Below are 57,671 nucleotides of genomic sequence, written 5' to 3' on the forward strand. Positions count from 1 at the left end.
CTCGGTCGCGGCAAAGACGATGTCGTCGTACAGGACTTGCTCGTTGTCGCCCGACAGCAGCCGTACGCTGATGTCCTGCAGCAGCCGCGCGCGCGCCATCTCGGCCTGAAGGTCTGCTCGGGCGGCTTCCATGCGGCGCTTGGCCTGGTCGCTGTTGATGGCGACCCCGGCAAGGTAGGCGCCGAACGTCGCGATGTTCTTGGCCTGTTCATCCGGTGCCCGCGCCTTGCGCCAGCCCAGGAAGAACGAGCCGATCGCTTGGCCGCTGGTGTCCTCGATGGGCATCGACAGGCAGGATCTCAAGCCGATGCCCAGACAGGCCGTGCGCCAGGGCTGCGCCCATTGGGTGTCGGCCTGGATATCGCTACAGGTGGTCATCCGGTTGGTGTGAATCGCCGTGCCGCATGTGCCGAACTTCAGGTCGTTCACGGGGGCGCCGTGCACCGCCTTGCCGAAGGACTCGGGCAGGCGCGCAGAATGCAGGTCCTGGATGCTGGTGCGATCGGGTGAGGCCAGCACGACGCCAGCGCGCACGGTTGGATCTATGCGGCTGGCGGCAACGGTCAGTTCTGACAGGCAGGTCTGCAACGCGACACCCGTCGCGATCATTTCGAGCAGACGTGTCTGCTCCATGACCAGGGTTGCGTAGTTGACGCGATTCGCTTCCGGCCGGGGCGCGTGGTGCTGGGATTCATCGCGAGGATCATGTGGCGGTGGGGGTTGGAAAGTCACGGTGCAGCCCTCCTTCCATAGGGGAAGCGTAGTCCCCGCGCCGGTCGCTGTGCGGGCACCGTTGTGTCAGTTGATGTCCCGCCAAGTGGGGCAGCCCCGCGTCCCAGTCCAGCAGGACCGGTGCAACCGGGCCGGGCAACGAGAACCGCTTCACGGGCCGATGTGGGCGTATGCCCGATTCGGAGGCCGCAACATCGGGTCAGAAATCTCCGTTTACATGTCGCGTGTAACGTCTAAAATCGGGACAGTTCGCCGTCGGCCACCTGGCCGCCGCCCAGTTTCCCGCCCCGCGCCGGATGTGCTCGGCGCCCTGACCCGTGCAACCCGTTATGGGCCCGCTTCCCGCCGCTTCGCCGCAAGGTTCCGTGTATGCCGCCCGCATCCATCAGGTGCAGGTGGACGCGCTGCGCCGGATGTTTCCCTTCGCGCTGGCTGGATCGCTGATCACCGCCTGCTTCTCGGTCTTTGCGCTGCTGGACGTGCTGCCCCGTCAGCAGATCCTGCTGTGGATTGCCGTCACGCTGGTGGTCGGCGCATTGCGCCTGGGTGCCATGCTGGCCTACGACCGGCGCCGTGCCGACCCGGCCGCCGCTCGGATCTGGGTGCGGCGCATGCTGGTGGGCAACCTGTGTTCGGGCATCCTGTGGGGCTTGCCGTTCGCATACTGGACGTTCATCGTTCCGCTGGAATACCAGCTCTTTTTCATCGTCATCCTGTTCGGGCTGGGCACCGGCGCCATCTACTCGAACTACATGATGTTGCCGGTCATGTACGCGTTCGAGATCCCCGCCTTCGCGCCCATGTTCATCGCGCTGGCGGCGCAGCCGTCCGCCATCCACCTGGCGCTGGTCACCAGCGGGCTGGCCTATCTGGTCGCCACCCTGGCGTTCATCCATCGCATGAACCGCACGCATCTGGACGCCTTGCGGCTGGGCTATGAAAACCTGGCGCTGCTGGAACAGGTGCGCCAGGAGAAGGCCGCCGCAGAACGCAGCGACCTGGAAAAGTCGCGCTTCCTTGCCGCCGCCAGTCACGACCTGCGTCAGCCGGTGCACGCGGTCAATCTGTTCCTGGGGCTGCTCACGAACGAGCGCCTGTCGCGGCATGGCCGCTATCTGGTCGACAACATCGCCAGCGCGATGGCGGCGATGGGTCAGCTGTTCGACGCGCTTTTGAACCTGTCCCGGCTGGATGCCGGCGTCATCGAGACGCGCGTCGAGGCCTTTGCCCTGCAGCCGCTGCTTGAGCGCTTGCGTGCGGAGTACGCGCCCCAGGCGGCCGAGAAGGGCATCACGGTGCGGGTGCGGGCCTGCGCGGTCAGCGTGCGTTCGGATCCCATCCTGCTTGAACGCATTCTGCGCAACCTGATCAGCAACGCCATCACGCACACGGCGGGCGGGCGAGTGCTGATCGGATGCCGGCGCGCGGGCGGGCGGCTGCGGATCGAGGTCTGGGACAACGGCCCGGGGATTCCGAAGCCGGAGCAGGAACGCGTGTTCTGGGAATTCCATCAATTGGGCAACCCCGAACGCGATCGCAGCAAAGGCCTGGGACTGGGGCTGGCCATCGTGCGCCGCACGGCGCGGCTGCTGGGGCACGAACTGTCGCTGCGCTCGCAGGTGGGGCGCGGCACGGTCTTTACCCTGACGGCGCCTGTCGCGGAACGTGAGGCGTCCGAGCCGCCTGTGCGTGACTCGGGACCGGACATGCCGCAGGTGACCGCGTCCAGCGGCGGCCTGGAGGGCAAGCTGGTTCTGCTGGTGGACGACGATCCGCAGAATCTGGCAGGCCTGTCCATGCTGTTCGAGAGCTGGGGCTGCCGCGTCATCGCCGCCACCAGCGGCAATGCGCTGCTCGAGCGCGTGCTGCCGTTGGCCGAAAGCCCCGCGCTCATCATCAGCGACTACCGCCTGCGCGACCACGAGACGGGCATCCATGTCATTGAAAGGCTGCGCGAGGAATACAACGATCCGGACCTGCCGGCCTTGATGGTCAGCGGCGACACGGATCCGGCCCGGCTGTCCGAGGCCGCCGCCCGCGGGGTGCCGCTGCTGCACAAGCCCGTGCAGGTCCAGGCACTGCGCGAGCGCGTGGCCGGACTGCTTCAGGCCACCCCTGTTCACCCCCTGACCGGAGACGCCGAATGACGGCAGTGCTATTGATTGACGACCATGCCATGTTCCGCGAAGCACTGGTCATGGCGCTTGACGATGCGCTGCCCGACGTGACCATCCACCCGGCGGCCAGCGGGCAGGAGGCGCTGGAGGTGCTGGACCAGCACGACGCCATCCGCAACGTCATCATGGATTTCTATCTGCCCGACATCGCGGGCGCGGATCTGCTCAAGCGCCTGCGCCAGCGCCGGGCGCAATTGCGTGTGCTGGTGTTGTCGGCGTCGCAGGATCCCGAGGATCGGCGCCGCGCCATGGACGCGGGGGCGCAGGGATTCATGCACAAGTCCGCCAGCTGCCAGGAACTGGCGGCCGCGCTGCTGGCGATTGACGAAGCGCCGGCGCGGGTCATGCACGCTGCGTCCGCCGCCGGCAGTGCCGGCGCCGCGCAGGACGAGGCGGCGCTGCTGCGCGCGCTGACGCCGCGCCAGAGCGAGGTTTTGCGGTTGATGTGCGATGGCCTGCGCAACAAGGAAATCTCGGAACAGCTCAACATGACGGAAAAGACCGTCAAGACGCACGTGTCGGCCATCCTGGGCACGCTGGGGGTGCTGAACCGCACGCAGGCCACGCTGGTGGCGCGGCGCGGCGGCGTGTTCGGCAAGCCGGTCTAGGCCGGGACGACCCTTGCTGCGGCGCATGCGCGCCGGCCGCTGTCCCGGACCACCTTGCCGTCCGCCAGCACAATTTCCCGCTCGGCCGCGCCGATGGTGTCCGGACGGTGCGCGACAATCACGCGCGTCATCTCAAGCCCCGCAATCGCGGCGTTGACCGCACGTTCCCGGTCTATGTCCAGATGGCTGGTCGCTTCGTCCAGGAACAGGACGGCTGGCCGCTTGTACAGCGCGCGCGCGAGCAGCACCCGTTGCTTCTGGCCGCCTGAGAGCACGGTGCCCATGTCCCCCACCAGCGTGTTGTAGCCCATCGGCATGGCGCGGATGTCGTCGTGGATTGCGGCGATCTGCGCACATTGGGCAGCGCGCTCGGGGCTGTACTGCGGATCGAAGAAACTGATGTTCTCGGCGAGGGACCCGGCAAAGAGCGCGTCGTCCTGCAACACGGTGCCCGCCATCCGGCGCAGGCAGGCCGCGCCGGCGCCGCGGGCGGGCACCCCGTCGATCAGCACGTCGCCGTCCGTCGGCGCCAGGACGCCGAGCAGGATGTTGATGAGCGTCGACTTGCCGCCGCCCGACGGCCCCGTGATGGCGACGGATTCGCCGGGCTCGATCCGGAAGCTGAGGCCGTCGAGCACGTAGGGTTCCTGCGGGCTGTATCGAAAGCGCAGGTTGCGCACTTCGATCACGGGCGGGCGCACGGGCATGTCGTCCGCCTGCGGCATGTCTTCCGGCGGTTCGGGTGCCTGGCGCACGATGTCGGCCAGGCGCTCGCCCTGCAGCCTCAGCATCTTTACGTCGACCAGCTTGTCCAGAAGCGCCGCCACGCGCTGGTCGAACAGCGTCTTGTAGACGATAAAGGCGAGCAGGGCGCCGACGGTGAATTGGCCGTCCAGCACGAGCCTGGCGCCCACCCACAGGATGACGATGGACGACAGGCCAAACAGCAGGCCGTTGCAGGTGCGAAAGAACAGCGCCCACTTCTGCGTGCGAAGATCCGCGTTGATCTCGTTGACCAGCAGCGACAGCCACCGCGACCGGCGGTCGTCCTGATGCTGGAAGAGCTTGATCGCCTTCACCCCGCGCACCGTTTCGAGAAAGTGCGTTTGCTCCTTGGCCGCGTGCACGATGTGCGCCTCGGTGGCATTGCGCAGCGGCGTATAGCCGCTCCAGCGCACGATGCCGTAAAGCGTCATGGCGCCCAGCGAGATTCCTGCGAGCGGCGGACTGTAGACGAACATGAGCACCAGCGTGATGAGCATCACCAGCCCGTCCAGCACGGCTTCCAGGAATGAGGTCGTCAAGGTGCGCTGGATCTCGTCGACGGCCCCGAAGCGCGACACCACATCGCCCAGGTGCCGCTTTTCAAACCAGGCGACCGGCAGACGCAGCAGGTGGGTGAAGACGTTTGTGCGCCATTGCAGGTTCAGCGTCGTGCTCATGACCATCAGCATCCAGCCGCGCGCCACCGAGGTGAGCTGCTTCATCACCATCAGCAGGGCGAAGGCCAGCGCCAAGGTGGTCAACAGGTCGCGGTCGCCCGTGTTCAGCACATGGTCCACGACCCACTGCAGGAAGAAGGGTTGCACGACCGTCAGGATCTCGAGCGCCAGCGCCAGCAGCAGCACCTGCGAGCATGCCCCGGCCAGGCCGCGGATGCGCCCGGTGAGTTCGCGCAGGCGCACAGGTGCGCTTGCGCGCGTCTCCTGGAACTGCGGCGTCGGCCACAGTTCCAGCGCGACGCCGGTGTAGGACGCTGACAGCGCCGCAAGGGAGCAGGTGCGCTCGCCGCTCGCCGGATCGATCAGGGTGGCCGAGCGCGCGTTGATGGCCGTCAGCACCACGAAGTGATTGAACTCCCAGTGCAGGATGCAGGGCAGCTTCAGGAGGCCGAGCGCGCCCAGTCCGGCCTTGGCGGGACGCGCCGCCAGGCCAAGCTGGCCGGCCACCTGAATCAGCGTGGCGAGCGTCGCGCCTTTCATCGACACGGGAAAGCGCGCACGCAGGGCCGCAAGGTTCTGGTGGTGGCCGTGATAGCCCGCAATCATCCCCACGCAGGCCAGGCCGCACTCGGCCGCTTCGGTCTGCAATAGCCCCGGAACGCGCCGCTTGAAGCCGAGCGCCAGGCGCTCCAGCGCGCTCATGGCTTTTCCGCCAGGCGCATGGCCGGATCGAACGCCCACTGGTACAGCCGGCGCGTCTGCTGCAGCAAATCGGCCTCCAGCCGCATGCCGGGCCGCAGCGCCAGTTCCTGGCCTTGCGGGCCCTGGGCGGGCGTCTCAATCGCCACGGTGATGCGGTAGACGGCCTCGTCGTCTGGCGTGTTGCGCTTGGCGTCGTCGAGCTGCCATTCGGGCAGGGCGCTGCGCGCCACGTCCTGGACGATGCCGGTCTGCTGGCCAAACGTCTGATACGGATAGGCGGCCAGACGGATCAGCACCTTATCGCCCGGCGCCACGAAACCGACCGCGCGGCTGGGCGCCAGCAGTTCGGCCAGCAGCTTCGCGCCGTCCGGAACAATTGTGGCAAGCGGCCGGCGGCTGTCGACCGCCTGGCCGGCGTCGGCGGTGGCGGCCGTGACCACGCCCGCATGGGGCGCGGTCAGGACGATCTGGCGCCGCGCCTCGCTCTGGGTCAGTTCGACCGCCACGGCGGACAATTCCCGGTCCAGTTGCGCCAGCTGGTTCTGATGGCGCAGCGTCAGCTCGGCCAGCGACTGTTCGTGTGCCGCAAGGGTGGTTTTCAGCCCGATGCGGTCGCGCAGCAGCGCTTGCAGCAGGTTGCGCTGGTCCAGGAGTTCAGCGCGCTTCTGGTCGGTTTCCTCGGGCGACAGATAACCCTTATCCATCAGTTGCCGATAGCGCTGGGCGCTATCCTGCGCGAGCTTGATGCGTTCGCGCTGGCCGGCGATCTGCTGGTCCATGGCGGCAAGCTGCGCCTGCAGGCTGGCGATGGCGGTGGCCTGGGTGCCGACTTCGCCTTGCTGCAGCAGGGCCGTCTTTTGCCGGGCCTCGTGCAGACTGTCGTGGCGCTGCCGTATCTGCATGCTGATCGCCTGATGCGTGTCGCCCAACGCGCTTTGCTGGTCGCCCGACACGACATACAGCACCTCACCGGCGGCCACGTGCTGGCCTTCCTGCACGCGGCGCTCGAGCACGATGCCCGGTTGCGGCACGTACAGCTTGAGCAGTCCCGCGTCCGGGGCAAGTTGGCCGCTGACGGTCGCGCGCTTGGTATAGGTGCCGAACGCCAGGAACAGGCAGACGGCCAGCACGAAGCCCGCCAGGACGGTCGTCGCAAGGGCGAAGGACACCGGCCGGATCAGGACGATGTCGCCCAGGCCGGAGATGCGTTGCGCGGCGAGCGCTTGGTCGCGGTAGAGCGGCACGGATCGGGAACGTGAGAGGCTTCGCGCTGCGGGGACTGTCCGGGCTCGGACGGCCCCCGCAATGCTCGTCAGTCAGTTCAGCTCAAGAAAACCTGTCTGATCCCTGCCGTGCTGGGCTTTTGGACATTGGGCTTCGTGGAGAGCTGGGCGTGCGGGTTGTTGGACGAAGCGCCCGTGGAGCGGTTCGGGCCGATTCCGCCGCTGACCTGGTTGATCTCGTCGGCGGTCATCGCTTCGATGCGGAACTCCGCGTTGCCTTGCTGAACCTGCTGTTCCATTTTTTCCATTGCTATCTCCTGCTGCATGCCGGCGGAAAAAGCCGCGCCAACGTCGGCTGAGCGCCCCGCGGGCGGATCCAGCCGCGTATGTCACGCACCTTCAAGGCCGGGGGCTGGTTTGCTCGAGGCGGACAGTAGCAGCGGCCCGGTGCAGGCGCATCGGTCTTTGGTCGTAGATGGCGCGCGGACGCCCGCGATGTCTTTCGTTTTTCAAAGCCATCGCGTATAACTGCCGAACGATATGTGCGCCGCAACATGGTTCATATCGCAATCATTTCATCGCCCGCTCACCCCCCAGCCTCCCGCAAGGAGTACCGCCGTGGCCCGATCCAAAGCGTCGCCGACTGACCGCGATCCCCTGTTGATCGACCTGGCGCTGCAGGGCGGCGGCGCCCACGGCGCATTCACCTGGGGCGTGCTGGACCGGCTGCTCGAAGAATCCTGGCTTGGCATTGACGGCATCTCGGGCACCTCTGCCGGCGCCATGAATGCCGCGGTGCTGGTGCTGGGGCATGCACGGGGCGGCGCCGACGGCGCCCGTGCTGCGCTGGAAGACTTCTGGCGCCGCGTGTCCGACGCCGCGCGCTACAGCCCTTTTCGCCGCAGTCCGCTCGACATCCTGATGGGTTCCTGGTCGCTGGATCATTCGCCCATGTTCATCGCCTTCGACCTGGCGTCGCGGGTGTTTTCGCCCTATGACCTCAGCGCTGCGGCCAATCCGCTGGCCGCCATCCTGCAGGAAGTCATCGATTTCGATGAACTGGCGCGCGCGCCCATCCATCTGTTCATCACGGCGACCAATGCGCGCACGGGGCGCGGCCGGGTGTTCAAGAATGCCGAGGTGAATGCCGACGTGCTGCTGGCCTCGGCCTGCCTGCCGACCATGTTCCGGGCCGTGATGATCGACGGCGACCCGTATTGGGACGGCGGCTACAGCGGTAATCCCACCATCACGCCGCTGGTGCGGGAATGCCAGTCGCACGACACGATCCTGGTGCAGATCAATCCGGTCGAACGCCCCGGGTTGCCCAGCAGCGCCCGCGAGATCATGAACCGGCTGAACGAAGTCACGTTCAACGCGTCGCTTCTGAAAGAGCTGCGCATGATTGCGCTGCTGCGGCAGGTGGCCGACCCCGGCAATGGCGAGGGCAGGATGTGGGCGGACATGCGCATCCATCGCGTCTCGTCCGATCTGATGGTGGAACTGGGCTATTCCTCCAAGCTCAACGCCGAATGGCCATTTCTCTGCATGCTGCGCGACGAGGGCAGGAAGGCCGCCGACCGCTTCCTGGCCGAACATGGCGATGACCTGGGTAAGCGGTCATCGCTGGACATAGACGAACTGCTGGGCGAGGTCTGACCATGGGACTCTTCGGCATCCTGCTCGCGCTGGTATTACTGATCGGGCTGGCCTACCGCGGCTGGAGCATCCTGCTGCTGGCGCCGGCGGCGGCCATGGTGACGGCGGCCGCGGCGGGAGAGCCGCTGCTGGCGCATTGGACGCAGACGTTCATGGGCGGCGCGGCCGGATTTGTGGCCCAGTTCTTTCCGTTGTTTCTACTGGGGGCGCTGTTTGGCAAGCTGATGGCCGACAGCGGGTCGGTCACCGCGATTGCCGACGCGATGACGCGCAAGCTCGGCGCGCGGCGCGCCATCCTGGCGGTGGTGCTGGCCGGCGCCATCGTCACCTACGGCGGCGTCAGCCTGTTCGTGGCGTTTTTCGTGCTGGCGCCCATGGCGCACGCGCTTTTCAAGTCGGCCGGGATTCCGGTGCGCCTGATGCCCGCGGCCATCCTGCTCGGCACATCCACCTTCACGATGTCCGCCTTGCCCGGCACGCCCGCCGTGCAGAACGCGATTCCCATGCCGTTCTTTGCGACCACGCCGTTCGCCGCGCCCGGACTGGGCATCATCGCCAGCGCGATCATGCTGGGTTTCGGACTGTGGTGGCTGAGCCGGGCGGAAGCGTCGGCCCGGCGCGCGGGCGAGGGCTATGTGGCGCCAGCGGGCATGGCCGCCGACGTGTCTGACGACGTGCTGGTGCGCGAACGTGCCACGGTCGCGCGCGAGTTCGATCCGGCCGAAATGCACCACGGCCAGCGCAGCCCCGACGCGCCGTCCACGCTGGTGGCCGCGACGCCGCTCGTTGTCGTCATCCTGGTCAACCTGTTCATGACGCTGGTGGTCCTGCCGCGCATGGACACCGCCTGGCTGGCCGAGGCGCGCTGGGGCGGCACCAGCCTGGCCGCGGTGGGTGGGGTCTGGTCGGTGATCACCGCGCTGCTGGCCGCGATTGCCGTGCTGGTGGTGTTGAACTTCCGGCGCCTGCCGTCACTGCGCGACACCATGGACGCGGGCGTGAACGCGTCGGCGCTGCCCCTGCTTAGCGTGGCAAGCCTGGTAGGTTTCGGCGCGGTGGTCGCGTCGCTGCCGTCGTTCGCCGCGGTGCGCGATTGGGTGCTGTCGATCGAAGGCGGGCCGCTGGTATCGCTCGCGGTGGCGACCAACGTGCTGGCTGCGCTGACCGGGTCGGCGTCGGGCGGCCTGACCATCGCGCTGCAATCGCTGGCCGCGACGTACATGGAGCTGGCCCAGACGCTGGGCATCGATCCGGCGCTGATGCACCGCGTGTCGGTGATCGGCGCGGGCACGCTGGACAGCCTGCCGCACAACGGCGCCGTGGTGACGCTGCTGGCGGTGTGCGGGTCAACGCACCGCGAGGGCTACATGAACATCGTCGTGGTGGGCATCGTGGGACCCATCATCGGGCTGGCCGCCGTCATTGCGCTGGGCAGCGCGCTGGGGTCTTTCTGACGGGCGAACGCTCAGGACAGCGTGCGCGCGGGCAGCGCCGCCGACAGGTCGTTCAGACTGAGACCGCAGCACCGCGCCCGCTCGGCCAGCGTTTCGCTCTGCGCCAGCGCGCGGCTGCTTTCGTCTAGCAGCACGTCCAGCTGCTCTTGCGGCGTGGCGGCCATCGCCCACGCGCGCTCGGCGGAGCGGACGGCAAACTGGTCCACACAGGTTTTGCAGATGGCCGCGCCGTTCTGTTCGAGCAGCGGCGCGCCCTGCGCGAGCGTCGATTGGCAAAACAGACAGGCGAGGGCGTGGTTCATGCGTCGGGCGGCCGGTGCGAATTGTTCGAAGGCGGCCGCGCGGATGGCGGCGCCTGTCATTGAACAACGGCCGCGCACGCCCAGTCTTAAATCGCGATGCGGCCCCTTAATCGACGTTGAAGCCGCCCGGGCCCGCCTGCCCGAGGAGTTCGCGGGCGCATTGGACCGCTTCGCCCGGCGTCGCGACCACCAGGAACGGCAGGCCGAAGGCGCGGGCCATCTTTTCGCCGCGCTTGCGCAGCTTGTCCAGCGCGTCGGTATCGCGCTCGACGGCGATGAATGCCCGGCAGCGTGCCCGCAGTCGCGGCATGTTGGCCGTCTGCCATTCGATCATCGCTTTGCGGTCCTCGTGCGCGGCCTCGTGGCGGGTATCGGGCACCACCATGACGAAGCTGCGCGGGTTGTCCACCAGCAGCTCCATCTCGCGAATCCACGAGGCCGAATAGCCCAGCGGCGCGCCGCCATGGCGGGCGGTCACGATGGGGAATTGCGACAGGTCGTGGAAGAAAAACTGATCGTGGTTCATTCGAAGGCTCCGTGGGGCAGGGCGGGATCGTCCTTGGCGCAGCCGCAGCTGCCGTATAGCACCAGGCTGTAGGAATCCAGCTCGAACCCGCTGCGCCGCGCGATCTTCCTGACCAGTTGCGCCATGGCGGGATCGCTGGATTCCCGGATCTGTCCGCAACGCGTGCAGACCAGATGGTCGTGATGGCCCTTGTCGCTCAGTTCGAACACATTGGTGTGCGTGTCGAGCTGGGTGCGTTTGAGCAGGCCGGCGTGCTCCAGTTGCGTGATCACCCGGTAAACCGTGGCCAGGCCGATATTGCTGTGATCCGAGATGAGGCGGCGGTAGATATCAGCGGCGCTCATGTGCTGGTCTGCGTGGCGGTAGAAGATGTCCAGGATCTTCATCCGCGGGAAAGTGGCTTTGATGCCGGCGTCGCGCAGCCGTGTGTGGTCCATGTCGATTCTCCATCCGGGGGGCTGATACCCGGCTGATGAGAATGATGTACATTTTCAAATGGACCCGCTAACGGGAACCCGTCAACCTGTACCTCAAACCTGCCAACCATGCTTCAAGCGGCTGCCGCTTCCCCTTTGCCCGACGTCCTGCTGACGCCGTTCAGCCTGCGCAGGCGGCGGGAGTCCAAGGGCATTTCCGTGCCTGCGCACACCCACGCCGAGGGCATGCTGGTGCTGGTCCACGAAGGGCTGGTGATGGTGCAGTCGGGCGAGCGCGTACTGACGGTGCTGCCCGGCAGCCTGGGGTGGATTCCGCCCGGCGTGCAGCACGGGGCGCGCTGGTTCGGCGAGGCGCGCGGGTCATTCCTGCACGTGCATCCGGACATCTGCGGGCGCCTGCCGGCAAATTGCCGGGCGTGGCCGTCTTCCCGGCTGATCGAGGCGCTGGTCGAACGTTTTACGGAAGGCAGGTGGCAGGATGCGACGCCGTCTTATCAGGCGCAGTTGTTCGACGTGTTGCTGGAGGAACTGCGGCAGCGCACATCCGATGCCACCGCGCCGCTGCCGATGCCGGCCGATCCGCGCCTGCAGGATCTGGCCAACACGCTGCTGGACACGCCGGACGATACGGCGGGCATTGACGAATGGGCGCAGCGGCTGAATATGTCGTCGCGCACGCTGATGCGCCGTTTTCGCCAGGAGACCGGCGTGACGCTGGGGCAGTGGCGCCAGCAGGCCCGGCTGCTGCGGGCGCTGGAAATGCTGTTCCGGGGCGGATCGGTCACCCAGGCCGCGCTGTCGGTCGGGTATGAAAGCACCAGCGCGTTCATTGGAAGCTTCCGCACGGCGTTCGGCATGACGCCGACGCGGTATCTGGCGGATCGCGGTTAGGGGTTGAACGCGGTCAGGCGTGCCACGCAGTCAGGGGGCCACGCAGTCAGGGAGCAGCGCAGTCAGGCGGCGGCAGGCTGGTCCGGATGCAACGGACCTTCCGGGTCGTTTTCCGCGTCCGGCCGGGGCGGCACCGGCGTCAAACCGAGCGACAGCCGCAGGCGCTGGCAATCCGGATTGGGCGCGCCGTCCGGCATCCAGATGTCGAACTCGCGGCACGGCGTGGGACGGCTCTCGTAGATGTCGCAGTGGATGCCGGGCTTGCCCAGCTCGCCGCGCAGTGAAATGCAGCGTCCGCCGCCCATTTCCGTGCCCTTCATGCAGGCGCGCAGCGGGCTCATCTGGGTGACCAGGTCCAGCGGCACGTGGCCGCCGTTTTCGCCGGCCAGTTCACCGACGTAAAACGACACGCGAAAGTGCGCGCAGCAGGCGCCGCAGTCCAGGCAGGGATTGGCGGACGGGTCGTCGCCGGCCAGTACCGCGGGCGAGACAAACGAGACGAGCGAGGTCAGTGGCAGGGACATGGGCGTAGGTCCGAAGGCCGGAAATATTATCTGGATTTGCGTTGCGGCCGCTACGACTTTTTTCAGGGACATTGCAGGAGTAGCATCGGTACCCTGTCAGTCCCGAGGAGCGCTTTCTTGTCCGCAAAAACCGATTTTCCAGATGGCCTGGCCCGTTGCGGCTGGGTGGACACGTCGGCCGAATACATGGCCTATCACGACACCGAATGGGGCCGCCCCGAAGGCGACGATCGCGCGCTGTTCGAACAGCTCTGCCTGGAAGGTTTCCAGTCCGGCCTCAGCTGGCGCACCATCCTGAACAAGCGCGAGGCCTTCCGCCGCGGTTTCGCCAATTTCGATCCCGCCAGGCTCGCAACCTTTGGCGAACCGGAAGTCCAGGCGCTGCTGGCGGATGCGGGCATCGTGCGCCATCGCGGCAAGATCGAAGCCATGATCAACAACGCGGCCCGGGCGCTTGAAATGATCGACCGCGAAGGATCGTTGGCCGCGTATTTCTGGCGCTTCGAAGCGCCGCCCGCCAAGGGGTCCACCTACGGCGCGTCAACGTCGGAACAGTCCGAAGCCCTGTCCAAGGCGCTCAAGAAGCTGGGCTGGAAATTCGTGGGGCCCACCACGGTCTACGCCTTCATGCAGTCCGTGGGCATGGTCAATGACCACAGCCCGGGCTGCCATTGCCACGCCATCATCGAGAAAAAGCGCAAGGCGTTTGTGCGGCCAATCGTGCGGTCGGCGGGCTGACGCCTTGCACTGAACGGCCCGCGTCAGGCTGCGCGGCCGTTCTCCTGCCCGGTCTGTACCGGCGCCTGCCCCGGCAGGCTGTAACGCCCCTCGCGGTAAGCCCAGCTTGGCCACAACGCATGCGCCAGCGCCTCGGTCGCCAGTTCGGGGTTCAGCGGCGCGGGGGCGTAGTCCTCGGGCGCGGTGTAGCGGTATTGCACCGCCGTCTTGTTGGGCGCCAGCACCAGCAGGTCGTCGCCCTTCAGATAGCCGTAGGTGCTGTCGTACTGCATGATCGCGCGTCCCGGCGTGCTGCGCGTGAGGTCGTGCCCGATCATCGGATGTTCGGTATCCACGCCGATCAGCGACAGCAGCGTCGGCGGCAGGTCGATCTGGCTGACCAGGCGGTCGTCGCGCCGCGCCTCGATGCCGGCGCCCAGGATCACGGCCGGGATATGAAAGTGGCGCACCGGCACCAGGCTGGCGCCGAACACCCGCGAATCGTGGTCCGCCGCCACCAGGAAGACGGTGTTCTCCCAATACGGCGACGCCTTGGCCTTCTCGAAGAACCGGCCCAGCGCCCAGTCGGCATAGCGCACCGTGTTCTCGACCGTGGCGGGATTGCCGTCGGTCTCGATGCGGCCCGCCGGATACTCCCACGGCGTGTGGTTGGACACGCTGAACGCCAGCGTGAAGGTCGGCAGGTCGCCGTCTTCGCGCAGCAGGCGGTCCAGCTGGTTGAACATGTCCTCGTCCGAGGCCCCCCAGGTGCCGACGAATGCCGGGTCGACAAAATCGGCCCGATCGACAATCTGCTTGAAACCGTTGCCCAGGAAGAAGCCCTTCATGTTGTCGAAGTGCGACTCGCCGCCATAGATGAAGCGCGAGTGATAACCGTGGCGTCCCAGCAGATCCGCCAGCGAGAAGAACCCGCGCTGCGAGCGCGGCAGCTTCAGCACCGCCTGCGCGGGGGTGGGAAGAAAGCCGGTGGTCACGGCTTCCAGGCCGCGCACCGAACGGGTGCCGGTGGCGTAGGCGCGCGTGAAGGACCAGGCGTCGCGCGCCAGCGCATCCAGTTCGGGCGTCAGGTTGGCGCCGCCCAGCGCTGCGCTGTACTGCGCGCCCAGGCTTTCTTCAAGAATGATGACCAGGTTGAGCGGGCGATGCGTCTTGCGGGTGGCCGGCTGGCGGTGCAGGCTGGGGTAATCGGGGTTCGGCGGCGGATACGGCAGTCCGGACTGCGCCAGCACCAGGGCGTGCATCTTGTCGTCGTCCATGCCGCCATACACGGCGGAGGCCGACTTTTCGTTCTTCATGCTGTAGACCGCGTAGAACACGTTGTACAGCGAGTTCAACGCCAGGGTATTGAGCATCCCGTCGGAGCTATAGGCCACCGAAGACGGGTTGATCGGACGGTGGCTCAGCGTGCCGCGGATGGCCAGGATCACCACGGCCAGGATCGCCACGCTGGCAAGCGGCATCTGCCACCACGTCAAAGGCGCGTCGGGACGCGCGTGGCCCAGCAAGGTCCAGGCGGCCCAGCCGATGAGCGCCAGCGCGCCCAGTCCGCCCAGCAGCGCGCCCTTGTAACCGCGCCACAGCATTCCGGAAACCTCGCGCGGATGCTTCAGGTATTCGACAAACAGGCGGTTGGGGCGGGAGTCGTATTCGATGATGAAGGGCGGCGTCGCCACTTCCAGGAACGCCAGCAGCACGAACGCCACCAGATACCAGCCGGCGGCCAGGTTTGCCGCCAAGGGAATGTGACCGAAAAGCGGCGACAGGACGGCCGGAAGCGCCGCCAGCACCGCAATCTGATGCGCGTCGATGCGCAGTCCGCGCAGCAGCAAGGGCGCGAGACCGCCGGCATTGCGTACGCGCTGCCATTGCCACAGCGCAAGCGCCAGACGGCTGAGCGTCAGCAGCGCGAACGCCGCCAACACGAAAATCAAGGTTGAATGCCGCATCGGGCCTCCAGGTTGTCCTGCTTCACCACCCGGCGCGGGCGGAATCGGTCATTTGGCATTGGAACCGCGCCGGCGTCAAAAATTCTGTAAGGGCGTCCGATAAGGCAGTTCTTCGCACGCCCTAGTGGTCTCTGTTTGTAACGGCCGTACCGGCATCCGGGCACAGCACTTGCTGCGCAACGCCGCGGACGTTCGTGCCGTTGACATGACTGCCCGGCGCGACCGCCCGGAAAAATCCGCACACATTATGGCGTCGTTCCGTCCGACCGCCGCAACAGGCCGCGATACCCTGGGGTAGCAAGTCCGGCCAGCGGTGTGCGGCCGGCAGCCAAGCCAAGGATAGTAACCATGACGCGCACAAGAAAAATAGCGATCGGGATTGTAGGGGGCATTGCCCTGCTGGTGGCGGTATTGATCATCGTGATCGCCACGTTCGACTGGAACCGCGCCAAGCCCATGATCAACGAACGGGCCACCGCCGCCATGGGGCGCCCCTTTGCAATCAACGGCGACCTGAGCGTGCGATGGCAGCGCGAGCCCGGCGAAAGCGGCTTGCGGTCCTGGGTGCCCTGGCCGCGCGTGGTCGCCAACGACATCACTATCGCCAATACGGAGTGGGGCAAGGCGCCGCATTTCGCCACGCTCAAGCGCGCGGAATTCAGCCTGTCGCCTTTGCCGCTGCTGGCTCAGCACGTCGTTATCCGGCACATTCAATTGACGGAGCCGGCCGCCGACCTGGAACGGCTGGCCGACGGCCGCGCCAATTGGGTCTTCACCCTGCCGGAATCGGGCGAGCCCTCGCCCTGGGTGCTGGACATCAACGAGATCGGATTCGACAAGGGCCGCGTCGGCTATGCCGACGAAATGCTCAAGGCCGACCTGACGGTGCTGGTCGATCCGCTGGGCAAGCCCGTGCCGTTTGCCGACGTAACGGGTAAGTCGTTCGTGCCCGAGGACGGCACGGCCCCGGCGCCGCGCGATTACGTGTTCGGCTGGAAGGTCGACGGCAAGTACAAAGGGCTGGCCACCAAGGGCGAAGGCAAGGTCGGCGGCATGCTGGCCCTGAAGGACCCCAAGCAGCCGTTCCCCTTGCAGGCCGACGTGTCCATCGGCGGCACGCGCGCATCGGTCGCGGGCACGCTGACCGATCCTGTGAATCTGGGCGCGCTGGACCTGCACCTGAAACTGTCCGGCTCGTCCATGGCGCAGCTCTATCCGTTGACCGGCGTGACGCTGCCCGACACGCCGCCCTACAGCACCGACGGCCATCTGGTGGCCAAGCTGCAGAATCCCGGCGGCGCGGTGTTCGACTACAGGAACTTCAACGGCAAGGTCGGCGACAGCGACCTGCACGGCGATATCACGTTCGCGCTGGGCGCGCCCAGGCCCAAGCTGACCGGCAAGCTGTCGTCCAAGCTCCTGCAAATGGCCGACCTGGGTCCGCTGATCGGCGTGCAGTCGGGCGGCGGGCCGAAGTCGGCCGTGGATAAATCCAAGGACGCGCCCGCCAAGCCCAAGGGCGGCAAGGTCCTGCCCACGCAAGAGTTCCGTACGGACCGCTGGCGCGACATGGACGCGGATGTCTCGCTGGACGCCGCCCGGATCGTCCATGACAGCAAGCTGCCGCTGTCCAAGCTCTCGGTGCATGTCATCCTGCAGGACGGCAAACTCACGCTGGATCCGCTGCGCTTCGGCATGGCGGGCGGCACCATGAACGCCACTGCGCGCCTGGACGGCTCGCGCGCGCCGCTCACCGGCCGTATCGACATGCAAGCGCGCCGCCTGCAGCTCAAGCAACTCTTTCCGTCGGCGGAAGCCATGCAGAAGACGCTGGGCGAGCTGAACGGCGACCTCGCGATCAGCGGCACCGGCAACTCCGTGGCGGCATTGCTGGGCTCGGCGAATGGCGACGTCAAGATGCTGGTCAACGATGGCGTGATCAGCCGCAGCCTCATGGAGCTTGCCGGGCTGAACGTTGCCAATTACGTGGTCTCCAAGCTGTTCGGCGACGACGAAGTAAAGATCAACTGCGGCGCGGCGGACCTGGAATTGAAGAATGGCGTGATGACGCCGCGCATCTTCGTTTTCGACACGGACAACGCGCTGATCACCATCACCGGCTCGGCCAACTTCAAGGACGAGACCATGGACCTGGATATCGATCCCGACAGCAAGGGCTTCCGCATCTTCTCGCTGCGCTCGCCGTTGTATGTGCGCGGGACGTTCGGATCGCCCGATGTGGGCGTGCATGTCGCCCCGCTGGCGGCGCGCGGCGCGGGCATGGTGGCGCTCGGCGTGCTGCTGACGCCGGCGGCCGGGCTACTGGCGCTGATCGCGCCCAGCGCCAACGACGAGAATGCGTGCGGCCCGCTGCTGGAGCAGATGCGCAAGCCGCCCAAGGCGCCAGCGCCGGCCAAAAAGTAAGAGGGCGCGTGCCGGCGAATGCGCCGGCTCCGCCCACGTGACAGGAATATGCGGGCCGGCGTGACCGCAGACGTCCCCGTCCCGTCACGGCGCGTGACGGTCAGCCCCCGGGCATCAGTCGAAAACCATCCGGCGCGGTTTCGTCGGCCGCGCACACCACATTGCGGCCATGGTTCTTGGCGTAGTAGAGCGCCTGGTCGGCGCGCTCGAATACCGCCTCCAGCGTCGCGCCCTGTTCCGGATAATGCGCCACGCCGGCCGAGATGGTGAGGGGCGCGGGTAGCGGCGTCGCCGCCGGCGTCGCCAGCCGCGCGCGCAGCCGCTGCGCAATCGCGATGGCCGCCGCCATGCTGGCGCCCGGCAGCAGCATCACGAATTCTTCGCCGCCCGGCCGCGTCAGCACATCACCGCTGCGCGATCCCTCGCGCATCACGCCGGCCAGCGCCTGCAAGGCCTGATCGCCCGCCGCGTGGCCATAACGATCATTGATGCGCTTGAAGTGATCGATGTCGATCGCCACGATGGCGACCGGCGTGCCTTCGGCGCCCAGCAGCGCCAGCGCCTCATCCATGCCGCGGCGGTTCAACAACCCGGTCAGCGTGTCGGTCGTGTTTTCGCGGCGCAGGTCGCTGAGCTTGTGATGAAACGACGCCAGTCCCATCAGCAGCGCGCGCCGCAGTTGCGCGGCCTCGAAATACCACGAGCGCACGGCACGGATACGGTCCGCGGAATCGGGGTCCTGCATGCGCTTGGCAATGCTGGCCATCTGCCCCAATGGGCGTGCGATCCAGCGCGACAACAGCCAGATCAGCGCCACCGATAGCAGCAGCAAGGGCAGGGTGTTGCGGGCGGTGGCCATCAACAGGTCCGAAAGCGGGGCAAGCGTGCTGTCCACCGGCCGCTGCGCGATGATGCTCCAGCCGGTGCTGGGCACGGGCGCAAACCCGGCCAGCATGTCGCGGCCTTCGTTGTCGATGAAGCGCCGCTCGCCGGTCTCGCCACGCCGCGCCGAGGCAAAGGCTTCGTTGTCGGGGGCCGGCTTGCCAAGCTGCGCGCTGTTGGGGTGATAGATCAGCGTGCCCTTGCGGTCGATGACGTAGAGAAAGGAATCGTCGCGGTAGAAATGCTGGTCCAGCAGACGATCCAGCACGTTGTCTTCGTGCAGGTAAAGCGAGCCGGCGATGAAGCCGAGATAGCGGAAATCGCGCGAGAAAATCGGCTGGGTGTAGAGAATCTGCCAGCGGCCGTTGCTGGCCTGAAACGGCTCGCTGATCGTCGGCTGCCGGGCGGCAAGCGCCTGCTTGACCGCGTCGCTGACCAACTGATGTCCCAGCAATTGCGGATACGACGGCGACACCGCCAGCACCTTGCCTTGAGGTGATGAGACAAAGCTGGAATTGAAAAGCCCCAACTGCTGCTCCTGCCGGCGCGTTTCCTCGGCCATGCTTTCGGGACGGCTTTCCATGCCGGCCAGCTCGTCGGCGCTGTAGGCGAGGTAGCGGCGAATGTCGTTCAGCAGCGCATCGGTGGTCAGCGCCAGCTTGGACGCATAGATGCGGTTCGTGTCCATGGCATTGCGCAGCAGCAGATCGCGTTGCACCAGATAGCTGGCATGCAGGCCGCCCGCAAGCACCACGACGACCGACAGCAGGCTGATCCACAGGATGAGACGCCGCAGGTCGACGCGGAACATGACGGCATCCGTCAGCTGCGGGCGCGGCCCGGTGGCACGCCGGACGGCGGCGGGGCGTCGCAGATCAGGGCGTCCCACGCGCGCATCGCCTGCCGGGCCACGGCCTGCAAGGTCTTGCGGCTGGCGCCGTCGCGCGCCTGGATGGACATGCCATGCAGCACCGTCGTGTAGAACGCGGCCAGCCCCTTCAAGTCCGCGCCAGCGGGCAATTCGCCTTGCGCGGCGCCTGCGTTCAGACGGGCGAGGATGCGGCTTTGCATCTCGCGCCGGTTGTCTCCCAGGAAATTCCCCACGCCAGGCTGGTTGTCGCAACCGGCGGGTGCGCCCAGCACGATCATGCAGCCAGGCGGCAAGCCCGGGGCGGTGAAACGTTCGGCCGATGCCAGCAGCATGGCCTGCACCGCGTCGCGTGCCGTCGGCGCCGCCAGCAGCGCGCGACGCGCCGAGCCGCCCTCGGTCTCGCGGTAGAGCTCGACGGCTTCGCGGAAAAGACCTTCCTTGGAACCAAAGGCGCCGTAGAGGCTGGGCGAGTTGATGCCCATCGCTTCCGTCAGATCGGTCAGCGATGCCCCTTCATATCCCTTCGACCAAAAAACTTCCATGGCCTTTTGCAAGGCCTGGGCACGGTCGAAGTTCCGCGGGCGCCCACGTTCAGCCATGCCCGCGATTTTACTCGCGTCGCGTATTTTGTGTTGATCGATAAAAAATTGTTGACCGTGCCGCAAGCGCGCGGCGATGATATTTGTACCGATCACTACAAAACGAGGTTTCCCATGCAGAACTTGAACGGAAAAGTGGCGTTCGTCACGGGCGGCAGCCGAGGCATCGGCGCCGCCATTGTCCGACGCCTCGCCGCCGACGGCGCGGCTGTCGCCTTCACCTATGTCAGCGCATCGTCCGCCGAGCCTGCCCGGGCGCTGGCGCAGGAGCTGACGGCGCAGGGCCGCCGCGCCAAAGCCATCCAGGCCGATTCGGCGGACGCCGCCGCGGTGAAGCGCGCCGTCGAAGACGCCATCCGTGAACTTGGTCCTGTCGACGTGCTAGTCAACAACGCCGGCATTTTTCTGGCCGGGCATGTCGCGGACACCAGCCTGGACGACTACAAGCGGACGATGGACATTAATGTGCGCGCGCCTTTCGTCGCCATCCAGACGGCGCAGGCCTCGATGCCGGATGGCGGCCGCATCATCAACATCGGCAGTTGCCTGGCCCCACGCGCGGGCCGCGCGGGTGTTGCGCTGTATGCCGCCAGCAAGTCCGCGTTGGTCGGACTGACGCAAGGCCTGGCGCGCGATCTGGGGCCGCGCGGGATCACGGTGAACGTCGTACACCCGGGCCCCATCGACACTGATATGAACCCGGCCGACGGAGACCGCGCGGCTGATCTGATTGCCGTATTGTCTTTGCCGCACTACGGGGAAGCGCAAGACATTGCGGGGATGGTCGCATTCTTGGCAGGACCGGAAGGCCGCTATGTCACGGGCGCGAGTCTGGCGGTGGATGGGGGGTACGCGGCCTGATGTGCTCGTATCTAAAACTTTTTCGCCACCCGACTTGCACAAACAAAAAAAGCCCCATATAATCTTTCTTCTTCGCAGCACACACATAACGAAACGCTACAGCGCCAAGCGCAGCAGCAGTTCAAAGTGAGTGACTTGCAGGGCTGTTAGCTCAGTTGGTAGAGCAGCGGACTCTTAATCCGTAGGTCGAGTGTTCGAGCCACTCACAGCCCACCAGAATTCTCTAGTAGTATCAAGCGCTTAGCCCACCGGAAACGGTGGGCTTTTTTGCTTTCTGGGAATTTTGACCGCACTTCTAACCCACTTCGGTGTTTTGGCGGACTCTGGCAGCGACCTTCGAGCGCTGTTACAGAAAAAATTTCTGCCTCCATTTGCTGGCAGCTTTCAGCGAATCGGAGCCCGCGAAGCAAGGGGCCACCCGCGTTGGCACTTATACCTCAATCCTCAAATTTTGAGATAAGCAGCATGGCTAACATTCAGAGGCGCGGTGAGTACCAGTACCAAGCAGACATTCGTCGTAAAGGCTTCCCGCGGCAGCCCCAGACGTTCTTGGCCAAAGACGACGCCGAACAGTGGGTGCGAAAAGCACGAGGGGCAAATGGACGAGGGGAAATTCAGAGACCTGCGTCCCGTCGCGAAACTGACCCTTGGCGATGCCTTGGACCGCTAGTGAACGAAGTCGTCCCGACCAAGGCCGTAGGTGGGCAGCGCAATGAGCGCAATCGAATTCGACTGCTGAAGAAGCATCCACTGGCCAGGCGTGAGCTGAGCACGCTTCAGTCCTCTGACTTTGCCAAGTACCGCAATGAGAGGACCGCACAAGTAGGTCATGCTAATACGGTGCGGCTGGAGTTGGCGCTGCTCTCGCATCTGTACACGATTGGCAAGAAGGAGTGGAACTGGCCACTCGACAATCCCTTGAAGACGTGAGACGACCCTCCGCTCCAGAGGGCCGTGAGCGTCGGCTTCGTGGGGATGAAGAGGCCCGGCTCCTTTCGGGAGTAAACGACGAGCGCGTTCGGCAACCCGTCTGGCTGGAAGGCATGCCTTCGACTCTCGCTGGCCACGGGTTTGCGTGCCGGTGAGCTCCTGACTCTCGAGTGGTCACAGGTTGATCTGAAAGGCGGCGTCTTGAACCTGACAAAGGCCCGCAATGGCCGCAAGCGGTCAGTGGGCTTGAATCTCGAGGCAGTACGCGTCCTTTAGAGCCCTCCTCGTTCGACCGAGAAGCTCATCAAGGGGCTATCACGAGACCGGCAAGCTGGCTTGTGATTTCAAGGCAGCTTGCATTGCTGCTGGCCTGGTCGACTTGCACTTTCACGACCTTCGTCATGAAGCGGCGACGCGTTTGGCTCCGCACATGATGCCGCAGGAGTTGGCCAAGATCACGGGCTGGAAAACTCTGCAAATGGCTATGCGGTACTACAACCCGACTGCGCAGGTGCTGGCGGCGCGAATGCGTGCCGTGGAGGCGGCTCGATCGGGGCCATTAGATGGTGCGGCGGATGCTCTGGAGGATCCCCAAGCCAACGGGCCTGATTTCGGGTCGACGGTGACAGTGCCTGTCGGCATGTTGGCCATCCGGCCGCAAACAATGTCGTTCACGTTGAGTTCGTGCGTGCGTCATCCAGGCGAACCCGCGCCGTTGCCTAGCTCTGGGTTTCGGTGGCGATTGTTGGTTGGTAAGCGGAGGCTATCTTGTTATCGACAGGCACGTAAAAAAAGCCGAGTTGCAATGGCTTGTGGGGGCTTAGCTAGGGCATGATGATTGCGCTGCGGGGTAACCCCCCCCCTATTTTGACAATTGCCAGGAGCAGAGGAATGTGTGTAGGGGGCGAAAGCGCAGGGCTTGACTCCACTTCTCCACGGAAAAATCTGCACATATTTACGGTCCACTCTGAGGAGAGCGGGCTCCTCACAAGACATCTAGGCGCGTTAGAACTGCCTTAAACAACGAAGAAGCAACAGGGAACCCGTGCGATATGGACCATGCCATGATGCCGGCCCAGCAGAGAGTGCAAAGCACGCCTTTGATGTCTCGGACTAGCAACGCCCAAAACCGATATCGGTCGTCCTTGAACGCACAGTATGGGCCATCTCGCTTATCCGGATGCTCGCCGTTGGGTTTAAGTAAGGGGCGCATCTCATGCCCCTTGCTCACGCCTACGACGCGACGATTTTCGCGTCATGGCTGCCTCTGGTGTGGGCGCCGCGGGCGCTGCGGTGGGATGGCTTGGGTCGGTTGATGGTGATACGGGGGGTGATGGCACCGGAGGGGCGGGAGGTGGCGGTGCAGAGATTGCCGTGGCTACTGCTGGTGCAGTGGCATTGCCGCTTTCATTCGAGGCCGCTGCGTTGGCGGTCCAGTAAGCCTGGATGGCCTCTATGTCGCTATAGCCACCAATCTCGGTCAACCGGGCAAGGAAGCGAGCGTACAGATCGGCCTGTATCTGGCCTTGGTGTCGTATCCATTCCACCGCCATGTTGGGATTCAACAGTAGGACATAGTGAAAGTCTCCTGATGGCCCTCTTTTGGGAGCAATGAATCCCAGCTTTTGCAAGGTTTTCATGCGTCGACGCCACGTATCTACGGCTCGTACTCCATCGAATCCCGCCTCGCTCGCAAAAGTTGCCGGGTTTTCGATAATGACTAGAGGGTGGTCGGGCGACCGTGCCCAGAGGCAGAAGAGGGTGTGGCCCGCGGGTTGGCCTTTGGATTGGTCGTCAATCGCTTGCATAACGATCGGCAATGTCCGCGGGAGCGTCGTGTAGCCGTCGTTCGTTTTCCGTTTCCATAGCCACAGCTGGGGGATTTCCGGGAACAGTAGTTGTAGCTGCTGTTCGGCGCGTTCGGACATCTTGAGCCGTTTGGTACCCGCTTGTTTGGCTGTGGCCATCTGCTCACCTCATTTAGAAAATTGCGATGGAGGAAGTGTCGCTCACAGCGATGGGAAAAAAAACGATTCAGTACGCATCATATAACTCATGTTCAGGTGGCTGAAACCTGCGGAAAGTATATCTCAATCACCATGTTTTGGTGCAAAAAAGCTATGTTGTACTGCGCGATTCCGCACAAAAAAATCGAAAAAAATGTTTAATAACAATGTGTTGGATGGAATTTGCGGTGCTCGTGGTGCTCCAATGTTCTCATCGTGCTCGCGTCCTCTCCGTCCTCCTGGGGAATAGGTGTGGAAAAGGGGGGAGATTTGCCGCCCACCGCCCCTCCACGTGAGGTTAAAGAGGTGGAAGTAGCGACGGGGAGCAAGTGGATCTATGTCGGTTGGTCCTAATGGGCTGGTCTTGAGCCGTTCGTAAGGGCCACCCAATCGAATTGTCGGCTCTGGTCAAGGCTCGACTTGCCCTAGATCTGGCCTTGAGGCCGAAGTTGCGTTGGCCGTGCACGCCGTGAGCGGACATAGTTTCCCCTTGGCCAATTGGCCGCGTTGTCGGCGGATATGTGGGCAGCACCGTTGCGGACTTATTGGCAATTCAGATCTCTTCGTTGAGATGACATTGCCGATCTTGTTTGGAAACGAAGGCCGGCCTTCCAACGTGGATCATCGTGCCCTTAGCCATATCAAACTTGCATTTCCAACCAGTGGCATCTGTCAAAGCTCCCAAAGCGAGTTTCAGCTTTTGCGCCCAGGCAGCAGCTCTCATGTTTCCGCACCCGAAAGCCGTTGCCGTGTGGCTGAGGCGAGTGGTAGCGGCACTCTATGTGTCGAGTAGAACGTGTGTAACCAAAGCCCAGCGCTGAATCTCTCAGCTTGCGTCGTTTATTCAATTGACGAGCGTATAACCTGCTGTGTACGCAGAGAGCAGTTTGGTATCAACACTCCAAACGACGCGTGTGGATGACCCACTGACAGCTTCATCAAGGTTGGCCAGGTTGCTCTCCCATCTAAATCCGCTGTCGTGCACGACGCTCGCACGCGCAACGGCCAAGCCTTGCAAACTCGTCCGCAGGGCCTGACGGTTCTTTCTGTCGCAGGTCTTATCCAGCCGCTTCAGCAGGCCGTTGGCAGAAACGTCAATGGGAATGCGAAATGCATCTGGTTGGTGAGTAGCCAGGAAGGCCCATCAAGGAGCACTAGTACAATGCATGTATCAAAAAATTGCGGCTGTGTCTTATTGTCGTTTTAGATCGAGTGCCACTGAGAAACTAGAAAAAAGAAACGAGCCATGTCCTTTGAGAATCTGTCCATCGGTCGAATCATCATCCATGAGGTCTTTGTTCGCGGAGAAGACAGAGCGCCCGCAGAACCCAGTTACGGGACCCAACCGCTAACTTTGCCGCAGGAGGCGAGGGATGCTCTTCAAGATCGCATCACAAATACGCTGGGGAGGTCCTCTCACGGCGTCGAGATGAAAATCAGCGATGCCGGGCCAGAGAGTGCTTGGCAGTCTGCCAAGGCAATTGTTGAGTCCCTGGGGAACGACGAGCAGTTTGTGAATTTGTCTCAGGCAATCACTAGCAAGCTGGCTGTCGCGCAAACCAGCCGAACAATTCCAGGAGGGATTGTCGTGGTTATCGATGGCACGTGTGGCAATCCGTCGCGGCCGTTCATGTGCGTTATCAAGGCTGAGCCGCATGGGGGGTTTACAAAGCGGCAGGTGAACAACACGCTGACGCTGGAATACCTCAAAGAGCTGATCCTCACGCCCCAGGCGAAGCTCTACAAGATCGGCGCGTTTGTGCGGCAGGATCCCGATGCTGCTACCGAGCAACAGCCTACCAACGGCTGGCGTGCGTTCCTCTTCGATGACCAAATTACGCAAAGTAATAAGCTGTCGGCGGCGCTCTATTTCCGCGAGACGTTCCTCGGGCTGGATTTCCCGTCAAACAGCGCATTCCAGACCAAGCAGTTCCATTCCTTGACCAAGGATTTCATTCGTAACGCAGACATTGATGCGGAACGCAAGATAGACCTTTTGAACGCACTGACCACCTATCTGAAAACGGACCAGACGGCTACGATTCAGGTAGAGGCGTTTTCCATGGCCTACCTAGGAGATGCTCCGTTGCAAGATGCCTATACGGCATACATGCAGCAGAAGAATTTTCCGGACACGGCGATCCACAAGGATCTGTCCGAGATTCAAAGTCAGTTAAGACTGAGAAAACTGACCTTCGGCCATGACATCAAGCTGACGGCGCCAGCAGATCAATTCGAGAACCTCGTGCGACTCGAATCCATTGATGGCGATCCGGACGAGCACGGCAACATTCCTAAGTGGACCAAGATCACGGTCCGGACGCATATTCGAGACCAAGAGTGAGCGAGAAAGATATCCTGGAGCGATGGGAGAAGGACAAGCCCCTCTACAGGGCTTGGGCCTCGCTTATCGGTCAGGAAATCGAACGACGGCTAGTAACCGCAATTGCTCCGACACCGTTGGGTTATTTCCTGAAGGTGCCGATGGTGCCACGCCTGAAAGGCGACACGAGCTTGATCGACAAAGCTCTATATCGAGGGAAGGCCTACAAGGATCCGTATGGCGACATTACTGACAAGGTCGGTATGCGCTACGTCGTCCTGCTGACGACGCACATCAACCAGTTCTGTTCGATTATTGAGAGTCCGGAATGTGGCGCATTCTGGGATTGGTCCAAAGACAAGGACTACGAAGCCGAGCGGCTGGCGAAACCCTTGGAGTTCGCATACCAGTCCGTGCATTACGTATTGCGCTCCAAGGCCGGCCTGTCGTTTGGAGATGTGATCATCCCGGAAGGGATCGCATGTGAAGTGCAGATACGCACACTCCTGCAACATGCTCACAGTGAGTTGACGCACGACACGCTGTACAAGCCGAAGACTACTGCGCAGCCGTCAGTAAAGCGCACGGTGGCGAAGAGCATGGCTCTGATCGAGGCTACGGATGAGTTTTTTGAGCAGGCCATGCGCGATTTGGCTGCCGCAGATGAGCGGCAACGCAGTCTGCTGGACTACTTGGCTACGGCCTACAGGGATGGCACAGGTATGGAGCCGGGACAAGAGCGCTCCAATCAGCTCGTGATTGACGCATTCAACGATCTCTTGCCAACAGACGTCATAGACCAGTTGGACGCCTTTTTGCGAGACAAGAGTTATGTTTTCGGCAAGATCAAAGAGCAGAACGGCCAGCGGCACTTCTTTAATCAGCCGGCTGTTTTGCTAGCGTATTTCCTGTCGGAACGGATGGCGGCGCAGACACGCGAGAATTGGCCGATCAGTACTGATGATCTAGCGAAGGTGTTCAGTGACCTGGGGAAGAGGTACGACGGCTGATCTGTACTAATTCAGACTCGATCTGGCATAAACTTTCCGATCAAATCTCAATGGAATTGATAACAGCCGCTTTCGGCCAGGAGCAGCCGATCACCGTAAATGAAAGCGGCCGTTCAACATTAAGGTGAGCAGCGCCTGGCGGGGTACAAGGTGATCAACGAGCAAAAGCACAAGCTCAACCTGGAAGCGGGATCAGCCGAGCCGATGAAGCCACTGGGGACGGGAGGTGGTCGGGCCTGGGACGCCCCAGAAGACCGGCTGTCCGCCATCATCAAAAAGATGAATGAGGTGGTCTCGGGCAATCTCTCCGATGCGGATTTCCGTGGGTATGCAACCACTCTGATTGGCAAGATGGTCAACGACCCAACTCTAAAGGAACAGGCCGAGGCTAACGACACGGTCACCGCATTCGCAAATGGCGCCTACGAAATCAAGCTCAATGATGCTGTCGTAGATGCCCTGGAGGGTCACAACGCCATGGCTGACCAGGCATTGAGGCATGAAAAGGTATTCAAAGGGTTGGCGAACCTCTTGGTAGATGAGGTGTACCGACAGTTAAGAGACAAGGGTGAAGAAGCGCTGAGTGGGGCCTGACGAGCGGCCATTTCCTGGCGAAATTTCACCCGGACTGCCCAGAAGCTACCAGCCTAGAGCAGCAGCCGAAGTACCGGCTGTCTTCAGAACCGATCGGTAACGCACTCGACCCTGCTTCTGTTTGGTGGAGGAGCGGGCCTTTGCTCGCCAAATGCAGGCCGAATACCGTACACTCCGTTTACATATGGTAACTCTCATGGTCTTATGCAGAAATTTCGGTCCGTCTACGGTTGCTGTCTTCTTGTCGCATCGCTGACTTTTCTGGGGGGATGTGCAGGCCTCGAAATCGCGAATGCGGTAGTGCAGTCAGGCAATTCGGCTGTTTCCGATTTAATTCCCGCCGAGCGTATGACGGTCGTGTCCAATGACCTGGAAAGCGCCACACCCGCTACTTATAAGCCTTACGTCTATCGGTCCGGGCAGGACTGTATTTCGTCGGCGTTTGTTGTCCCGTACGACCGCACCTGGCCAGAAGAGGTTCGTGGCCACGAAGGGGAGGTGGTGAGGGTGTTGCCACCGGAGCCCGGCAAGATCGTGGGCTATATTGCGGTCGTTCACAAGAAGGAGTGCAAGGGCAAAGCCTCTGAACCCATTCTGCTTGCTGGCCGTCAGTTCACGGTGACGGGCACGGGCACGATCTTCACTCGTGCCTTTTCGTCGAATAACACTACCTATTTCATGTCCAGCTGGGATTCCGCCATCGATTCACGCGACATGACCGAGACTGGCATCGCGAAGCCGCAATGGTGGCCCCAGGTCGTGGAGCGGTTGGCTCGTCTTTCCAAGGACGACCCGGCAATCAGACAAATGCTGAAGGTCAACGAAGCGCTATTTGCCGCAGCAGCCCCTGAGCAGGCCAGCGTCGTCAGTGCGGCGATTCGTTAGGAAGGTCGGACGGAAAAATGGCCGTGCGCTGCTTGCGGGCCCATGCCTTTTACGTCACATCTCGCTGTAGACGCTCTCGAGCAACTCCGCCGTGTGCGTGGATTCATGGCCGCTGCGCAAGGACGCATGGCGTTTAGCGGCCGTTTCAACATGGTCGTTGAGTATCAGCGCGGCCGTCTTGAAGTCGCCGTTGCCGGCTTTCAGAATGGAAGGCGTGCGAGGTGTTGCAACGACTAAGGGCAGCAAGCCTTTGCTCTCGGTGCTTCCAGTGCAACGTCCGTGGCGGCCTTGGTGACAAGCCACGGATGCACTACCGAAGTCTTGCGGTCGACGCAGCAATTCCAAGCGTCTTAATGTGCTTGATGTCCGCATCCGACAAATCAAACCATTCACCCTCAAGCCGTTTGGAGTGGTACTGCAGGTGCAACGAGCGTTCGGCATGAGAGTAATCATCGAACCAAGCGTAATGTTCCACTGTGATAGGGAAAGGTAGTTTGACCTCGAACAGCCTGGTCCTTGACTTGACGTTGACGCTCTTGCCAATTTTGATCCCATGCGCCGACCGGACGAGATAGACGTAGCCTCCGGTTGGGCTTGCAGATGGCTTTGGCACCTTGTTCAATGGGGATCGGGCGTCCGTGGAATCAAACTCGATACTTGCAGAGAATACTTCTGCGAAGCCCGACGCCAACAAATAACGGTCCGCAACTGCTTTGGCGAAGCAGAAGAAAGGTTTTGCCTGAGTCCAGAATCGCTGGCCCGCAGCGTTCGGGCGATACGAGGATTCGGATTTTTCCCACCGCACTCGTGCGCCGTCCTCTGAAGTTCCGATTACAAGGCCTAGCCGTTGCGCACAGCCTAGGACGCGGGCTGCGTCCCAGCTCGCGACGACGATTCCCGTGCGAGGCTTTAGGTTTAATAAGAAGTCCAGGGGGCCTGTCACTAGGCTTTCTTTTGCGCTTATCCTGGTTTCCAAAAGCGCATCCGGAGCGATGCGATAGAACTTTGGTATCGAAATTTCCGCCATGGCTCGTTTTTCTCGCGTCATGCTGGCAAAACGTCTTCGGCGACGTTGGAGTTTATTGAATTATCGGCGGAAGTGCCTTTGTGGCAATAGGAACTGCCGACGGGGTCTTAGAAGTGCCAGAGTCTTTCCACGCTCAAGCCATGATCCGCAGCGCCGTCTCGATCCCGAACGTCTGCGCAAACTGCTGCGCCGCCATCGGCTTTCCGAACAGATACCCCTGACCCTCTTCGCAATGCTCGGCCTGCAGCCGTTCGCGTTGCGCATCCGTTTCGATGCCTTCGGCGATGGTGTTCAGGCCAAAGCTGCGCGCCACATCCAGAATGGCCCGGACCACCGTGGCGTCCTGGTTCGATTCCAGTATCCCGCTCACGAACGATCGATCGATCTTGATGCGCGTGATCGGATGGGTCTTCAAAAGGCTCAGCGAGGCATACCCCGTGCCGAAGTCGTCGAATGAAATGCCCACGCCTTGGGCGCGCAGGTGCTGCAGCGTTTCCAAGACCGTGTCGTCGCTGTTCAGCACGATGTTCTCGGTGATCTCCAGTTCCAGCGCCTCGGCCGGCAGGCCGTGCCGGGCGAGGGTTTGCGCGACTTCGGCCGCCAGGTCGCCCTCGCGGAATTGCACGCCAAAAAGGTTCACGGCGATGCGAAAGTCGTGCAGGCCGCTGCGTCGCCAGAAGGCGGCCTGACTGCACGCTTCATTCAGCACCCATGACCCGACCGTGCCCGCCAAGGGCCCGCCTTCCAGCGACGGCAGGAAGACGCCCGGCGCCAGCAGACCCAGTTGGGGATGGCGCCACCGCAGCAGCGCCTCGGCGCCCGTCAGTGCGCCCGTCGCCAGATTGATCTGCGGCTGATAGAAGAGCTGGAATTCGCCTTTGGCGACCGCGCGGTGCAGCTCCATGCCGTAGAGGCGCCGCGCCACGGCCTCCAGGCGCAGGTTGGGAGCGAAGACAGAGATGCGGCCGCGGCCGACCGCCTTGGCTTTGACCAAGGCGAGATCGGCGTTGCCCACCAGTTCCAGCGCTTCGTGCGCATGCAGCGGGGCCAGAGCCACGCCGCAGCTCGCCGTCAGGCGCAGCTCTTGCCCCTGGACCGAAATGGGCTCGGCAAAGCGCGCCAGCGCCTGTTGCGCCAGTTCCATTGCCTGTTTCAGCTCGCCGACTTCGTGCTGCAGGATGGCGAATTCGTCGCTGCCCAGGCGGGCCACCGTGTCGCACGGACCCGCGATGCCGTCCAGGCGTGCCGCGAGTTCCCGCAGGATCGCGTCGCCGACGGCATGGCCCATCGTGTCGTTGATGTCCTTGAAGCCGTCCAGGTCCAGCATCAGGATGGCGGCGGCACACGGATGCGCCAGCACTTCCTCCACGCGCCGGTAGAACACCCCGCGGTTCGCAAGGCCCGTCAGGGGATCGAAACTGGTGAGTTTGCGCGCGTCGTCGTCATGGCGCGTGTGAGGGTGGGCCGCCCCGGGCCGCGGGGTGGGGCTGCGCTTCGTCCTCTGTGCGCCCGCAGGCAGTTCGGCCCGCGCGCGGGCGCGTTCGGCGCTGACTTCGACACGCCGCAACTCCAGCCGGTCGGCCGCCATGCGGGCCAGTTCGCGCAGCCGTTCCTTGTCGTCCTCGCTGAAATCGGCGTGCGGTTCCGTGTCGATGACGCACAGCGCGCCCAGCGGATGGCCGTCCGGTGAATTCAGGGAAACGCCGGCATAGAACCGGATGCCGGCAGGGCCCGCGACGAGCGGATTGTCGTGGAAGCGTTCGTCCAGGCGCGCATCGGGCACGACCATGACGTCGTCCTGCAAGACCGCATGGGCGCAGAAAGAGACGTCACGGCGCATGTCGGTGTCGCCGACGCCGATGCTGGCCGCGAAAAACACATGCTCGCTGCCGACCATGTTGATGGCCGACACCGGCATGTCGAACATGCGCGATGCAATGCGCACGACCGGGTCCAGGCTGGGCAGCGGACGCTGCGGATCCAGTCCGTATTCCGACAGGGCGCGCAGCCTCTCGGTTTCGGTCGGCAAAGGTGGGGGGCATTTCATCTACAGCCTCCTTTCTGTTTCTCCTTGTGCTGCGCCGTCTGGTTCCCCCGGCGTTGCGCGGGCAAGCCGCGGAACTGTCCACCACCTTGCTGCGCCGCCATTGCGGGTAACGCAGCGGATGGTGTCGTCCATCAAAGCGGTCTGTTATGCCTTACAGCGAAACCGGCGCCACATTGCCGGAAGCGCCGGTGGAAGAACCAGTTTTCGAAGTGTGACTTGCCTGAAAAGTTTCGGAAGACGAATCTGTAACTGATTATTCCGATGTATGAATTTATCGCACGAACCTTCGTTTTTCCAGTGCGGGATGTGTTTTCAGATGCGCACATGGCCGGCCGGATGCGGCCTGTTCGTGTTTGCGAATAGCCACTTCCGTTACACCAGCTACGCGTCAAAAGCATGTCCGGACGCGAAAAATCGACCATTTTCTTGCGTGGAAGGTTTTCAGCTCGCATTCATCGTTGCGTCATACGCGGCAAACAGAATGCGGGCCTCGAATAGCCTCCACGGGAAAAAGGAACATGAAGCACTGGAATCGGAACGCGCTGGCCTGCGCAATGATGAGCGCGATGGCGCTGATTGCTGGCTGCGGCGGCGACAACGACAACGACAACAGCAGCGACCCCGACACGCCGCCCGTTACCGAACCTCCCGTGCAGGCGCGTCCGCTTGAGCTGACGATCCTCCACATCAATGACCATCACTCCACGCTGGACGGCAAGGACCGGACGCTGACCCTGAAGAACGCGGCGGGCGCCGATACCGAAGTGACCGTGTCCGCCGCCGGCATGCCGCGCGTGAAGGCCGCCATCGACCAGTTGGCCGCGAATTCTCCGAACGTGCTGAAGCTGCACGCGGGCGACGCGCAGACCGGCACGCTGTACTTCAACCGCGCCGGCGAGCCGGGCGAGGCCGATGCCGCGCTGATGAACACGGTCTGCTTTGACGCCATGGCCGTGGGCAACCACGAGTTCGACAAGGGCGACGATGGCCTGAAGCGCTTTGTCGACTTCCTGCATGCCGGCGCCTGCCAGACGCCGGTCCTGAGCGCGAACGTCAACTTCGGCGCGAGCTCGCCGCTCAAGGGCACCGACCTGATCAAGCCCGCCATCGTGGTGGAACGCGATGCCCAGAAGATCGGCATCGTCGGCCTGACGATCGCCAGCAAGACCAAGGAATCGTCCAGCCCCAACGCGGACACGACGTTCACCGACGAAACCGTGGCCGCGCAGGCGCAGATCGACGCCCTGCGCGCCAATGGCGTCAACAAAGTGATCCTGCTGAGCCACATCGGCTACGGCTACGACAAGGAAGTCATTGCCAAGCTGAGCGGCGTGGACGTGGTGGTGGGCGGCGACTCGCACACGCTGCTGGGTCCCGATTCGATGAAGACGATGGCCGTCGGCACGCCGGGCGGCGCGTATCCGACCCGTCTGGCCGACAAGGACGGCAAGCCGGTCTGCCTGGTGCAGGCCTGGGAATACTCGCAAGTCGTGGGCGAACTGAAGGTCAGCTTCGACGCCAACGGCGACGTGACGAACTGCGCCGGCACGCCCCACGTGCTGATCGGCGCCGACTACCGCGTCAAGTCGGGCAGCGCCCTGGTCGCGGCCTCCGATGCCGATCGCGCCGCCTTCAAGGCCGGCGTCTCGGCCAGCGGCTTCCTGCGCGAGCAGACGCCGGACGCCGCCGCGCTGTCGGTGTTGCAACCGTTCAAGGCCAAGATCGACATCTTCAGCAAGACCAACGTCGCCCAAGTGCCGCTGGAACTGTGCTTCCGCCGCATTCCGGGTCCCACGCCGACCAGCAACGCGGCCAGCCCCGCATGCGAGAGCGAAGGCAACGTGGCCCTGCGCGGCGGCGACATCCAGCAGTTGGTGGCGCAAGCCTATCTGGACGTGGCCAATGCCGAATACGGCGGCGCCGACATGACCCTGCAAAGCGGTGGCGGTGTGCGCCGCGCGCTGAACGGCACCGTGACGGCGGCCGACGTGATCGCCGTCGTGCCGTTCGGCAACATGCTGTGGCGCCTGGATCTGACCGCCAACGAGGTCAAGTCCATGATCGAGGATGGCCTGGACGCGACGTACAAGCCGGGCGGCAAGGACGGTCCTTACCCCTACGCGGCCGGCCTGCGTTGGAATGTGACCGCGTCCAACGCCAAGGGCAGCCGCGCCAGCAACTTCCAGTACCTGGACCAGGCCACCAGCACGTGGCTGCCGCTGGATAATGCGCGCACCTATCGCCTGTTCGTGCTGAGCTTCAATGCCACCGGCGGCGACGGCTACACGACGCTGGCCAACGTGCCGGCCGAGCGCCGCTCGGACATCGGTGTGCTGGACGCGGATGTGTTCCAGGCCTACATCGACATGCAGGTGAAGGATTCGGGCACCGGCCTGCCTGTCTTGAACCGCATCGACAACGACCGGTACAGCACGCACAACTGGCAGCAGTAATCGTCAATCCGGCAGGCCGGAACGCCGGTCCTGCCGTGCCGTTGGCGGGTCCCCGATGCGGGGGCCCGCCTTCGCGCGTTCTGAATACGCGCTCGGCCTCGCGCTAGCCGCGAGGCCCGTCGCTCAACCGTATTCCAACTGATAGAAATGCTGGCTGGCGATCAGCGTGGCGCCGCACGACGTGCGCATGCCTTCCAGCGCGGTGAGGCGGTCCGAGCCGACGTTCTGCACGCCTTCGACGATGGTGTGGGTGTCGCCGCATTTGGGGCAGGTGACGCGATCGCCGACGCGGGCCATCGGCTGCCCGAAGATGACGACGGTTTCGTCGCCGGTCACGACGACGCCGCCGTGCGATGTTTTATCGCCCTTGCGGATGACGGAGCGTTGGGACATGGTGCGCGCCAGGTATGGGTTCAAAAAGCCAGGTGTGGGTTTACAGATACGTGCCGTCCGGCGCCAGCCGTGCCGGGCCCACAACGAAAGTGCCGTCCGGCGCCATGCGCACGGGACCGCCGCCGCCTTTATAGCTGCCGTCGGGGGCGCGTTGCGGCGTGCCGGCCACGTAGGTGCCGTCCGGGGCGCGGGTGATCGGACCTTCTCCACCGACGATGGTGCCGTCGGGCGCGCGGCGCGGGGTGCCGGCGATGAAGTGCCCGTCGGGCAACATGCGGATCGATTTCGTCGTCATGAGTGCTCCTTGGTCGGAGCGCAAATCATAGCGAAGCATCGTGACGCGCTTTGTAATAGGACGTGTCATCTTTGAACGTCCTGCGTAAACAGTTGTGGGATGATTTGCGCCTACTTACATATGCTCCGCGCTCATGACCGACATCAACGCCCTGTTGCTTCCGATTCCCGGCGACGCGCCTTGCGGCGTCGACCTGGTGTTTTCGCCCGAGTTCGACGCGATCCGCGAGGCGCGCCGGCATGACGATCCCCAACTCGACCAAGGCGATTGGGTCATCGACCTGAAAGAGGCCGACTGGCCCGAGGTGGCGCGCATCTGCTCCACGGTGCTGCGTGAGCGCAGCAAGGACATCCGCATCGCGTCATGGCTCGCGGAAGCCTGGGCCAAGACGCGCGGGTTTGCGGGGCTGCGTGACGGCTATCTGCTCATCGACGGGCTGTGCCGCGATTATTGGGAAGGCCTGCATCCCGTGCCGGAAGACGGCGACGTGCAGCAGCGCGTGGGCAATCTGGCGTGGCTGCTGTCGCGATCGCAGCAGCTGATCGGCGAGATTCCGCTGACCCAGGCCGATGGCGCGCGCTACGGCGCGGTGCTGTGGGAGGCGGCGAGCCAACTCGCGAATGCCGTCAAGCGTACGCCGGATAACGCCAATGAATTGACGCGCGGAAAGCTGACGCTGGACCGCTTCGATGCCGCGCGGCGCGATACGCCGCCGTCGTTCTATTCCGAGCTGGACACGCAGCTCGAAGGTTGCTCGCAGGCGCTGGCGCAACTGGAGCGCACGCTGGACGAGCGCCTGGGCGACGAAAGCCCGGCGTTCTCCCGTGTGCGCGAGTCGCTGCGCAATGTCACGGAACTGGTGCACCGCTTTGCGCGCGACGCGGGCCTGCTGGTCCGTGCCGACCTGGCGGCCGCGCCGCCGCCCGCGTCGTCCGCACCCGCCGTTCCCGTTCGAGTGGAGCCCACCTTGCCCCCCGCCGATCACTTTCCCGCTGTCGATACGCCCGCGCATGGCGCGCCGCCGGCCGCCGTGCGCGGTCCGATCCAGACCCGCGAACAGGCGCTGGCGCAACTGCGCGAGGTGGCCGATTTCTTTCGCCGCACCGAGCCGCACAGCCCGGTCGCCTATCTGGCAGACAAGGCCGCAAGCTGGGGCGAGATGTCGTTGCACCTGTGGCTGCGCACGGTGGTCAAGAACGACGAGACCCTCTCGGGCCTGGAAGAACTGCTTGGCATCAAGAAGGCCGGCGAGGGCAGCTGAGGCGGCCCTCGGCGCGCGGCCTCAGCGCGCCGCGCGGAATTCGATCCGCCGGTTCTTGGCGCGGCCTTCGGGCGTGGCGTTCGTGGCCACCGGCTGATCCGGGCCGGCGCCCATCGCCTCAAAACGCGATGCCGGCAAACCCTTATCGACCAGATAGTCCCGCACCGCGTCCGCGCGCGCCTGGCTGAGCGCCAGGTTGGTGCTGCGGCTGCCGGAACTGTCGGTGTGGCCGATGATCTGGATCTTGTCGGCACGCAGCTTCGGCACGGCATCGGCCACCCGGTCCAGCAGCTCGCGGCCGCGTGCGGTCAGGCGCGTGCTGCCCGTCTCGAACTCCACCACGCGATTGCTGAGCAGGTTGTCCAGCACGTCCTGCTCGTCCTTGTCCGCCGACACGCGCAGGCCGTTGACGATCTTGTAGGTGGGATTGAGCGAGGTGGCGAAGGTGCTGGCGATCTGCTGGCGCGAGGCTTCGTTGTCCACCTCGCCGCGCAGCCGGATCTGAGTGCCGTCGATTTCCAGCTGTCCGCGGTTGATCTGCTTGAGCGGACTGTCCAGCAGCTTGCCGACGTGTTGCGACCAGTTCGGCGGGGCGACGACGCCGCCTACGTCGATGCGGTCGATCACATTGCCTACGCCATACACCTTTTGCAGCCGTTGCAGCACGTCGGCCTTGGTGGCTTCGTCCGGCACCGCGCCGCTGGCGACCACCTGGCCGGGTTGGGGGATGACGTTGGCGGGAACGACCGTCGCCGCGTCCTGGGCATGCGCCGCCCAGGAGCAGGCCGCGGCCAGGACCAGAGTGAGTGTGCGCATGTCCTAGGCTCCGATGAAGACTTCGCGGTAGGTCTCCAGCGCCTGGCGCAGGGACAGCCGCTGTTGATCCAGATAGCTCGACAGCTTGGCCAGACCGTGGCTGGCGCTGACGTGGTCGCGCACCCAGGGGGCGGCGTCCAGCATGATGTAGTGCTGCGACAGCGTCTGCGGCGTCGACAGCAGGGTGGCCAGCGTCTGCGGTGACGCGCCGCGAAACCCCACCACCAGCCGGTGCTTGCCCGCGATATGGCCGATGAACATGGCGATCTCGAAGTCGGCGCGGTTCAGGAAGGGCGCGATCAGCGTCATCCAGTACGTTGCCACCAGATTGATGTAGAGCGGGTCGTCGGGCAGGGGCAGCGCCAGTCCGGTGTCCAGCTGCGACGAGCCGCTGGACATGACCGGCGTGAGCAGGATGCCCAGCGCCAGCACGATGTCGTGCATGTTGGCGGCGTGGCCGTTGCTGCGCAGCATCGCTTCCACGCGCTCGAGCGTCTGCAGGTCGATGAAGGCGTCAAAGCCGTCGTCGGCGGCGGTGCGGATTTCGCCTTCCAGGCCGTTCAGCGTCTGCAACGCATCGGCGGGATCGCCTTCCTGCATGAGCTGCGACGCGGCAGCCCCCATGCGGTTCCACATCCGGCTGAAGGCCAGCGGACTGCGCGCAATGAAGTCCAGCGGGCGCGATACCTCGACCGAGGTCGCGCTGATGAACGGGAAGCGCCGTCCGGACTGGTCGCGGCTGGGCTGCAGATGGCCCGCGATGGCCAGCTTGCCGCGCGAACCCAGCACCGCGAAGGGCACCGGCTGCGCCTCGTCGTACAGCGTCTTCCAATGCGGATCCTGCGCCAGGATCTCCATGGTGTTGGCGACCCAGGCGTCCAGCGTCGCCATCAGCTGCGGGTGCGAGGTGTTCTTCACGAAGTCGCCACGCGACGGAATCTTGCCGAAGTAGGCCGTGCGGAAAATGGGGGACTGCGGATTGCTCATTGCTGCACTCCGGCAGCCGTCGAGGCGACGGAAGGTTGAGGGGAGGAGCCCGCGACCGTGGCGGGCAGACGCAGGTTGCGCAGGCCCTGGCTGCCGGGCTCGGCGCCGCCTGCGCTGGCCGCCTGGGTATTGCTGATGATGCGCAGGCGGACCGGGACGGTGATGTTGGACTTGGTCCAGCTCATTTCGAAGCTGCCGTCCTGGTTGGGCTTGCGCTGGGCGCCCGAGATCAGGCGTTCCAGGCCGAAGCGGCCGGGCTCGTTCACGATCTCGACCACCGTGCCGTCAAAGGCGGTGGCGGTGATGCGCGCGCCGGGTGCGCCCTGCGCGTTGGGCCACACGAAGTTGACCCATTGCGGCGGCGTGTTGCGGTAACGCAGTTGCTGGCCGTCGATCTCGATCGTGTACTCGGTGACGCCGCCCGCGGGCTTGGGCTGGATCTGGAACAGCGTCTGCGGCTGGCTGGCCGCGCCTGATCCGGCCGCGCCGCCCGACAGCGGCGCCACCCATTGCGCGAAGTTCGCGGTGAACGACGGCTGCAGGTCGATGCCCATGTCGCCCCACGTGCGGGCCGTGAGGATGTCGCCGCGGCGCACGGTGAGCGGGCCCAAGGTCTCATTGACGTACTTGGCGATGCTGCCCTGCGGACCGAAGACCTGCGCGATCTCTTCGCTGCTGGCCTCGATGCCGGCCTTGGTCGAGAACGGATACTTGTCGGCCAGGTTCTGCGTGAAGCCCTGATAGACCTGCGCGTTCCAGACCTTGTTCAGCTCGGTCTGCGCGGGCTGCATGGCGACGGCGTAGCCCTGGATCAGCGGCCGCACCAGCAGCGGGCGCAGCGTCTCGCGCTGTGCCGGCGTCAGGCCGGCAAGCATCTGCTCGTCCACCAGCTTGAGCGCGTCCGCCAGTTCGGAGTCCTTGCCTTCCAGCGTCTGGCGCATCAGCAGCAGGGCGCCCGGGCCGGGATCGCCCTGGTTGTTGATCAGGTTGAAGCGCGTCCGGATCTTGGACAGGGCGTTCATGTAATTGCCCAGCAGCGACTGGTTGTCGCGTTGGACCACCAGGCGCGCCACGTCGGAGAATTCGCGTCCCACCGGGCCCATCGGGATCTGCTCGCCGCCGGGCGCCGCCTCGGCCGGCTTCGGCTGGCCCTGGCGCAGAATCACGCGCTTGAACCAGGCGACGACGCCCGTCTGCGCCTGCGTGATGCCGGTGTTGATCAGCGACGGGTTGTCCCACGAGGTCTGTTCGTACGTGGTGTTGATGAGCTTGACCAGCGGCGAGTTCTGCGGATCGCCCAGGCGGTTCATGCCTTGCACCGCCTGATCGAAACTGGTGAAGGGCTTGATGGTGACCCCGCGCAGCATCTTCTGCCATTCCTGCGCGTATTCGGTCTTGTACATCGTGGCCAGGCTCTTCTGGATCTGTTCGGGGCTGCCTTCCAGCGTGAGATCGTCGCGCGCGTTCACGCCCAGCACCCAGTCGCTGGTCTGCACCTCGCGGCGCGCGGCTTCGCCGATGGCCGGCTCGATGTATTGCTCCCAGGCCTCGCGCGTGAACGTGCCCGGCACGGCGTAGCTGCCCGCCACGACCGCGGCATCGGCCTCGCCCATGATGCGGGCGACGGTCATCGCGGGGAAGCGCGTGGCGGCGCGCGCCTTCAGCGTGGCATAGGCGCGCTCGCGCGCCGGCATGCCCTGCATCACGCTGCGCAGGTTGCCGCGCGTGCGTTCCACCATGGCCAGATTGGTTTCAATCTGCGGCCAGTCCGCATCGGCGGCTCGCGCCACGTAGAACGAGATCAGGCGCTCGGCGCTGCGGATCAACTGGTCGCGCGGCATCGCGCCCCGGTTGGTTTCCAGCCATCCGCGCCAGAATCGGGTGATCTGGTCGGACAGATGCGTGGGATCCACGTGTTCGCGGTTTGCCATCATCAGGTACGTCTTGAGCGCGTTGTAGGCGTCGTCGACGTTGGTGGGCGAGGCGTCCTGGAACAGCGTGTTGCCGGCATTGGCGCTCACCGGCTGAGCCTGCGGCGGCGCCGTACGCGGCGCGCCGCCCGCGGCCGCCTGCGACACGTCCACGCGGCCCAGATAGTCTTCCAGGCTGGCCTTGACCGGCACCAGCATGAACTGGCGCAGACCGTTGTAGTACTCGGCCAGCAGGCGCTGCTTGAGCACGTCGCCCTGGTACAGACCCAGCCCCAGCGACAGCGGCCGGCTCGTTGAATAGCGGTCCAGCTGCTCGATGCGATCCTGCAGGATCTCCATGGCTTCCAGGCGGCTCTGCAGATCGGTGCGTTCGCTTTGCAGGCGCACCACCTTGTCCAGATCCGCCTGAACATTGCTCGCCAGTTGCCGGTTGCCCAGATACGACCAGCTCCAGCCGCCCAGCACCAATCCCAGCGCCAGCACCAGGCCGAAGAAGGTCAGGTAGCGCATGCGGACCTTGTTGGGGCTGGCGTGCTGGCGCACCAGCTTCTTGTCGGCAAAGATGACGTTGGAAAACAGGTCGCGCAGGAAGAATCCGTTGTGCGACGTCACGCTGCGCGCCGCTTCGCGCGAGGCCGGCCGCAAGCCGAAGCGCGCCGCGAGCTTGTCGGTGGAGGTGCTGCGCGACGCGCCTTCCTGCAATGCGCTGGTGAAGTAGAAGCCCCGGAATACCGGCTTGTACTGGAACGGGTTCGTCTCGAACAGCGTGGACAGGAAGGTGCGCAGCGCCGGCTTGATGCCCGCAAACTCCAGCGGGAAGGTCAGTAGCCCCGGCGGCAGGGCCGCATTGCGGCGCAGCGAGATCTGGGCCGTGCCCATTTCCTTCAGGCCTTCATACAGCTCGTCGAAGCGCTCGTCGAACAGCGTCAGCACGTCGCGGCTTTCGTCCGCGCCGTACGGCAGCGTCGCGCCCCAGACCCGGTCACGCTCGCGCGCGTCGGCATCGGCGAAGAATTCGGAAAAGCCTGCAATCAGGTCAGCCTTCGTGAAGATTACATAGACCGGCGCAAACACTTCCAGCCGGTCGGTCAGTTCCTGCACGCGCTGGCGCAGGTTCTTGGCCAGGTTGATGGCGAATTCGGGGCCCGCGTCCGTCAGCTCGCTGATGCTGGCCGCCACGATGATGCCGTTGATCGGCGCCTTGGGGCGATGGCGCTTGAGCAGGTCCAGAAAGCTCATCCACTCGTTGCGGTCCTCTTCGTGCACCGAGTAGCGGCCGGCGGTGTCCAGCAGGATGCCTTCGGTGGTGAAGAACCAGTCGCAGTTGCGGGTGCCGCCCACGCCGCGCACGGCGGCGCCGTTCTTGTCGGCAAACGGAAACTGCAGTCCCGAATTGATGACGGCGCTGCTCTTGCCCGCCGCGGGGTTGCCGATGACGATGTACCAGGGCAGCTCGTACAGCGCCTCGTTGCCGGAGGTCTGGCCGATCTTGGAGGTCTTGATGGTGCGGACCGCCTGCGTCAGGCGGGTGCGCAGCGCCTCGATTTCGCTGCGGTTGGCGGCGGGGCTGGCGGCCGCGCCCGTCTGCACCTGCTGTTCCAGCATGTCGCCCAGCTGCTGGTTGGCCCGCCGCGTGCGGCGCCGGCGCCAGAGATAGACGCAAAGCCACAGAAGCAGCAGCACGCCCAGCGCCGCGCCGGCCCAGGTCATGGCGATCTGCATCGTGTCGGCGAACAGGAACAGGAAGACGATCAGCGCGATCAGGCCGATGAGCATGAAGGTGCGTGGGTTGGCGAATACGCGTCCACTCCAATAGCGCACGTCGCTCATGGCGCTGGAAAATCGAGAAAGCAATCCTGATGGGCTACGCATGGTTTTCGCTTTTGTTTTGGGTCAGGCGGTGGCGCTGGCGGCCGGTCGTGAGACCAGCGCGGCGGCGCGCAATGCGGGGTCTTGCAGGGTAAGGGTCAGCACGGGCTGGTCGAACTGCAGGCACGTTTCGCAGGCCACGGCCAGCGTCAGCAGCGACGCCGCCGCGCCCGTGTGGCCGCAAGTCATGCCGACGGCCTGGCAGTCCTTTGCGGCATCCAGATGGTCGAAAACCTGCGATGCCACGTTCAGCGGCTCAAGCGGACGGGCGCCGCGGTGATCGCCATCGCTGACGATGCGGCCGACGGCGCCGGGCTCCACGGCGGCGGCTTGCAGCAGGTCGCGCGCCAGGTCCGCCAGCGACGCTTCGGCCAGGGCGCCGCGCGCGTCGGCTGATTTCTGCCGTTGCAGCATCGGCGACAGCGTGACGTGGAATTCGGCCTGCGCATCGGGCGGCGCCAGCAGCAGGCCGGCGGCGGCTTCGCCCGGGACACGGCCCTGCGGATTGGCGTGCGTCAGCAACGTGGCCAGGCCGTCCCAATGGGCGACCTGCTCGGCGTCGATATAACCATCGCCGGCCAGCACGATGCGCCATTGCGGTTCGGCGCGGGCATTAGCTGACTCGGCGGTGGGCTCGGCGGCAATCTGGCGCAGCAGGTGGTCGGTGGCCATGCCGTCGCGTGCGGGATGTTCGGTGGTGTGGATGCGCGCATCGGGCCAGGCCCCCGCAGCCGACCGCACTGCCGCGAGCGCGCGGTGGCGCGCCGCTTCGGACCACGCCGCCGGCACGACCACGTCGAGGTGCAGGCGGGGCCAGTCCGCTTCGCGCGCGGGCACGTCCAACTCGGTTGCGCGCGCGTGCGCCTCATGCGTCAGCACCTGTGCGACATCGGCCAGCATGGCCGTCACACGCAACGTGGCGGCGGCCAAGGCGTCAGCGGGCGCGCCCCGGTCCCGCGCGGCGGCATACAGCGCCATGTCGTCCATGCCGGCCACGCGCGCGGCGAAAATCGGATAGCCCTGCGGCGTCTTCAGTTCCGCATCGAGTTCGGGCCGCTTCTGCTCGGCCAGCGCTTCGGCGATCGCCGCGACATTCTCGCCCGGCGCGGCGCGCGCGGCGGCCGCGATCAGCCGTAGCGCAGCGGGCCGGGCCGGCGCGTCGGATTGCGCTTCCGTCTGCGCCTGTGCGGGCGCCGCCTTGGGCGCGCGGGCAGCACGCACCATGCGCGCCCCGATCCAGATCGCGGCCAGGATGGCCAGCGGCAACGCAAACAGGTACAGCCCGATGTCCACGCCGGTGGGCAGCGTGCGCGACTCCTGCCACCAGATGATGACGGCCAGCCACACCACGGCGAACAGGGCCAGGACGAGCCCGCCTTTCTTCAGCACGCGAATCATTGTTTCGCGGCCTCCCGTGCGCGTTGCATGACGCCGGGGCGGCGCAGCTCCACGTGGCCGAAGTCCATCATCTTCCAACGTCCGCCCCAGGTCAGGCCGACGAGCTCGGCGGTCTCGCCGAACAGCTCATAGCCGCGCATGGCCCAGGGGTCTTTTTCCGAAATCACGATCTTGCCGTCGCGATAGAACGCGCTGTCCGCGGCCAGACCGAACTGGTGATAGCTCTGGAAGGCGCCGGCGTTCGTCACGTGCGACCCCATGCCTGCCAGTTCATCCTGCCGCTCGGGACTGCGGTAGCCCTCGATCAGGGTCATTTCATAGCCGTGCTGTTCGCGCATGATGCGATACGCCAGCAACAGCCGCTGGCGGAAATCGGCATCCAGAAGATCCCAGTTACGGCTTGCGCCGCCCAGCTTCGGACGCACTTGTTCGACTTCGCGGGTGGTGAATGCTTCAGGGGGCAGGGCGGCGGGCGGAACCAGTCTTTCGCCCTCCAGCAATGCCTGGATTCGGCGGTCCGGACCGCTGGTTGAGGCGCTGTAAACGAATGTGTGATTGTGTCGCATCAAGAAAGCAAACAGTGACGGAAGCAATACAACTGTCAGCCCGATTGCGACCTGCCACCGATACCTTCCAACCCATTCGAACGAGGCGCCGAACCCTTTTCTTATCGCGCCGGCCGTGCCGCCCACGGCGCCGCCGGCCTGGTTGGCGCCACGCGTCGCGCCCCGTGCCACGCCCGCTACGCAGGCGCGCATCCCCCGCACGGCGCCTTGGCGCAGTGCGGGAAAAAACAGGAGAGCGGAGACGCCCACCGCCAGCAAGAAATACAGGGGCAGAAGCAGCAACAAGGCAGGTCCCTCATGTGAAGGCGTAATCTTTTGTTTTATCCGCGCATGAGGCAAGCGATCCGGCGTTGCAAACCGCGTCGGAGGCTTAGAAATCGTAACAAGAATCGGTGTCTGAAAGGGGTCGATCAGGTATTCTCGGCGGGCTTGGTTACAGGGGGGCTGCACACGCCTCCTGCTGACACGGGAACCCGCATGGCAGAAGAGAAAGAACAAGCTCGCCCTACGATGACCGCGCCGAGTCTGCTGATGACCTCGACTGCCGCGCGTGGCGAGGCCGACTCGCCGCGCATCCTGGCCGCATTGGAAGGACGCGCGCCGGAAGCCGAGGTCAAACACATGGCAACGCCGCGACGTTCGCGCGCGCGGCGCTGGACCGCGCTGTTACTGGTGCTGTTGTTGTTGGCGGGCGGCATCGTCTGGGTGACACATGAGGACGACGCTGCGCCGATGATGGCGCGGGCACCGGCGCAGGCGCCTGCCGCCGCGCCTGCGCTTGCGAATGCGTCTGTAAACGCGCCGGTGCCCGCGCCAGCAACCCCGCAGCAAGCCGCACTGTCGCCGTCGCCGGACTCGGGCAGCAACCCGCTCGGCACTTTGGAAAAAACACCCGACGTCGCCACGATCATTGACGAGTCGCCGCCTGCACGCGATGCGGACGTGGGCCGCGGCGAGCCCGAACCGCTTGGCGAGCCGGCCAATCCCTTGTCCATGCTGGCGATGACGCCATCATCGGCGCCCGCCGCCACGTCTTCGCTCGCAACCGCGGCGGCGCCGGGCCCCACGCGGCAGGCCGCGGAGCGGCTAGCGCAACGCGACGGTGCGTCGGGCGCCGCTGCGTCGGGCGCCGCTGCGCCGGGCGCCGCTGCGCCACGCGCGGTGAAGTCCGCGCCCGCCGCACCGCGCAAAAGCGCCAAGACCGCCGATAAGGATGCCGCGCTGTTGTCGGCGCTGATGGACTACGGGTTGCCGCCTGCATCACCGCCCGGAACGCGTGTCTACAAGTCCGACGGCGTGTTCATCCGCGAGATGCCGGGTTCGCCGTTGTCCGAGCGGTTGAAGGAATGCCGCCGTTTGAGCTTCATCGCAGGTGAACAATGCCGCCTGCGCGTATGCGCGGGTCAATGGGGCACCGCACCGGAATGCCCGACCCCGCAGGCCAATATCGAACCTTGAATTCTTGCCGGCTCGACGATGCCGGCGCCGCCCACGTTCCCATGAGGTTTTTCTTCCATGGCTGTCAACGCTAGCAACGGCAGTTTCAGCGCCGAGTCCCGTCTTTTCCGGCTTGATGGCGAGGGCGCGATGTCGTCCCTGCAGGTCGAAGGCTGGATCGCGCGCGAAGGCCTGTGCACGCTGAGCGAGATGCGCGTGGTGGCGTTGGCCGAAGATGCCGCGCTCGATCTGAACGACATGGTGTCGCGGCCCGCCACGCTGTGGACCACGCGCGCCGACGGCACCGAGGCCGGCCGCAGCGGCGTGGTGCGAGCCGCCGAGATGCTGGGCGGCAATGCCGGCATGGCCCGGTATCGCCTGACGCTCGCGCCCTGGTTGTGGCTTGCCACGCAGCGGCGCGACAGCCGCATCTACGAGAACCAGCCGGTGCTGGACATCGTGCGCCATGTGCTGGACAGCTATGAGGGCTATACCTACAAGGTGGCTTCCGATGTGGAAGATCACCTGGCCGGCCTGCCGGCGCGGCCCTACACCACGCAGTACCGTGAAACCGATTACGCCTTTCTGTCGCGCCTGCTCGCGGAAGCCGGTTTGGGTTGGACCACCGTCGAAGACGACAGCGCACCGTCGCGCCACGCGGTGCTGATCTTCGCCGACAGCCGCAGTCTGGCCGAAGACGCGGAATCGGCGGGTGCGGGCGTACGGTTCCAGCGCGCTCATGCGAGCGAATCGCGCGACGGCGTGCAGGCCATCGCGCGCCGCATGCGCCGCACCGTGGAGAAAGTGACGGTGCTGGCCTGGCATGAAAGCGGCAAGCACGCCATCACCGGGCAGGCCTTGGCCGGCCCCGCCGATGACGCCGCGGACGAACGGGCGCTGGAATGGTTCGAGCCGCTGGGACACGGCGGGCTGCTGAACCAGGCGCACGCCCAATTTCAGGCGAACCTGCTGATGCAGGCCGCGCAGGCCAGCGCCGAGACCTTTGTCGGCCGCGGCACGGTGCGCACTTTCCGCTCGGGCACGCGGTTCACGCTGCAGGAGATGTCGCCGCTGGGGCCTTCTGGCGAGGCCGGGTTTGAGCCGAACTTCGCACTGGATCGCGTGGAGCACGCGGGGGTGAACAATCTTCCCGGACAGAACGACGCCAGCCTGGCGGACAGGCTGGGCGCCCTGGACGATTTCCTGTGCTTTGAAGACGGGGCCGAGGACGACGGCCATGCGATGCACGGCGATGCCGATATCGGCGTGGGGCGCCCCGAGGCGGCCGTGATGGCGCGCGCGCACGAGGTCGGCTACGCCAACCGGTTCTGCGCGGTGCGCTGCGACCGGCCGTGGCGCGCCTTGCCCGCTGCGGCACGCGGCGCCAGGCTCGCGGGTGCCCCGTCCGCCGTCGGCGTCCATACGGCCATCGTCACCAGCGCCGACGGCGCGACCGAGGCCAGCGGTGAGGACGAAATCCATCGCAACGCGCGCGGCGACGTGCGTGTGCGCTTCCATTGGCAATCCGACGGCGAGGGTCTGGCGACAAGCCGTTGGGCGCGCGTGGCGCAGCGCCAGGCAGGCGCGGGTATGGGCATGAGCTTCGTGCCGCGCATCGGGCAGGAAGTGCTGGTGCGATTCCTGGACGAAGACATCGATCAGCCTCTGGTCGTGGGCGCGCTCTACAACGGGCGCGGCGAGGGCGGCATTCCGTCCACGCCCGGCGGCAAGGCGGGCGAGCCGATGAACACCGAGGTGTACGCGGCGGCCATCGACGGCAAACCCAGCGCGCAGGCCAACCTGGCCAGCGGCAACGCGCCGGCGTGGCACGGCGCGGCCGGCGGCGACGATCAGCACCGCAACGCAGCCGCGTTGAGTGGCTTCAAGAGCAAGGAATTCGGCGGCGACGGCTACAACCAGATCGTGTTCGACGACAGCGATGGCCAGCTGCGCATGCAGATCAAATCCTCGCTGGCGGCCAGCGAATTGAATCTTGGCCATCTGATCCACCAAAGCGGCAACTATCGCGGCAACGTCCGCGGCGTGGGCGCGGAACTGCGCACCGATGCGTTTGGCGCGGTGCGCGGCGGGAGCGGCGTGCTGCTGACCACCTACACCGCCGCCGGCAGCGAGCCCGCGGGCGATTCGGCGGGGCCGCTGGCGCTGGCCGGGCAGGCCGACATCATGGCGCAGTCGTTCGACGGCGTGATCGGCGCCCATCAGGGCGTGCGGCTGGCCTCGGCGCGCGGCACGGCCTCGGCCGGCGCGAGCCGGCTGGACGGCGAACGCGCGCCGCTGGCCGCCATGACGCACGCGGTGTCGGGCACCGTCGCGGGCGAGGCCGTGGGCGGCGCGGCCGGCGACGCGTCGGCCAAGCACACCGAAGTCGTCGACGGCAAGGTGCCGCACCTGACCGATCCGCTGGTGCTGATGGCGGGACGCGCGGGGCTGACGCAGGCGGCGGGGCGCAATGTCCAGGTGGCGGCCGGCGAGCTCGTGCATTGGTCGTCGGGACAGGACCACAACCTGGCCGTCATCGGTTCGCTGCGTGTGCATACCGGCCAGGCGCTGGGCATCGTGGCCGGCGTGCAGACAGGCGGCGCGGAATCCGGCCTGGACCTGATCGCCGGCACCGGCGAGGTCGATGTCATTTCGCAGCACGACACGTTGACCGTGCAGGCGCAACAGGACCTGCGCATGGTCAGCGCCAACGCGGGCATCGAGTACGCGTCGCCGCAGCGCATCCGCATCGCCAATGCGGCGGGCGCCAGCATCGTGATCGAAGGCGGCAACATCACCGTGACGGCGCCGGGGCGCATCGATGTCAAGACCGGCAACAAGCAGTTCGCCGGCCCGACGCAGATGCCGTATCCGTTCCCGCAATTCACCGTCTGCAAGACCTGCATTCTTGACGCTCAGGAAAGCGTGCAGTCCATCACCGACAAGGCATGACGGCGATGCAATATTCCTGGCAGGACGCGCTGCTGTCCACGTTCGCCGAATTGCCCCATCATCGCGGCCCGTATGGCGAGGCCGCGCGCGCCTATGTGATCGTCGACTTCCGCGGCCACCCGGACCTGCTGGCGCGGCTGACGGCCACCGAAGACCTGAGTTTCGGGTCGGTGTGGGCGCAGACCGGATTGGACATCTACGGCGACGTGGCGCCGCTGCTGATCGAAGTGGACGGCGCGTCGCAAGGCGTACTGCGCGGGCCGCGCCATGGGGACTTCAGCACCGTGCTGGTGCGCGTGCTGGAAGCCCTGCACGAACGTTCCGGCGGCCGCTACGCGATGATGAGCTTCGCGTCGGCCGTGCCGCTGGAGAAGCTGATCGCGCACTTCGGGCCGTTCTGCGACTACGCCTTGCCGGACGCGAGCGAGTTCTTCCTGCATTGGTACGACAGCCGCATCCTCGCGCGCGTGTTGCAGGTCTGGACGCCAGAGCAGCGCGCGCGATTCGCCGGGCCGTTCGTCACGCTGCGCTACGCGCTGCGCGATGGCACGCTGGCTGAATTGCCGGGCGCGGGCAGGCTGCCCGCCGCACGGCCGGAAGGTATCGAAAAATTCTCGCCTGAACAGCACCAGATGCTGTTCGATCTGGACTACCCCGACAAGCTGGCGGTGCAGTTGCGCCGGCTTTATCCAGACATGCTGCCCGGCAATCCCGATCAGGACACGTTGGTGCTCCGCGTGCAGAAGCAGTTGGAACGTGCCCGCGCGCACGGCGTGGCGGGAGATAAGGACACGTTCGACTACGTCGCCTGGGGCGTGGCGATCTCGCCGCGCTTCGATGAGCATCCCTTGATCGCCGATGGGCTGCGCGCCTATCGGCCTGGCGCAGAGGGCGGGCTGGCGAAAGCGCTGGAGGCGGTGCCGGATGCGGTGTGGGATGCGGTGCATCGGGCGGGGAGGGATCGCGGCGATGCGTAAAGCACTTGCCGGCATGCTGCTTTGGTTTGGCCTGTTGACTGGCTGCAACGCAGAGCCCACTTATCAAGGGGTGAGCGTCATCACCTACAACTACACGCCCTGGGATCTTGAGTCCGTTCAAATAGCCGATGCGTTTGGCGGTGTGGCCGCAAGCGGCATGATTCCATCAGGGGGTGGCGAAGGAAGCGTCTCGTGTTGCTATTCGCTGAAAGGTACTGACTTCAGGATCAAGTGGAGAGGGGGCGACGCCGATTTGATGCGCAAGCATATGTACGACGGAAAGTTCGATGACGTGATCTTCACCAAAGAGACGAAGGCGCGTCTGCAAGATCAGGGGCCGCCTCCGGGCGATGGACCCGTCATATTGGAATTGCACATCTATCCGGACGAGCACATGGAGTTGGCCCTCAGCCGTCAACTGTTGGGGCAAGTCAGGATTCCCATCGTTGAAACCACGCGCTGGCTATACAAGCATCACAAGGAAGAACTCGAGAATTACAGAAGCATTCACGAGCTGAGGTATGTGCTCGCGAAGGTGACAAAGCAGGCTTGGACGCGTTATCGGATTGAGGACGAAGGGGACATGCGGGGCTACATGTATCTCTATTTTGTCGTCGCTTCGGATTTCGACAAGGACGCGCAGATTGCGGCCCTCTTGAAGGACCCGGCTCGAAAGCCCGGCGCATTTGGCAGCGCGGTGATGTCGTTGCCGGCAGAGAAGATCGCGCAGTTGAAGGCGGCTGGTGCACCACGTGGAGATAAGAATGTTGGAAGTGGGTATGGCGGGACAACTCGGGAGCGATGAATGCGTAAGGGTTTGATCGGAGTACTGCTGTGGCTGGGCCTGTTGGCGGGCTGCAATGCCGAACCTACCTATAAGGGGGTGAGCTTCATTACGTACAACTACACGCCATGGAACCTGGAGCCCGTTCGCATCAGCGATGCATCGGGTCGCGTGGCAAGTTCCAGCACGCTCCCATCGGGCGGCGGCGAAGGAAGCGTCTCTTGCTGCTATACGTTTTCGGGTACGGAATTCAAGGTGAAATGGAGCGGAGGCGACCCCGACGTGCTCCGCAAACACCTGTTCGACGACAAGTTCGAGGAGATGCTCTTCAAGAAGGAAACGACGGTGCACTTCCCCGCCACGAAAGTGCCCGAAGGGGATGGATCGCTGATTCTGGAGTTGCACATCTATCCGGATGAGCACATGGAGCTCGCCTTGAGCCGCGAGTTGAAAGGGCAAGTCAGAATTCCGATCGTCGACACCACTCGCTGGTTGTATGGGAAATACCGTGACGAGCTTGTGGGGTACAAGGATGCAAGCTATCTGGCCAACGAAGTTGCCAGGGTCACCAAAAAGGCGTGGATGTCCTATCGACTTGAAGACGCCGAAGACTTGCGGGGTTATATGTATCTGCACTTCATTGTGTCTTCCGAGTTCGGCAAGGACCCCGATGTGGCGGCGGTGCTGAACGCCCCAGACCGCAAGCCCGGCGACTTTGGCCGCGCCGTGGCCGCCTTGTCGGAAGAGCAGATTGCGCGGATCAAGGCGACCGGCAAGCCGGCGGGAGGAAAGCATGTCCAGTGATCAGCTTCCGGAACAGGATAGAACTCCCGCATCGGTGTTGAAGGCGATGGCCGAGAATGAGGCGGCCTATCCCAAGGACTCCTGCACGGAATGCGGAATCACATTGCGGATGGGATTCTTCTTCGACGGCTTCGGGCGGAACAAGGATCTGGATAAGGAAAACCCCACGTTCCTGTCCAACGTCAGCCGGTTGTGGATGGCGCACTACAACGCAGGCAACAAGCCCGTCACGAACAAACAACGTTGGTATGGGTTTTACTATTCCGGCCTTGGCATCGATCTTAATGAGGGCGCCAAGGAAAATATCCTCGTCAGCGCGCTTACGCTTGCCGGCGGCAAGATGGTCGACAAGGCAGTCTCCAGTGCGCAGGATGCCGCGAAGAACATTACGCGTATTGATGAAGTGCCCGATGTGGATGTCTCGGGGCGCGCAAAATCGGCTGTCAAGCAATCCATCAAGGATGGGTCCTTCCACCCGATGGTGAAGGCATACAAGGACGTCGTCAAAGACGTCCAGTCGCTTCCCGAAAAGACGGTAAGAATCTGGAATGCCCTGGATCCCGAGCGAATCCGCAATCGCACAAAGGCCACCGTTCGCGGCTTCTGGTCGGATTTCAAGAAGAATCCGCTGAAGGTTGCCTGGACTGCGGGCAAGAACGCCGCCAAGGCCACGTTACTGGAAGGCGTGCCGGTCGTCCGGGACAATGCCGCCGTCGCCGAATTGATGGGAACGGGCGTTGATACGCGTCTGGACGCGGCCAGGCGTCAGTTCGAGCAGGCCTATCAGGCGGAGAATTCGGGCACGGAAAAAGTCGTGCGTATCGAGATCTGCGTTTTTGGCGCCGATCGTGGCGGGGTGATCGCCAAGCAGTTCATCAACGATATCGTCAAGAAGTACAAGCGCCGCCACGACACGGATCTGGCCATCCCGGGAAAAGATGGTGCGCCGGACGCAAAGATCGTCATCCGGTTCCTGGGGCTGTTCGACAGTGTCGCTTCCATCATGGAAGAAAGCTGGTTCCTCGAATTCATCCCCTTCACGGATCTGATCAAACAGACGCACAAGGACCGCACTCTGACCGTACCCGCCGCTGTGGAGAAGGCCGTGCATTTCGCAGCGGCGCATGAACTGCGCCGCAATCAACGGCTGGATTCCCTGGAAAAGACGCGTGGTCTGCAATATCTCTATCCCGGCTCGAGCGGAGATGTCACCGGCGTGGCCCCTCTGGGGTCACTGGGCACTCGCGCATCGCTATCCCGGGTTCCCTTGCGCGAGATGATGAACCTGGCGCTCGCGCACGGCGCCGCAATGCATAGCATGGAAAGCCTGGTGGTCCGGGATCTGGCGCTTTACCGGATGCTGAGCCTGGCCGGCTCGATCGAAGACGAAGGCCAGACCTATCACGTTCAGGAACTGGTCGACGCCTACCGGGATATCGTCAAATACGAACCCGGCTGCGATTTCGCGCCGCACATGGAAGTTTTTCTGCGCTGGCTGGCGGTGCGTTATCAGGACCCCGTGTTTCGCGCCGGGATGTCGGACCCCGCGGAAGCGTGGATCAAGGACCGGGACTTCTTCACGCCGGAGCAGGAGCTCGCAGAAGAGCGCAGGCGTTTGAGCATGCTTTCGCGCGAGGAGCTTGCCAAGCCCGAGACCACGGCGCGTGCGCGGGAACTGGAAGCACTTGCCAACGAGCGCCGCGAGCGCGCCAATGCCAGCCGCGGCGAAGCGCCGCCGCAGCGCTTCCTGCCGCTGTGGGAACGCCTGGAAGAAGAGTACAAGGGCTTGGAAGAAGCCGAGCGCCAGGATGCGGCGACGGAGCAGCGGCGGCAGGACATGGAACGCAACCACCCCGAGCAGCTTCGCACCATGGAAAGGTGGGAGCAGGATACGATCGCCATGGAAAACATGCGCCTCGGCAAAAGGCCGGGCGACGCCGATTATGTTCAGTCGCTGCCGGACCCGTTTGCCGACATGAAGGCCGATCGCGCGATGCAGCAGCGTCTGCTGACCGCCTGGCGCGATGCGCGCGACGGCAAGACGCAGTTGCCGCCCAAGGTCATGACGCTGTTCGACTGGCTGGTGCATGACGCGATGTTGAGCAGTTGGCCTGACCATCTGCTGGCCAGCACCCGGATGTATTTCCGAGTGCGCGACAAGGATGTGTTCGGCAAGACCGATGCGAAGGCCGAGATGGATCAGCGCGCCAAGGATATGAAAAACGCTGAAAAGGTGGAGGCAATGGCCGCGCGCAACGAGCAGAACATCCGGCAGATGACGCCTGCGCGGCCCTGAACGGAGGCGTGTTGGTGATGGACAAACGGCCCTGCAGAGCAGGGCCGTCTTCATTTGTCTGGCCGACTTTCACCTCTTGCCGAGGTTCACTTCTTGCCGTCTTCGACCTCGATGGTCACCGTGTTCGATTTCACATCCTCGGCCTCGATGTAGACCTCGTACGTGGCCGGCGTGGCCGGCAAATGCAGCACGCCGGCCATGTCGGTGGTGAAGCGCGTTTCCACGGTCATGCCCGGGGGCAGGGCCATCTTCGGGGGGCGCGGTCCGCCTTCCCGCGGGTCCACCGAGACGTTGGGGAGCTTGGGACGCACGTAGTTGAACGCGACGCCGCGGTAGACCTTGCCGGTTTGCGTATCCTTCGCCACGAAGCGGGGAAGTTGCGGATTGTCGATCACGGGCAGGATGCCGCGCGCGCAGATGGGAATCGTCAGGGTGCTGCCGTCGCGGATCTTCACGCGCGAGGGTGCGGCGATGCGCATCTGCGCGTCGTAGCCTTGCAGCGGCGGCATGCAGGCGTGTTCCTGCTGCGAGTGCGTGGGCACCGAGGCAAAGGAGGCGGGCTCGATCCAGTCGGTAGTCATGATGGGCATGTCGATGTCGTGTCAGAGAGCGAAGGGGATCAGGGGGGGGCGTCGTCAGAATGAGGTCCAGCCTTCCGAGCAGTCCACCTTGCGCACGGCCTTGCTGCAACTGGGGCAGAAGTGGATGTTGGCGCAGGTGATGCCGTACATCACGCACTGTCCGATCTCGCTGCTGTACTGGCCATTGCGGTTGGGCAGGCCAAAGTAGCAGTGTCCCCCCATGTTGTAGTAGAAGTGCTGCGGCGGATCCAGCTTGGAATCGTCGGCCGACGGGTCTTCGTCGCGCAGGCCGGGCCAATCGGGGCCGCTGGGCACCATGCCGAGCAGGTGGCCCATTTCGTGGGCCAGCGTTTCCGTCAGGTACGCCTGCGAGTTGGGGACGTAGGGATCCAGCGTGGACACGAAGAGCAGGTTGGTGCCGGTGATGGCCAGACCCGCGTAGCTGGCGGCCACCGTGTTGAACTGGATGTTGAGCACGCCGTTCAAGGACGTGGACGAGATCTGGGTCAGGTCGACCCTCACGGAGAAGACGGCGCCCGAGCTTTCGCGCAGCGGCGTCATCAGGTGGCGCGGGATGGGAATGGACCGTTCCGCGCCCGACGCGTCCGTATAGATGTAGCGGGCGTGGACGAGCCAGTCGTCGCTGTCGTCGAACTCGTACCAGAGGCTGGCCAGCGTGCGGTCGTCGTTGACGATGGGCACCGTCATCACGCGGCCGCCCGGTCCGGCGGGCACGGGCAGGCGCATGTCGCCGCTGGTGCCGGGCGCCGCCAGCCTGTCCACGTGGCAGACCACCAGCGTGTAGGGCTCGCGCTGTTTGCCTGGCGAGGTGGCGTACACGCGGCGCACGGCATCCATGATGGCCTGCTGCGAGTCCACGTGGTCCGCCGCGTCCACCGCCGAGCGGCCACGGAATTGCAGGCGCGGCAGCTGGATCATGTCGATGCCGTGCAGCGCGAATTCCGCGGTGACGGGCGTCACGTCGGCCAGATGGTTGGCGGGACGGGTGCTCATGCACATGACTTCCTGGACGTACAGGCGGCGGGCGGTCTCGACGCGTTCGGTCTTGATGAGCTGGCCGCGTTCGTCGCGCACTTCGAACAGATAGACGTTGCGACCGGCGGCGGGCAGGTCGATGTCATCGACGATGCGGGTGCCGTCGGCATCCGTGACGTAGCTGCGCGGGTTGGTGTGCGGTTCCTGGTAGCTGGCGCGGCGGCCGCGTTCGCGGCTGGAGTACGTGATGTTTCCGGTATCCGGCTTGACGGTGATGGTGAAGCGGTGCGCGCCCGGGCGGTTGAATTCCACGTGGATGCGGGGACGCCGGGTCTGCCGCTCGGTGGTGGTGAGCGCGTTGCCGTCGTTCCAGCGCTCGTCGGCGCGTTCCAGGTTCACGTATTGCAGGCGCGCGCCGTCCTGACGGCCGCGATAGGTGGATGCGCTGGGGACCACGCGGCCGGCGTCGCCCATCGGAGGCATGCCGCCAGGCAGGTTGGTGCCTTGCGTGCGTGCGACCGGACCCAGTCCGATCGTGTCGAGTACATCGCGGGCGATCTGGGGCAGCGGCGATTCCGCCACGCCCGGGATCTTCATCAGCACCTCGGCCACTTTCGGCAGCGTTTCCGTGGCCAGCGTGGGCGATTGCAGGATGGCGCCGATCACGCCGGGCACCGACGAGGACGACAACCCCGGCATGCTGAGGATGGCGCCCGCGACGGCGGGGATGTTGGCCTGCTTGACGTCGGGCAGCGTGAACAGCGTGTCGACGGCGGACCCCAGCGCGGCGGCACGGTCGCCGGCCGCGTTCAACGCCTGCGTCATGACCGGCACGATGGCGGCGCCGACGCTGGCGCTGACGCCGCCGGACAGGAGCGTGGACGCGCCGGACATTGCCGTGGACGCGGCGCTGGCCTGCTGCGCAACGGCGGCAAGGCCGCCGCCCGCCGCCAGCGCGCCGAAGCCCGCAGCGCCTGAACCGCCGCCTCCCGCAGCGGCGGCGGCGCCCGTTGCCGCGCCCGCACTCGCCACCGCGCCTGCGCCGCCCGCGGCGGACAGATCGGTGGCGCTCGTGGCGGGCGCGCGGTCGGACATGCCCGCCGCCTGCGCCGTCGTGCTGCCGAGGACAGCGTCAGGGCTCCCGGCCGGGGTGACGGCGGTAGGCGGGGCGGTGGCGCCTGAGACGGTGGTGGTGGGCGACGCGGTCGGCGTGGCGGAGGGGTGGTTGATGGGCGGCGTGGCGCCCGGGGGGGAGGTGGGGGTGGCGGCTGCGCCGGTTCCGATGGTGGTGCCGGTGCTTGTGCCTGCGGTTGCCCCGGCGCCTGCGGCTGCTCCTGCCCCTGCACCCGCGGTGGCTCCTGTAGACGTGCCAGTGCTTGCACCAGCGCCAGCGCCAGCGCCAGCACCAACGTCAGCACCTGCTGCGCCGCCCGCTTGAGGGTTTGTTCCAACGCCAGCATCCGCGCCCGCTCCCATGCCAACGTCCGCCGTTGCTCCGGCGTCAGCATTCGTCGCGGCAGGCGTGGATGCTGTGGCGCCCGTGTTCGCGCCCGGACCAGCATCCGTGCCCGACCCTGTGTTGCCCGCATCGATACTTGCGTGGGTGCTGGGGCCTGGGGGCGCGCCAACGGCTGCATCAGCGCCCGCACCTGCTCCTGTCATCGTGCCGTCTGCGCCTGGCGCTCCCGTCACGCTTGCGGAGGAAGACCCGACGGTCGGTGACACTTCAGCGCCTGGCGCTGCCGTGGCCCCGGCGACGGAGCCCACGGCCGGCGCCGTGCCTGCCGTCGCGTTGCCGCCGGAGGCCGCGCCGGCGGCGGCGCTCGTCCCCGCGATGCCTGCCCCGGCCGATGGCTGCACACTGGGCAGCCCGGCGCTTTGCGGCAGTCCCGCTTCTTGCGGTAGCCCGGCGCCTTGCGGCAAGCCCGCTCCTTGCGGTAACCCGACGCCTTGCGGCAATCCAGCCGTGCCGGCGTCCGGCACGAAGCCCGGCGTTTGCATCGAGGCTTGCGGCAGGGACGTCGCGGCGGCGGACGAAACATCGGTGGTTGCCGGCAGCATCGTCGCTTCGCTCATGACGGCGTCAGGCGCGGAGGCGGGGGGCGCATGCTGCGCGAATGCGCCTGTCGAGGGCATCGCGGCAGCGGCGTCGCTTTGCGCCGGCGCGGACACGGCCGCCGAAAAGTCTCCGGTCATGGCGTCGCCAGCGGATATTCCGGACGCGGCGCTGCCGGAAGGCGAAGCCATGGAGGGAAGATCCGAAGCGCCGTGCAGGCCGCCTTCCACCGTGGATGCGGAGGCCGGCGGGCCGGCATGGCCGGCTGCCGACGCCGTTGTGCCAAGCAGGCTGCCCGCGCCCGCAGCCAATGAGGCGAGCAGGGCCGTATTCGGCAGCGCGGTGGTGCGCGCCGTGTTGACGCGGTGAGAACCGGATTGCGCATTGCCGGTCTTGGCGTCGTGGGACGCGTGCGGGAGCGTGGCTGAGCCGTCCGCTGCCTGTGCGCGCGCGGACGGCGCGGCGGTCGCGTTGGACTGTCCCGAACGGCCTGCGGCAAGCAGGGCCAGCGCGGACAGCGCGGCTGTCTTCGATTCGGAATGCCGATCGTGCGCGGCGGGCGTTGCCTCGCCGTGTGTCGGCGTTCCGTACTGGTCGGGGTTCTCAATGGAGGCAGCGGAGCCGGTCGCGGCGCTGCGCGGTGCATTGGCGGTGTGGGCCTCATCGGCACGGCGGCTGACGCCTTCGCTGTCGGCTTGCGACGACGCTTGCGCCGACATCGCGTGGGCCAATGTCGCCAGCATGCCAGCGGGCGCGATCTGTGCGCTCGTTTGGCGGGCGCCGGGAGACGCGGCGTTGCCAAGGCCCGCGAGCAGGGACGGCGGGGCGTCGAAGCCAGAGACGGCATCCTCGGGCCGGACGGAGCGCTTCATGTCTGCCGGGTAAGCGGAGTCCGCCGGGCTCGCCGAATTCCCTGCTGCCGTGGCGGCAAATGGAGCGGCCGTTTCCGAACCCGGGGCGTCCGTGGCTGCACGCGCGCCACTTGCGCTCGGCTCGGGC

The 57,671-nt window shown here is 65.0% G+C and carries 45 protein-coding genes, 1 tRNA gene and 2 pseudogenes (2 of these 48 cut by a window edge); 24 read left to right on the forward strand and 24 right to left on the reverse strand.

Annotation, left to right across the window (positions count from 1 at the left end; translation table 11 throughout):
* Window positions 1–732, reverse strand: partial view of a hybrid sensor histidine kinase/response regulator gene (locus AC6CIE_RS25670; RefSeq protein WP_498094555.1) — the 5' portion only. The gene continues 1,530 nt to the left of window position 1, outside the view; the window shows 732 of its 2,262 coding nt (coding positions 1–732); it begins with the start codon at window positions 730–732; the stop codon falls past the left edge of the window.
* A gap of 329 nt (window positions 733–1,061) precedes the next feature.
* Between AC6CIE_RS25670 and AC6CIE_RS25675 the strand changes: the two genes are divergently transcribed.
* Window positions 1,062–2,879 (forward strand): ATP-binding response regulator, encoded by a 1,818-nt coding sequence (locus AC6CIE_RS25675; protein WP_498094557.1) that lies wholly within the window; start codon window positions 1,062–1,064, stop codon window positions 2,877–2,879.
* Complete coding sequence (locus AC6CIE_RS25680) at window positions 2,876–3,517, forward strand: response regulator (RefSeq protein WP_498094559.1); 642 nt, start codon at window positions 2,876–2,878, stop codon at window positions 3,515–3,517. Before AC6CIE_RS25675 ends, AC6CIE_RS25680 begins: the two co-directional genes overlap by 4 nt.
* On the opposite strand, the pseudogene AC6CIE_RS25685 reads toward AC6CIE_RS25680, so the two are convergent.
* The 3 genes and pseudogenes from AC6CIE_RS25685 to AC6CIE_RS25695 form a co-directional block, all read right to left on the reverse strand.
* Window positions 3,414–5,661 (reverse strand): annotated as a pseudogene (locus tag AC6CIE_RS25685) (peptidase domain-containing ABC transporter). The gene AC6CIE_RS25680 and the pseudogene AC6CIE_RS25685 overlap by 104 nt on opposite strands.
* On the reverse strand, window positions 5,658–6,905 hold the full coding sequence (locus tag AC6CIE_RS25690; RefSeq protein ID WP_498094561.1) for an HlyD family secretion protein: 1,248 nt from the start codon (window positions 6,903–6,905) through the stop codon (window positions 5,658–5,660). The pseudogene AC6CIE_RS25685 and the gene AC6CIE_RS25690 overlap by 4 nt, the downstream one beginning before the upstream one ends.
* A gap of 77 nt (window positions 6,906–6,982) precedes the next feature.
* The gene (locus AC6CIE_RS25695; RefSeq protein WP_498094563.1) at window positions 6,983–7,192 is read right to left on the reverse strand and encodes a hypothetical protein; all 210 of its coding nucleotides are present in this window, start codon (window positions 7,190–7,192) and stop codon (window positions 6,983–6,985) included.
* Between the two features lie 310 nt (window positions 7,193–7,502).
* On the opposite strand from AC6CIE_RS25695, the gene AC6CIE_RS25700 reads away from it, so the two are divergent.
* Together AC6CIE_RS25700 and AC6CIE_RS25705 are read left to right on the forward strand one after the other, a co-directional pair.
* Entirely contained in the window at window positions 7,503–8,543 is a 1,041-nt protein-coding gene (locus AC6CIE_RS25700) for a patatin-like phospholipase family protein (protein WP_254595062.1), read from the forward strand.
* A gap of 2 nt (window positions 8,544–8,545) precedes the next feature.
* Window positions 8,546–9,997 (forward strand): GntP family permease, encoded by a 1,452-nt coding sequence (locus AC6CIE_RS25705; RefSeq protein WP_175125573.1) that lies wholly within the window; start codon window positions 8,546–8,548, stop codon window positions 9,995–9,997.
* A gap of 11 nt (window positions 9,998–10,008) precedes the next feature.
* Here AC6CIE_RS25705 and AC6CIE_RS25710 read toward each other — a convergent pair whose 3' ends face one another.
* From AC6CIE_RS25710 to AC6CIE_RS25720, 3 genes are all read right to left on the reverse strand, one after another.
* Window positions 10,009–10,299 (reverse strand): MSHA biogenesis protein MshH, encoded by a 291-nt coding sequence (locus AC6CIE_RS25710; protein WP_498094565.1) that lies wholly within the window; start codon window positions 10,297–10,299, stop codon window positions 10,009–10,011.
* 106 nt (window positions 10,300–10,405) lie between these two features.
* Entirely contained in the window at window positions 10,406–10,825 is a 420-nt protein-coding gene (locus AC6CIE_RS25715; RefSeq protein WP_175139396.1) for a hypothetical protein, read from the reverse strand.
* On the reverse strand, window positions 10,822–11,262 hold the full coding sequence (locus AC6CIE_RS25720; protein ID WP_175125566.1) for a Fur family transcriptional regulator: 441 nt from the start codon (window positions 11,260–11,262) through the stop codon (window positions 10,822–10,824). The genes AC6CIE_RS25715 and AC6CIE_RS25720 overlap by 4 nt, the downstream gene beginning before the upstream one ends.
* A 108-nt stretch (window positions 11,263–11,370) precedes the next feature.
* On the opposite strand from AC6CIE_RS25720, the gene AC6CIE_RS25725 reads away from it, so the two are divergent.
* Window positions 11,371–12,153 carry a helix-turn-helix domain-containing protein gene (locus tag AC6CIE_RS25725; protein ID WP_279975346.1) on the forward strand — a complete coding sequence of 261 codons (783 nt, stop codon included), beginning with the start codon at window positions 11,371–11,373 and terminating at the stop codon, window positions 12,151–12,153.
* A 62-nt stretch (window positions 12,154–12,215) separates the two neighbouring features.
* On the opposite strand, the gene AC6CIE_RS25730 is transcribed toward AC6CIE_RS25725, so the two are convergent.
* Window positions 12,216–12,677 carry a YkgJ family cysteine cluster protein gene (locus tag AC6CIE_RS25730; RefSeq protein ID WP_175139394.1) on the reverse strand — a complete coding sequence of 154 codons (462 nt, stop codon included), beginning with the start codon at window positions 12,675–12,677 and terminating at the stop codon, window positions 12,216–12,218.
* A gap of 117 nt (window positions 12,678–12,794) precedes the next feature.
* Between AC6CIE_RS25730 and AC6CIE_RS25735 the strand changes: the two genes are divergently transcribed.
* Window positions 12,795–13,415, forward strand: coding sequence for a DNA-3-methyladenine glycosylase I (locus AC6CIE_RS25735; protein ID WP_498094567.1), 621 nt, complete (start codon window positions 12,795–12,797; stop codon window positions 13,413–13,415).
* A gap of 23 nt (window positions 13,416–13,438) precedes the next feature.
* Here AC6CIE_RS25735 and AC6CIE_RS25740 read toward each other — a convergent pair whose 3' ends face one another.
* Window positions 13,439–15,361 (reverse strand): LTA synthase family protein, encoded by a 1,923-nt coding sequence (locus AC6CIE_RS25740; RefSeq protein WP_175125558.1) that lies wholly within the window; start codon window positions 15,359–15,361, stop codon window positions 13,439–13,441.
* Between the two features lie 348 nt (window positions 15,362–15,709).
* On the opposite strand from AC6CIE_RS25740, the gene AC6CIE_RS25745 reads away from it, so the two are divergent.
* Entirely contained in the window at window positions 15,710–17,785 is a 2,076-nt protein-coding gene (locus tag AC6CIE_RS25745; RefSeq protein ID WP_498094569.1) for an AsmA family protein, read from the forward strand.
* A gap of 100 nt (window positions 17,786–17,885) precedes the next feature.
* On the opposite strand, the gene AC6CIE_RS25750 is transcribed toward AC6CIE_RS25745, so the two are convergent.
* Both AC6CIE_RS25750 and AC6CIE_RS25755 read right to left on the reverse strand, forming a co-directional pair.
* Complete coding sequence (locus tag AC6CIE_RS25750) at window positions 17,886–19,478, reverse strand: diguanylate cyclase (protein ID WP_498094571.1); 1,593 nt, start codon at window positions 19,476–19,478, stop codon at window positions 17,886–17,888.
* An 11-nt stretch (window positions 19,479–19,489) separates the two neighbouring features.
* Window positions 19,490–20,137, reverse strand: a complete 648-nt coding sequence (locus tag AC6CIE_RS25755) for a TetR/AcrR family transcriptional regulator (RefSeq protein WP_498094573.1) — start codon at window positions 20,135–20,137, stop codon at window positions 19,490–19,492.
* Window positions 20,138–20,251: 114 nt separating this feature from the next.
* Between AC6CIE_RS25755 and AC6CIE_RS25760 the strand changes: the two genes are divergently transcribed.
* The 5 genes and pseudogenes from AC6CIE_RS25760 to AC6CIE_RS25780 all read left to right on the forward strand — a co-directional run bounded on the left by AC6CIE_RS25760 (window position 20,252) and on the right by AC6CIE_RS25780 (window position 22,763).
* Window positions 20,252–20,998, forward strand: a complete 747-nt coding sequence (locus tag AC6CIE_RS25760) for a 3-oxoacyl-ACP reductase family protein (protein ID WP_498094651.1) — start codon at window positions 20,252–20,254, stop codon at window positions 20,996–20,998.
* A gap of 140 nt (window positions 20,999–21,138) precedes the next feature.
* Window positions 21,139–21,214, forward strand: a tRNA-Lys gene (locus tag AC6CIE_RS25765).
* 453 nt (window positions 21,215–21,667) lie between these two features.
* Window positions 21,668–21,928, forward strand: a complete 261-nt coding sequence (locus AC6CIE_RS25770; protein WP_498094575.1) for a hypothetical protein — start codon at window positions 21,668–21,670, stop codon at window positions 21,926–21,928.
* Between the two features lie 120 nt (window positions 21,929–22,048).
* A pseudogene (locus tag AC6CIE_RS25775) lies at window positions 22,049–22,204 on the forward strand (tyrosine-type recombinase/integrase); the annotation flags it as partial.
* A gap of 55 nt (window positions 22,205–22,259) precedes the next feature.
* Window positions 22,260–22,763 (forward strand): tyrosine-type recombinase/integrase, encoded by a 504-nt coding sequence (locus tag AC6CIE_RS25780; RefSeq protein ID WP_498094653.1) that lies wholly within the window; start codon window positions 22,260–22,262, stop codon window positions 22,761–22,763.
* 379 nt (window positions 22,764–23,142) lie between these two features.
* Here AC6CIE_RS25780 and AC6CIE_RS25785 read toward each other — a convergent pair whose 3' ends face one another.
* The gene (locus AC6CIE_RS25785) at window positions 23,143–23,895 is read right to left on the reverse strand and encodes a hypothetical protein (RefSeq protein ID WP_498094577.1); all 753 of its coding nucleotides are present in this window, start codon (window positions 23,893–23,895) and stop codon (window positions 23,143–23,145) included.
* Window positions 23,896–25,180: 1,285 nt separating this feature from the next.
* Between AC6CIE_RS25785 and AC6CIE_RS25790 the strand changes: the two genes are divergently transcribed.
* The 4 genes from AC6CIE_RS25790 to AC6CIE_RS25805 all read left to right on the forward strand — a co-directional run bounded on the left by AC6CIE_RS25790 (window position 25,181) and on the right by AC6CIE_RS25805 (window position 28,746).
* Window positions 25,181–26,278, forward strand: a complete 1,098-nt coding sequence (locus AC6CIE_RS25790) for a nucleoid-associated protein (RefSeq protein ID WP_498094579.1) — start codon at window positions 25,181–25,183, stop codon at window positions 26,276–26,278.
* Window positions 26,275–27,267, forward strand: coding sequence for a GTP pyrophosphokinase (locus tag AC6CIE_RS25795; RefSeq protein ID WP_498094581.1), 993 nt, complete (start codon window positions 26,275–26,277; stop codon window positions 27,265–27,267). The genes AC6CIE_RS25790 and AC6CIE_RS25795 overlap by 4 nt, the downstream gene beginning before the upstream one ends.
* Before the next feature lie 150 nt (window positions 27,268–27,417).
* Window positions 27,418–27,861, forward strand: coding sequence for a hypothetical protein (locus tag AC6CIE_RS25800; protein WP_498094583.1), 444 nt, complete (start codon window positions 27,418–27,420; stop codon window positions 27,859–27,861).
* Window positions 27,862–28,065: 204 nt separating this feature from the next.
* On the forward strand, window positions 28,066–28,746 hold the full coding sequence (locus AC6CIE_RS25805) for a hypothetical protein (protein WP_498094585.1): 681 nt from the start codon (window positions 28,066–28,068) through the stop codon (window positions 28,744–28,746).
* 54 nt (window positions 28,747–28,800) lie between these two features.
* Here AC6CIE_RS25805 and AC6CIE_RS25810 read toward each other — a convergent pair whose 3' ends face one another.
* From AC6CIE_RS25810 to AC6CIE_RS25820, 3 genes are all read right to left on the reverse strand, one after another.
* Window positions 28,801–28,992 (reverse strand): hypothetical protein, encoded by a 192-nt coding sequence (locus tag AC6CIE_RS25810; RefSeq protein WP_498094587.1) that lies wholly within the window; start codon window positions 28,990–28,992, stop codon window positions 28,801–28,803.
* 64 nt (window positions 28,993–29,056) lie between these two features.
* Entirely contained in the window at window positions 29,057–29,773 is a 717-nt protein-coding gene (locus AC6CIE_RS25815) for a GIY-YIG nuclease family protein (protein WP_498094589.1), read from the reverse strand.
* A 133-nt stretch (window positions 29,774–29,906) separates the two neighbouring features.
* On the reverse strand, window positions 29,907–31,820 hold the full coding sequence (locus tag AC6CIE_RS25820) for a putative bifunctional diguanylate cyclase/phosphodiesterase (RefSeq protein ID WP_498094591.1): 1,914 nt from the start codon (window positions 31,818–31,820) through the stop codon (window positions 29,907–29,909).
* Window positions 31,821–32,338: 518 nt separating this feature from the next.
* On the opposite strand from AC6CIE_RS25820, the gene AC6CIE_RS25825 reads away from it, so the two are divergent.
* A complete protein-coding gene (locus AC6CIE_RS25825; RefSeq protein WP_498094593.1) occupies window positions 32,339–34,273 on the forward strand; it encodes a bifunctional metallophosphatase/5'-nucleotidase in 1,935 nt (644 codons plus the stop codon).
* Between the two features lie 123 nt (window positions 34,274–34,396).
* On the opposite strand, the gene AC6CIE_RS25830 is transcribed toward AC6CIE_RS25825, so the two are convergent.
* Entirely contained in the window at window positions 34,397–34,666 is a 270-nt protein-coding gene (locus AC6CIE_RS25830; RefSeq protein WP_105237403.1) for a PAAR domain-containing protein, read from the reverse strand.
* A gap of 40 nt (window positions 34,667–34,706) precedes the next feature.
* Window positions 34,707–34,961, reverse strand: coding sequence for a hypothetical protein (locus tag AC6CIE_RS25835; protein WP_239215195.1), 255 nt, complete (start codon window positions 34,959–34,961; stop codon window positions 34,707–34,709).
* Window positions 34,962–35,094: 133 nt separating this feature from the next.
* On the opposite strand from AC6CIE_RS25835, the gene tssA reads away from it, so the two are divergent.
* A complete protein-coding gene (gene tssA / locus AC6CIE_RS25840; protein WP_175125538.1) occupies window positions 35,095–36,222 on the forward strand; it encodes a type VI secretion system protein TssA in 1,128 nt (375 codons plus the stop codon).
* Window positions 36,223–36,243: 21 nt separating this feature from the next.
* On the opposite strand, the gene AC6CIE_RS25845 is transcribed toward tssA, so the two are convergent.
* The 5 genes from AC6CIE_RS25845 to AC6CIE_RS25865 all read right to left on the reverse strand — a co-directional run bounded on the left by AC6CIE_RS25845 (window position 36,244) and on the right by AC6CIE_RS25865 (window position 44,074).
* On the reverse strand, window positions 36,244–37,038 hold the full coding sequence (locus AC6CIE_RS25845) for an OmpA family protein (RefSeq protein WP_175125528.1): 795 nt from the start codon (window positions 37,036–37,038) through the stop codon (window positions 36,244–36,246).
* A 3-nt stretch (window positions 37,039–37,041) separates the two neighbouring features.
* Window positions 37,042–38,025, reverse strand: a complete 984-nt coding sequence (gene tagF / locus AC6CIE_RS25850; RefSeq protein ID WP_175125526.1) for a type VI secretion system-associated protein TagF — start codon at window positions 38,023–38,025, stop codon at window positions 37,042–37,044.
* A complete protein-coding gene (gene tssM / locus AC6CIE_RS25855; RefSeq protein WP_255596227.1) occupies window positions 38,022–41,786 on the reverse strand; it encodes a type VI secretion system membrane subunit TssM in 3,765 nt (1,254 codons plus the stop codon). Before tssM ends, tagF begins: the two co-directional genes overlap by 4 nt.
* A 63-nt stretch (window positions 41,787–41,849) precedes the next feature.
* Window positions 41,850–43,223: a hypothetical protein gene (locus AC6CIE_RS25860; RefSeq protein WP_498094595.1), complete on the reverse strand. Its 1,374-nt coding sequence runs from the start codon at window positions 43,221–43,223 to the stop codon at window positions 41,850–41,852.
* Window positions 43,220–44,074, reverse strand: coding sequence for a M15 family metallopeptidase (locus tag AC6CIE_RS25865; protein WP_105237410.1), 855 nt, complete (start codon window positions 44,072–44,074; stop codon window positions 43,220–43,222). Before AC6CIE_RS25865 ends, AC6CIE_RS25860 begins: the two co-directional genes overlap by 4 nt.
* Window positions 44,075–44,320: 246 nt before the next feature.
* Between AC6CIE_RS25865 and AC6CIE_RS25870 the strand changes: the two genes are divergently transcribed.
* The 6 genes from AC6CIE_RS25870 to AC6CIE_RS25895 are packed head-to-tail and all read left to right on the forward strand — an operon-like array spanning window position 44,321 to window position 53,039.
* A complete protein-coding gene (locus tag AC6CIE_RS25870) occupies window positions 44,321–45,247 on the forward strand; it encodes a hypothetical protein (protein ID WP_498094597.1) in 927 nt (308 codons plus the stop codon).
* 57 nt (window positions 45,248–45,304) lie between these two features.
* On the forward strand, window positions 45,305–48,178 hold the full coding sequence (locus AC6CIE_RS25875) for a type VI secretion system Vgr family protein (RefSeq protein ID WP_498094599.1): 2,874 nt from the start codon (window positions 45,305–45,307) through the stop codon (window positions 48,176–48,178).
* Window positions 48,175–49,155 carry a DUF4123 domain-containing protein gene (locus AC6CIE_RS25880; RefSeq protein WP_498094601.1) on the forward strand — a complete coding sequence of 327 codons (981 nt, stop codon included), beginning with the start codon at window positions 48,175–48,177 and terminating at the stop codon, window positions 49,153–49,155. Before AC6CIE_RS25875 ends, AC6CIE_RS25880 begins: the two co-directional genes overlap by 4 nt.
* Window positions 49,148–49,960, forward strand: a complete 813-nt coding sequence (locus AC6CIE_RS25885) for a DUF3304 domain-containing protein (protein WP_498094603.1) — start codon at window positions 49,148–49,150, stop codon at window positions 49,958–49,960. The genes AC6CIE_RS25880 and AC6CIE_RS25885 overlap by 8 nt, the downstream gene beginning before the upstream one ends.
* Window positions 49,961–50,743, forward strand: coding sequence for a hypothetical protein (locus tag AC6CIE_RS25890; RefSeq protein ID WP_286895814.1), 783 nt, complete (start codon window positions 49,961–49,963; stop codon window positions 50,741–50,743). It abuts the gene before it with no gap.
* Window positions 50,733–53,039, forward strand: a complete 2,307-nt coding sequence (locus tag AC6CIE_RS25895; RefSeq protein WP_498094605.1) for a T6SS phospholipase effector Tle1-like catalytic domain-containing protein — start codon at window positions 50,733–50,735, stop codon at window positions 53,037–53,039. The genes AC6CIE_RS25890 and AC6CIE_RS25895 overlap by 11 nt, the downstream gene beginning before the upstream one ends.
* 86 nt (window positions 53,040–53,125) lie before the next feature.
* Here the strand turns inward: AC6CIE_RS25895 and AC6CIE_RS25900 are convergent, their stop codons facing one another.
* On the reverse strand, window positions 53,126–53,629 hold the full coding sequence (locus tag AC6CIE_RS25900) for a hypothetical protein (protein WP_279975366.1): 504 nt from the start codon (window positions 53,627–53,629) through the stop codon (window positions 53,126–53,128).
* Between the two features lie 45 nt (window positions 53,630–53,674).
* Window positions 53,675–57,671, reverse strand: the final stretch of a protein-coding gene (tssI, locus tag AC6CIE_RS25905; RefSeq protein WP_498094607.1) for a type VI secretion system tip protein TssI/VgrG. The gene runs 4,655 nt beyond the window's last position; the window shows 3,997 of its 8,652 coding nt (coding positions 4,656–8,652); its start codon lies off the right edge, out of view; its stop codon occupies window positions 53,675–53,677.

This window comes from Achromobacter sp. GQ309 (assembly GCF_059759315.1).

Excerpts from the sequence above, each read along its gene's own strand:
- AC6CIE_RS25815 (WP_498094589.1), bottom strand. The coding sequence starts at position 29,773 with ATGGCGGAAATTTCGATACCAAAGTTCTATCGCATCGCTCCGGATGCG.
- AC6CIE_RS25695 (WP_498094563.1), bottom strand. The coding sequence starts at position 7,192 with ATGGAAAAAATGGAACAGCAGGTTCAGCAAGGCAACGCGGAGTTCCGC.
- AC6CIE_RS25885 (WP_498094603.1), top strand. The coding sequence starts at position 49,148 with ATGCGTAAAGCACTTGCCGGCATGCTGCTTTGGTTTGGCCTGTTGACT.
- AC6CIE_RS25900 (WP_279975366.1), bottom strand. The coding sequence starts at position 53,629 with ATGCCCATCATGACTACCGACTGGATCGAGCCCGCCTCCTTTGCCTCG.
- AC6CIE_RS25825 (WP_498094593.1), top strand. The coding sequence starts at position 32,339 with ATGAAGCACTGGAATCGGAACGCGCTGGCCTGCGCAATGATGAGCGCG.
- AC6CIE_RS25705 (WP_175125573.1), top strand. The coding sequence starts at position 8,546 with ATGGGACTCTTCGGCATCCTGCTCGCGCTGGTATTACTGATCGGGCTG.
- AC6CIE_RS25725 (WP_279975346.1), top strand. The coding sequence starts at position 11,371 with ATGCTTCAAGCGGCTGCCGCTTCCCCTTTGCCCGACGTCCTGCTGACG.
- AC6CIE_RS25675 (WP_498094557.1), top strand. The coding sequence starts at position 1,062 with ATGGGCCCGCTTCCCGCCGCTTCGCCGCAAGGTTCCGTGTATGCCGCC.
- AC6CIE_RS25740 (WP_175125558.1), bottom strand. The coding sequence starts at position 15,361 with ATGCGGCATTCAACCTTGATTTTCGTGTTGGCGGCGTTCGCGCTGCTG.
- AC6CIE_RS25820 (WP_498094591.1), bottom strand. The coding sequence starts at position 31,820 with ATGAAATGCCCCCCACCTTTGCCGACCGAAACCGAGAGGCTGCGCGCC.
- AC6CIE_RS25860 (WP_498094595.1), bottom strand. The coding sequence starts at position 43,223 with ATGATTCGCGTGCTGAAGAAAGGCGGGCTCGTCCTGGCCCTGTTCGCC.
- AC6CIE_RS25750 (WP_498094571.1), bottom strand. The coding sequence starts at position 19,478 with ATGTTCCGCGTCGACCTGCGGCGTCTCATCCTGTGGATCAGCCTGCTG.
- AC6CIE_RS25745 (WP_498094569.1), top strand. The coding sequence starts at position 15,710 with ATGACGCGCACAAGAAAAATAGCGATCGGGATTGTAGGGGGCATTGCC.
- AC6CIE_RS25715 (WP_175139396.1), bottom strand. The coding sequence starts at position 10,825 with ATGAACCACGATCAGTTTTTCTTCCACGACCTGTCGCAATTCCCCATC.
- AC6CIE_RS25730 (WP_175139394.1), bottom strand. The coding sequence starts at position 12,677 with ATGTCCCTGCCACTGACCTCGCTCGTCTCGTTTGTCTCGCCCGCGGTA.
- AC6CIE_RS25845 (WP_175125528.1), bottom strand. The coding sequence starts at position 37,038 with ATGCGCACACTCACTCTGGTCCTGGCCGCGGCCTGCTCCTGGGCGGCG.
- AC6CIE_RS25720 (WP_175125566.1), bottom strand. The coding sequence starts at position 11,262 with ATGGACCACACACGGCTGCGCGACGCCGGCATCAAAGCCACTTTCCCG.
- AC6CIE_RS25680 (WP_498094559.1), top strand. The coding sequence starts at position 2,876 with ATGACGGCAGTGCTATTGATTGACGACCATGCCATGTTCCGCGAAGCA.
- AC6CIE_RS25830 (WP_105237403.1), bottom strand. The coding sequence starts at position 34,666 with ATGTCCCAACGCTCCGTCATCCGCAAGGGCGATAAAACATCGCACGGC.
- AC6CIE_RS25790 (WP_498094579.1), top strand. The coding sequence starts at position 25,181 with ATGTCCTTTGAGAATCTGTCCATCGGTCGAATCATCATCCATGAGGTC.
- AC6CIE_RS25895 (WP_498094605.1), top strand. The coding sequence starts at position 50,733 with ATGTCCAGTGATCAGCTTCCGGAACAGGATAGAACTCCCGCATCGGTG.
- AC6CIE_RS25785 (WP_498094577.1), bottom strand. The coding sequence starts at position 23,895 with ATGGCCACAGCCAAACAAGCGGGTACCAAACGGCTCAAGATGTCCGAA.
- AC6CIE_RS25880 (WP_498094601.1), top strand. The coding sequence starts at position 48,175 with ATGACGGCGATGCAATATTCCTGGCAGGACGCGCTGCTGTCCACGTTC.
- AC6CIE_RS25805 (WP_498094585.1), top strand. The coding sequence starts at position 28,066 with ATGCAGAAATTTCGGTCCGTCTACGGTTGCTGTCTTCTTGTCGCATCG.
- AC6CIE_RS25760 (WP_498094651.1), top strand. The coding sequence starts at position 20,252 with ATGCAGAACTTGAACGGAAAAGTGGCGTTCGTCACGGGCGGCAGCCGA.
- AC6CIE_RS25870 (WP_498094597.1), top strand. The coding sequence starts at position 44,321 with ATGACCTCGACTGCCGCGCGTGGCGAGGCCGACTCGCCGCGCATCCTG.
- AC6CIE_RS25710 (WP_498094565.1), bottom strand. The coding sequence starts at position 10,299 with ATGAACCACGCCCTCGCCTGTCTGTTTTGCCAATCGACGCTCGCGCAG.
- tssA (WP_175125538.1), top strand. The coding sequence starts at position 35,095 with ATGACCGACATCAACGCCCTGTTGCTTCCGATTCCCGGCGACGCGCCT.
- AC6CIE_RS25875 (WP_498094599.1), top strand. The coding sequence starts at position 45,305 with ATGGCTGTCAACGCTAGCAACGGCAGTTTCAGCGCCGAGTCCCGTCTT.
- AC6CIE_RS25835 (WP_239215195.1), bottom strand. The coding sequence starts at position 34,961 with ATGACGACGAAATCGATCCGCATGTTGCCCGACGGGCACTTCATCGCC.
- AC6CIE_RS25890 (WP_286895814.1), top strand. The coding sequence starts at position 49,961 with ATGCGTAAGGGTTTGATCGGAGTACTGCTGTGGCTGGGCCTGTTGGCG.
- tssM (WP_255596227.1), bottom strand. The coding sequence starts at position 41,786 with ATGAGCGACGTGCGCTATTGGAGTGGACGCGTATTCGCCAACCCACGC.
- tagF (WP_175125526.1), bottom strand. The coding sequence starts at position 38,025 with ATGAGCAATCCGCAGTCCCCCATTTTCCGCACGGCCTACTTCGGCAAG.
- AC6CIE_RS25755 (WP_498094573.1), bottom strand. The coding sequence starts at position 20,137 with ATGGCTGAACGTGGGCGCCCGCGGAACTTCGACCGTGCCCAGGCCTTG.